The sequence below is a fragment of the Haloferax denitrificans ATCC 35960 genome (assembly GCF_000337795.1).
Lineage (GTDB): Archaea > Halobacteriota > Halobacteria > Halobacteriales > Haloferacaceae > Haloferax > Haloferax denitrificans.
The window spans coordinates 54,452-108,314 of record NZ_AOLP01000005.1; the positions used below are offsets into that span (position 1 = coordinate 54,452).

At 68.8% G+C, this 53,863-nt stretch carries 62 protein-coding genes (2 of these 62 cut by a window edge); 31 read left to right on the forward strand and 31 right to left on the reverse strand.

All coding sequences use genetic code 11. The features are described from left to right. Positions 1 to 582, forward strand: partial view of an MFS transporter gene (locus tag C438_RS04300; protein WP_004968048.1) — the 3' end only. Its footprint begins 726 nt before the window's first position; 582 of the gene's 1,308 nt are visible here — the last part of the coding sequence; its start codon lies beyond the left edge, outside the window; the stop codon is at positions 580 to 582. On the opposite strand, the gene C438_RS04305 is transcribed toward C438_RS04300, so the two are convergent. The 5 genes from C438_RS04305 to C438_RS04325 form a co-directional block, all read right to left on the reverse strand. Beyond that, positions 579 to 1,688, reverse strand: a complete 1,110-nt coding sequence (locus C438_RS04305; RefSeq protein WP_004968049.1) for a glycosyltransferase family 4 protein — start codon at positions 1,686 to 1,688, stop codon at positions 579 to 581. The two genes, C438_RS04300 and C438_RS04305, sit on opposite strands and share 4 nt — an antisense overlap. Position 1,689: 1 nt before the next feature. After that, positions 1,690 to 2,067: a 6-pyruvoyl trahydropterin synthase family protein gene (locus tag C438_RS04310; RefSeq protein WP_004968050.1), complete on the reverse strand. Its 378-nt coding sequence runs from the start codon at positions 2,065 to 2,067 to the stop codon at positions 1,690 to 1,692. 6 nt (positions 2,068 to 2,073) lie between these two features. Next, positions 2,074 to 3,072 carry a zinc-binding dehydrogenase gene (locus C438_RS04315; protein ID WP_004968051.1) on the reverse strand — a complete coding sequence of 333 codons (999 nt, stop codon included), beginning with the start codon at positions 3,070 to 3,072 and terminating at the stop codon, positions 2,074 to 2,076. 3 nt (positions 3,073 to 3,075) lie between these two features. Further along, entirely contained in the window at positions 3,076 to 3,861 is a 786-nt protein-coding gene (locus C438_RS04320; protein WP_004968052.1) for a GTP cyclohydrolase III, read from the reverse strand. 70 nt (positions 3,862 to 3,931) lie between these two features. Next, positions 3,932 to 4,186, reverse strand: a complete 255-nt coding sequence (locus C438_RS04325; protein WP_049917726.1) for a hypothetical protein — start codon at positions 4,184 to 4,186, stop codon at positions 3,932 to 3,934. A 78-nt stretch (positions 4,187 to 4,264) separates the two neighbouring features. On the opposite strand from C438_RS04325, the gene C438_RS04330 reads away from it, so the two are divergent. The 3 genes from C438_RS04330 (at position 4,265) to C438_RS20070 (ending at position 5,981) form a co-directional block, all read left to right on the forward strand. Then, positions 4,265 to 5,047, forward strand: a complete 783-nt coding sequence (locus C438_RS04330; RefSeq protein ID WP_004968054.1) for an HAD-IIA family hydrolase — start codon at positions 4,265 to 4,267, stop codon at positions 5,045 to 5,047. A gap of 124 nt (positions 5,048 to 5,171) precedes the next feature. Continuing rightward, positions 5,172 to 5,768 (forward strand): DJ-1/PfpI family protein, encoded by a 597-nt coding sequence (locus C438_RS04335; protein WP_004063616.1) that lies wholly within the window; start codon positions 5,172 to 5,174, stop codon positions 5,766 to 5,768. 78 nt (positions 5,769 to 5,846) lie between these two features. Further along, the gene (locus C438_RS20070) at positions 5,847 to 5,981 is read left to right on the forward strand and encodes a hypothetical protein (protein WP_004968055.1); all 135 of its coding nucleotides are present in this window, start codon (positions 5,847 to 5,849) and stop codon (positions 5,979 to 5,981) included. 101 nt (positions 5,982 to 6,082) lie between these two features. Here the strand turns inward: C438_RS20070 and C438_RS04340 are convergent, their stop codons facing one another. Together C438_RS04340 and C438_RS04345 are read right to left on the reverse strand one after the other, a co-directional pair. Next, a complete protein-coding gene (locus C438_RS04340) occupies positions 6,083 to 6,481 on the reverse strand; it encodes an OsmC family protein (protein WP_004968056.1) in 399 nt (132 codons plus the stop codon). A gap of 104 nt (positions 6,482 to 6,585) precedes the next feature. Beyond that, on the reverse strand, positions 6,586 to 7,302 hold the full coding sequence (locus C438_RS04345) for a metal-dependent hydrolase (protein WP_004968057.1): 717 nt from the start codon (positions 7,300 to 7,302) through the stop codon (positions 6,586 to 6,588). Positions 7,303 to 7,632: 330 nt separating this feature from the next. Here C438_RS04345 and C438_RS04350 point away from each other — a divergent pair, with 330 nt between their 5' ends. From C438_RS04350 to tpiA, 11 genes are all read left to right on the forward strand, one after another. Continuing rightward, complete coding sequence (locus tag C438_RS04350; protein ID WP_004968058.1) at positions 7,633 to 8,364, forward strand: fumarylacetoacetate hydrolase family protein; 732 nt, start codon at positions 7,633 to 7,635, stop codon at positions 8,362 to 8,364. A gap of 48 nt (positions 8,365 to 8,412) precedes the next feature. Further along, on the forward strand, positions 8,413 to 8,820 hold the full coding sequence (locus tag C438_RS04355; protein WP_049917727.1) for a DUF1648 domain-containing protein: 408 nt from the start codon (positions 8,413 to 8,415) through the stop codon (positions 8,818 to 8,820). A 26-nt stretch (positions 8,821 to 8,846) separates the two neighbouring features. Next, a complete protein-coding gene (locus C438_RS04360) occupies positions 8,847 to 9,482 on the forward strand; it encodes a gluconate 2-dehydrogenase subunit 3 family protein (protein ID WP_004968060.1) in 636 nt (211 codons plus the stop codon). Further along, positions 9,475 to 11,055: a GMC family oxidoreductase gene (locus C438_RS04365; RefSeq protein ID WP_004968061.1), complete on the forward strand. Its 1,581-nt coding sequence runs from the start codon at positions 9,475 to 9,477 to the stop codon at positions 11,053 to 11,055. Before C438_RS04360 ends, C438_RS04365 begins: the two co-directional genes overlap by 8 nt. A 95-nt stretch (positions 11,056 to 11,150) precedes the next feature. Next, a complete protein-coding gene (gene hisC, locus C438_RS04370) occupies positions 11,151 to 12,236 on the forward strand; it encodes a histidinol-phosphate transaminase (RefSeq protein ID WP_004968062.1) in 1,086 nt (361 codons plus the stop codon). Then, on the forward strand, positions 12,233 to 12,742 hold the full coding sequence (locus C438_RS04375) for an adenylate kinase family protein (RefSeq protein WP_004968063.1): 510 nt from the start codon (positions 12,233 to 12,235) through the stop codon (positions 12,740 to 12,742). Before hisC ends, C438_RS04375 begins: the two co-directional genes overlap by 4 nt. Further along, entirely contained in the window at positions 12,739 to 13,341 is a 603-nt protein-coding gene (locus C438_RS04380) for a CDP-alcohol phosphatidyltransferase family protein (protein ID WP_004968064.1), read from the forward strand. The genes C438_RS04375 and C438_RS04380 overlap by 4 nt, the downstream gene beginning before the upstream one ends. A 325-nt stretch (positions 13,342 to 13,666) precedes the next feature. After that, a complete protein-coding gene (locus C438_RS04385; protein ID WP_004968065.1) occupies positions 13,667 to 15,292 on the forward strand; it encodes a methyl-accepting chemotaxis protein in 1,626 nt (541 codons plus the stop codon). Next, the gene (locus C438_RS04390) at positions 15,292 to 16,722 is read left to right on the forward strand and encodes a PAS domain-containing sensor histidine kinase (RefSeq protein ID WP_004968066.1); all 1,431 of its coding nucleotides are present in this window, start codon (positions 15,292 to 15,294) and stop codon (positions 16,720 to 16,722) included. The genes C438_RS04385 and C438_RS04390 overlap by 1 nt, the downstream gene beginning before the upstream one ends. Positions 16,723 to 16,797: 75 nt before the next feature. After that, positions 16,798 to 17,319: a multiprotein bridging factor aMBF1 gene (locus C438_RS18940; protein WP_081909201.1), complete on the forward strand. Its 522-nt coding sequence runs from the start codon at positions 16,798 to 16,800 to the stop codon at positions 17,317 to 17,319. A 174-nt stretch (positions 17,320 to 17,493) separates the two neighbouring features. Beyond that, on the forward strand, positions 17,494 to 18,138 hold the full coding sequence (gene tpiA, locus C438_RS04405) for a triose-phosphate isomerase (protein WP_004968069.1): 645 nt from the start codon (positions 17,494 to 17,496) through the stop codon (positions 18,136 to 18,138). Positions 18,139 to 18,192: 54 nt separating this feature from the next. On the opposite strand, the gene C438_RS04410 is transcribed toward tpiA, so the two are convergent. The 6 genes from C438_RS04410 to aroC form a co-directional block, all read right to left on the reverse strand. After that, positions 18,193 to 19,965, reverse strand: coding sequence for a helicase HerA domain-containing protein (locus tag C438_RS04410; protein ID WP_004968070.1), 1,773 nt, complete (start codon positions 19,963 to 19,965; stop codon positions 18,193 to 18,195). 63 nt (positions 19,966 to 20,028) lie between these two features. Continuing rightward, entirely contained in the window at positions 20,029 to 21,363 is a 1,335-nt protein-coding gene (dinB, locus tag C438_RS04415; protein ID WP_004968071.1) for a DNA polymerase IV, read from the reverse strand. Positions 21,364 to 21,481: 118 nt separating this feature from the next. Continuing rightward, complete coding sequence (gene lrpA1 / locus C438_RS04420) at positions 21,482 to 21,910, reverse strand: HTH-type transcriptional regulator LrpA1 (protein WP_004968072.1); 429 nt, start codon at positions 21,908 to 21,910, stop codon at positions 21,482 to 21,484. 117 nt (positions 21,911 to 22,027) lie between these two features. Next, the gene (locus tag C438_RS04425) at positions 22,028 to 22,966 is read right to left on the reverse strand and encodes a thiamine pyrophosphate-dependent enzyme (RefSeq protein ID WP_004043633.1); all 939 of its coding nucleotides are present in this window, start codon (positions 22,964 to 22,966) and stop codon (positions 22,028 to 22,030) included. A gap of 3 nt (positions 22,967 to 22,969) precedes the next feature. Then, positions 22,970 to 24,865: a 2-oxoacid:acceptor oxidoreductase subunit alpha gene (locus tag C438_RS04430; protein ID WP_004968073.1), complete on the reverse strand. Its 1,896-nt coding sequence runs from the start codon at positions 24,863 to 24,865 to the stop codon at positions 22,970 to 22,972. A 199-nt stretch (positions 24,866 to 25,064) separates the two neighbouring features. Further along, positions 25,065 to 26,273, reverse strand: coding sequence for a chorismate synthase (gene aroC / locus C438_RS04435; protein WP_004968074.1), 1,209 nt, complete (start codon positions 26,271 to 26,273; stop codon positions 25,065 to 25,067). Positions 26,274 to 26,379: 106 nt separating this feature from the next. Between aroC and C438_RS04440 the strand changes: the two genes are divergently transcribed. Further along, positions 26,380 to 26,907, forward strand: coding sequence for a DUF6653 family protein (locus tag C438_RS04440; protein ID WP_004968075.1), 528 nt, complete (start codon positions 26,380 to 26,382; stop codon positions 26,905 to 26,907). Positions 26,908 to 26,934: 27 nt separating this feature from the next. On the opposite strand, the gene aroA is transcribed toward C438_RS04440, so the two are convergent. Beyond that, positions 26,935 to 28,227, reverse strand: a complete 1,293-nt coding sequence (gene aroA, locus C438_RS04445; RefSeq protein WP_004968076.1) for a 3-phosphoshikimate 1-carboxyvinyltransferase — start codon at positions 28,225 to 28,227, stop codon at positions 26,935 to 26,937. Positions 28,228 to 28,555: 328 nt separating this feature from the next. Here aroA and C438_RS04450 point away from each other — a divergent pair, with 328 nt between their 5' ends. Next, positions 28,556 to 29,731 carry a M24 family metallopeptidase gene (locus tag C438_RS04450; protein ID WP_004968077.1) on the forward strand — a complete coding sequence of 392 codons (1,176 nt, stop codon included), beginning with the start codon at positions 28,556 to 28,558 and terminating at the stop codon, positions 29,729 to 29,731. Positions 29,732 to 29,764: 33 nt separating this feature from the next. Here C438_RS04450 and C438_RS04455 read toward each other — a convergent pair whose 3' ends face one another. The 3 genes from C438_RS04455 to C438_RS04465 all read right to left on the reverse strand — a co-directional run bounded on the left by C438_RS04455 (position 29,765) and on the right by C438_RS04465 (position 31,945). Then, entirely contained in the window at positions 29,765 to 30,286 is a 522-nt protein-coding gene (locus tag C438_RS04455; protein WP_004968078.1) for a hypothetical protein, read from the reverse strand. 171 nt (positions 30,287 to 30,457) lie between these two features. After that, positions 30,458 to 31,303 (reverse strand): SDR family oxidoreductase, encoded by an 846-nt coding sequence (locus C438_RS04460; protein WP_004968079.1) that lies wholly within the window; start codon positions 31,301 to 31,303, stop codon positions 30,458 to 30,460. 114 nt (positions 31,304 to 31,417) lie between these two features. Continuing rightward, positions 31,418 to 31,945, reverse strand: coding sequence for a hypothetical protein (locus tag C438_RS04465; protein ID WP_004968080.1), 528 nt, complete (start codon positions 31,943 to 31,945; stop codon positions 31,418 to 31,420). A 294-nt stretch (positions 31,946 to 32,239) separates the two neighbouring features. Here C438_RS04465 and C438_RS04470 point away from each other — a divergent pair, with 294 nt between their 5' ends. From C438_RS04470 to C438_RS20075, 4 genes are all read left to right on the forward strand, one after another. Then, positions 32,240 to 33,052, forward strand: coding sequence for a prephenate dehydrogenase/arogenate dehydrogenase family protein (locus tag C438_RS04470; RefSeq protein WP_004968081.1), 813 nt, complete (start codon positions 32,240 to 32,242; stop codon positions 33,050 to 33,052). An 87-nt stretch (positions 33,053 to 33,139) separates the two neighbouring features. Continuing rightward, a complete protein-coding gene (locus C438_RS04475) occupies positions 33,140 to 34,543 on the forward strand; it encodes a small ribosomal subunit Rsm22 family protein (protein ID WP_049917739.1) in 1,404 nt (467 codons plus the stop codon). 84 nt (positions 34,544 to 34,627) lie between these two features. After that, positions 34,628 to 35,419: a 5'/3'-nucleotidase SurE gene (gene surE / locus C438_RS04480; protein WP_004968083.1), complete on the forward strand. Its 792-nt coding sequence runs from the start codon at positions 34,628 to 34,630 to the stop codon at positions 35,417 to 35,419. 54 nt (positions 35,420 to 35,473) lie between these two features. Then, positions 35,474 to 35,602 (forward strand): hypothetical protein, encoded by a 129-nt coding sequence (locus tag C438_RS20075; RefSeq protein WP_275039873.1) that lies wholly within the window; start codon positions 35,474 to 35,476, stop codon positions 35,600 to 35,602. A gap of 16 nt (positions 35,603 to 35,618) precedes the next feature. Here the strand turns inward: C438_RS20075 and C438_RS19930 are convergent, their stop codons facing one another. Beyond that, a complete protein-coding gene (locus C438_RS19930; protein ID WP_004968084.1) occupies positions 35,619 to 35,870 on the reverse strand; it encodes a hypothetical protein in 252 nt (83 codons plus the stop codon). A gap of 84 nt (positions 35,871 to 35,954) precedes the next feature. Here C438_RS19930 and C438_RS04490 point away from each other — a divergent pair, with 84 nt between their 5' ends. Further along, complete coding sequence (locus C438_RS04490; RefSeq protein WP_004968085.1) at positions 35,955 to 36,761, forward strand: aminoglycoside N(3)-acetyltransferase; 807 nt, start codon at positions 35,955 to 35,957, stop codon at positions 36,759 to 36,761. A 54-nt stretch (positions 36,762 to 36,815) separates the two neighbouring features. Here C438_RS04490 and C438_RS04495 read toward each other — a convergent pair whose 3' ends face one another. The 3 genes from C438_RS04495 to C438_RS04505 all read right to left on the reverse strand — a co-directional run bounded on the left by C438_RS04495 (position 36,816) and on the right by C438_RS04505 (position 38,974). Beyond that, positions 36,816 to 37,241 carry an OsmC family protein gene (locus tag C438_RS04495; RefSeq protein WP_004968086.1) on the reverse strand — a complete coding sequence of 142 codons (426 nt, stop codon included), beginning with the start codon at positions 37,239 to 37,241 and terminating at the stop codon, positions 36,816 to 36,818. 115 nt (positions 37,242 to 37,356) lie between these two features. After that, on the reverse strand, positions 37,357 to 37,998 hold the full coding sequence (locus C438_RS04500) for a LysE family transporter (protein ID WP_167321092.1): 642 nt from the start codon (positions 37,996 to 37,998) through the stop codon (positions 37,357 to 37,359). A gap of 121 nt (positions 37,999 to 38,119) precedes the next feature. Then, a complete protein-coding gene (locus tag C438_RS04505) occupies positions 38,120 to 38,974 on the reverse strand; it encodes a hypothetical protein (RefSeq protein ID WP_004968089.1) in 855 nt (284 codons plus the stop codon). A gap of 106 nt (positions 38,975 to 39,080) precedes the next feature. Here C438_RS04505 and C438_RS04510 point away from each other — a divergent pair, with 106 nt between their 5' ends. Beyond that, positions 39,081 to 39,467, forward strand: coding sequence for a CopG family ribbon-helix-helix protein (locus C438_RS04510; protein WP_004968090.1), 387 nt, complete (start codon positions 39,081 to 39,083; stop codon positions 39,465 to 39,467). Between the two features lie 129 nt (positions 39,468 to 39,596). Here C438_RS04510 and C438_RS04515 read toward each other — a convergent pair whose 3' ends face one another. From C438_RS04515 to C438_RS04530, 4 genes are all read right to left on the reverse strand, one after another. Then, complete coding sequence (locus tag C438_RS04515; RefSeq protein WP_004968091.1) at positions 39,597 to 39,881, reverse strand: type II toxin-antitoxin system RelE family toxin; 285 nt, start codon at positions 39,879 to 39,881, stop codon at positions 39,597 to 39,599. Then, on the reverse strand, positions 39,874 to 40,161 hold the full coding sequence (locus C438_RS04520; protein ID WP_004968092.1) for a ribbon-helix-helix domain-containing protein: 288 nt from the start codon (positions 40,159 to 40,161) through the stop codon (positions 39,874 to 39,876). The genes C438_RS04515 and C438_RS04520 overlap by 8 nt, the downstream gene beginning before the upstream one ends. 522 nt (positions 40,162 to 40,683) lie before the next feature. Continuing rightward, positions 40,684 to 40,992 carry a chorismate mutase gene (locus tag C438_RS04525; RefSeq protein WP_004968093.1) on the reverse strand — a complete coding sequence of 103 codons (309 nt, stop codon included), beginning with the start codon at positions 40,990 to 40,992 and terminating at the stop codon, positions 40,684 to 40,686. Continuing rightward, a complete protein-coding gene (locus tag C438_RS04530) occupies positions 40,989 to 41,858 on the reverse strand; it encodes a shikimate kinase (RefSeq protein ID WP_004968094.1) in 870 nt (289 codons plus the stop codon). Before C438_RS04530 ends, C438_RS04525 begins: the two co-directional genes overlap by 4 nt. 147 nt (positions 41,859 to 42,005) lie before the next feature. Here C438_RS04530 and C438_RS04535 point away from each other — a divergent pair, with 147 nt between their 5' ends. Beyond that, positions 42,006 to 42,434: a DUF5796 family protein gene (locus tag C438_RS04535; RefSeq protein ID WP_004968095.1), complete on the forward strand. Its 429-nt coding sequence runs from the start codon at positions 42,006 to 42,008 to the stop codon at positions 42,432 to 42,434. Further along, positions 42,434 to 42,670 (forward strand): DUF7508 domain-containing protein, encoded by a 237-nt coding sequence (locus C438_RS04540; protein WP_004968096.1) that lies wholly within the window; start codon positions 42,434 to 42,436, stop codon positions 42,668 to 42,670. The genes C438_RS04535 and C438_RS04540 overlap by 1 nt, the downstream gene beginning before the upstream one ends. Positions 42,671 to 42,731: 61 nt before the next feature. On the opposite strand, the gene C438_RS20080 is transcribed toward C438_RS04540, so the two are convergent. Further along, positions 42,732 to 42,866 carry a DUF7128 family protein gene (locus tag C438_RS20080; RefSeq protein ID WP_004968097.1) on the reverse strand — a complete coding sequence of 45 codons (135 nt, stop codon included), beginning with the start codon at positions 42,864 to 42,866 and terminating at the stop codon, positions 42,732 to 42,734. 78 nt (positions 42,867 to 42,944) lie between these two features. Between C438_RS20080 and C438_RS04550 the strand changes: the two genes are divergently transcribed. Beyond that, positions 42,945 to 45,167, forward strand: a complete 2,223-nt coding sequence (locus C438_RS04550; RefSeq protein ID WP_049917731.1) for a CDC48 family AAA ATPase — start codon at positions 42,945 to 42,947, stop codon at positions 45,165 to 45,167. 100 nt (positions 45,168 to 45,267) lie between these two features. Further along, complete coding sequence (locus tag C438_RS04555) at positions 45,268 to 45,585, forward strand: hypothetical protein (protein ID WP_004968099.1); 318 nt, start codon at positions 45,268 to 45,270, stop codon at positions 45,583 to 45,585. Between the two features lie 54 nt (positions 45,586 to 45,639). Here C438_RS04555 and C438_RS04560 read toward each other — a convergent pair whose 3' ends face one another. Together C438_RS04560 and C438_RS04565 are read right to left on the reverse strand one after the other, a co-directional pair. After that, positions 45,640 to 46,377, reverse strand: coding sequence for a class I SAM-dependent methyltransferase (locus C438_RS04560; RefSeq protein ID WP_004968100.1), 738 nt, complete (start codon positions 46,375 to 46,377; stop codon positions 45,640 to 45,642). 75 nt (positions 46,378 to 46,452) lie between these two features. Then, on the reverse strand, positions 46,453 to 47,073 hold the full coding sequence (locus C438_RS04565; RefSeq protein ID WP_004968101.1) for a DUF7509 family protein: 621 nt from the start codon (positions 47,071 to 47,073) through the stop codon (positions 46,453 to 46,455). A 98-nt stretch (positions 47,074 to 47,171) separates the two neighbouring features. Here C438_RS04565 and C438_RS04570 point away from each other — a divergent pair, with 98 nt between their 5' ends. Beyond that, the gene (locus C438_RS04570; RefSeq protein WP_004968102.1) at positions 47,172 to 47,573 is read left to right on the forward strand and encodes an ArsR/SmtB family transcription factor; all 402 of its coding nucleotides are present in this window, start codon (positions 47,172 to 47,174) and stop codon (positions 47,571 to 47,573) included. Between the two features lie 91 nt (positions 47,574 to 47,664). Beyond that, positions 47,665 to 48,054: a DUF7522 family protein gene (locus tag C438_RS04575; RefSeq protein ID WP_004968103.1), complete on the forward strand. Its 390-nt coding sequence runs from the start codon at positions 47,665 to 47,667 to the stop codon at positions 48,052 to 48,054. A gap of 24 nt (positions 48,055 to 48,078) precedes the next feature. Here C438_RS04575 and C438_RS04580 read toward each other — a convergent pair whose 3' ends face one another. Beyond that, positions 48,079 to 50,919 (reverse strand): DEAD/DEAH box helicase, encoded by a 2,841-nt coding sequence (locus C438_RS04580; RefSeq protein WP_004968104.1) that lies wholly within the window; start codon positions 50,917 to 50,919, stop codon positions 48,079 to 48,081. Between the two features lie 90 nt (positions 50,920 to 51,009). Here C438_RS04580 and C438_RS04585 point away from each other — a divergent pair, with 90 nt between their 5' ends. Both C438_RS04585 and C438_RS04590 read left to right on the forward strand, forming a co-directional pair. Next, complete coding sequence (locus C438_RS04585) at positions 51,010 to 51,288, forward strand: hypothetical protein (protein ID WP_004968105.1); 279 nt, start codon at positions 51,010 to 51,012, stop codon at positions 51,286 to 51,288. Then, the gene (locus C438_RS04590; protein WP_004968107.1) at positions 51,285 to 51,575 is read left to right on the forward strand and encodes a hypothetical protein; all 291 of its coding nucleotides are present in this window, start codon (positions 51,285 to 51,287) and stop codon (positions 51,573 to 51,575) included. Before C438_RS04585 ends, C438_RS04590 begins: the two co-directional genes overlap by 4 nt. 34 nt (positions 51,576 to 51,609) lie before the next feature. Here C438_RS04590 and C438_RS04595 read toward each other — a convergent pair whose 3' ends face one another. Further along, positions 51,610 to 52,392: a metallophosphoesterase gene (locus C438_RS04595; RefSeq protein ID WP_004968109.1), complete on the reverse strand. Its 783-nt coding sequence runs from the start codon at positions 52,390 to 52,392 to the stop codon at positions 51,610 to 51,612. A 4-nt stretch (positions 52,393 to 52,396) separates the two neighbouring features. Further along, on the reverse strand, positions 52,397 to 53,863 hold the 3' portion of the coding sequence (locus C438_RS04600; RefSeq protein WP_004968111.1) for a hypothetical protein. 447 nt of this gene lie beyond the right edge of the window; the window shows 1,467 of its 1,914 coding nt (coding positions 448-1,914); its start codon lies beyond the right edge, outside the window; its stop codon occupies positions 52,397 to 52,399.

Genomic DNA, 53,863 nt, shown 5'->3' on the forward strand with positions numbered 1-53,863 from the left:
TTCGCCCTCGGCGTCGCCACCGTCGTGATGGCGTTGAGCATCGCCATGTACGCCCCGCTCGCCAACGTCATCAACGAGCGCCTCGACCAGGGGACGTTCCTGTTTTCGGTGCAGTTCGGCGCGACCGTCCTCGCCAACGTCGTCTTCCAGTACCCCATCGGCCGGCTGAGCGACCGCTACGGACGGCGGCCGTTCCTCGTCGGCGGCTTCGTCCTCCTGCTCCCGACGACGCTCGCACAGGGGTTCGTCCAGACGCCGGGGCTGATGATTCTCGCGCGGTTCCTGCAGGGCGTCGCGGTCGCGGCCGTCTTCGCCCCCTCGCTCGCCCTCGCGGGCGACCTCGCCAAGGCGGGGCAGTCGGGGTCGACGCTCTCGATTCTCACGATGGGGTTCGGTCTCGGCGTCGCCATCGGCGCGCTGTTTTCGGGCGTCCTCGTCGGCTTCGGCTTCGCGGTCCCCTTCGTGGCCGCGACGGCGCTCGGCGCGGTCGGACTCCTCCTCGTCTACACGCAGGTCGGAGAAACCGTCGATGTCGACGGCGGTGGCGGCGGTGGCAGTCCCGCGCCCGCCGGCGGCGACTAACGCCGATTCGGCGGTGAGTGCAAAGTCGATCCCGCGCCCGAATCCCCAACGATATCGCACAGGAACGACCGAATCGCCGCCGCCGTCTCGTCCCACGTCGGATGCGCGAGGAATCGGTCGCGCGCCGAAAGCGACAGCGACTGCAGACGACGGCGATTCCGACACAGCGGCGACACGGCGTCGGTGATTTCGGCCGAGTCGGTCGGGTCGACGAGAAAGCCGTTTTCGCGGTGTGCGACGAGTTCGCTCGCGCCGCCGGCCGACGAGACGAGCGCCGGGAGGCCGAACCCCATCGCCTCGACCGCGGCGATGCCGAACCCCTCGTAGTGCGAGGGGAGCGCGAACAGGTGGGACTCTCGGAGCGTCGCCGCGAGGTCGGCGTCCGAGAGCCGGCCCGCGAACGTCACGCGGTCGTCGATGTCGCGGTCGACCGCGAGGTCGGAAAGCGAGTCGGCGTAGTCGGCGTCGACCGCCGCGCCGACGACCGTTAGCTCCCAGTCGCCGCGGACGCGGGCGAGACCGCGGAGCAGGCCGTCGACGTTCTTCCGCGGTTCGAGGTTGCAGACCGTGACGACTCGGAGCGGCCCGTCGGCGGCGCGCGCCCGTATCTCGTCGTCGCCGAGGGGCGCGCCGAACGACGAAAAGCGGTCGCCGGCCGGGTACGCCACGACGCTCGGGTCGGGGTCGGTGACGGCCGCGACCGTCCGTTTCGTCGTCTCGCTGTTGAACACGAACGCGTCCGCAGAACGGAGGTAGCGACGCTCGACCGCGCGGCGGGCGCGTCGTCGCCACGCCCACAACGGCTCCAGCGAGCTGAGGTGGTGGACGACCGAGACGACCGGAACGTCGTCGGCGAGCAGGGCGTTCGGGCCGACGAGCGAGGGGTGACACAGTTCGTCCTGCAGGACGACGTCCGCGTCGAGGTCGCGGAGGCGGCGGACGGCGGTGACGTTGTCTCGGAGCCGCTTTCGGTACGGCCGCTCGGGGAGCGAGACGACCGTCACGTCGTCGCCGGCGGCGCGGAGTCCGCGGACGAGTTCGGTGTCGTAGCGATAGCCCCCCGAGCGGTCGTCGAGCGGGCCGTAGACGACGAGGGCGACCCGCACGTCAGAGCGAGGTCTCGTAGGTCGCGCTCGCCACGTCGTCTTCCCAGACGCGGACCGAGACGTGCTCGGGCGCGTCGAGGGACGACGCCTCGACGAACTGCTCGCACACCTCGCGCGCGAAGCGCTCGACGCTCGGGTTCTGCCCGGCGAACTCCACGAGTTCGTTCATCGTCTCGTCGCGGTAGCGGGACAGCGTCGCGTCCAGTGCGGCCTTCACGTCGTCGATGTCGACGAGGTAGCCGTACTCGTCGAGCTCCGGGCCCGAGAGTTCGACCTCGACGGTGAACGCGTGAGAGTGCAACTCACCCTCCGGGCCGGGGTTCGGAACCGTCAGGTAGTGCTGGGCGATGAGGTCCCTGCGAACCGAGACGCGGTACATGAACTGTCAACCGTTCCGGTAGGTAAAGAGGATTTGGACGGCCTCGTCGGGGGCGTCTTCGAGGAGTCGGTACGCGCGCGCGGCGGCATCGACGTCGATTCGGTGGGTCACGAGGGGGTCCAGCGGGAGGTCTTCGAGGTGGTCCCACGCCAACGAAAAGCGCCGGTCGGCGTCCCAGCGCCCCCGCAAGTCGGGGTCGATGGTGCTGACCTGACTGCTCTCGACGCTGATGCGCGAGCGGTGGAACCGCCCGCCGAGGTCGAGCGTGGCGGGCTTCGTGCCGTACCACGACCCGACGACGACCCGGCCGTCGTACCGCGTCACCGACAGCGCGTCGTCGAGCGCGTCGGGGTCGCCCGAGAGTTCGAGCGTCAGGTCGGCCCCGTCGGCGGGCGCGTCCAGCGACTCGGGATGGACGGCCTCGTCGGCACCGAGGGCTTCGGCGATTCCCCGGCGCTCGGCCACGCAGTCGACCGCGGTCAGGCTTCCGAGCGGGAACTGTGCGAGGAGCGCGGTGGTCACGAGGCCGACGACGCCCTGTCCGAAGACGACGACGTGCTCGCCGATGAGCGGCCGGCCGTCCATCACGAAGTTGAGCGCGGTCTCCATCGTCGGCAACAGCGCGGCGCGCTCGTCGGTCACGCCGTCGGGGACGGAAATGAGTTCCGAGGGAGCGGCGAGAAAGCGGCTCTCGTGGGGGTTGAACGCGAAGACGCGGCTCCCGAGCCGCGAGTCGGGCACGTCGTCGCCGACGGCCTCGATTTCGCCGACTGCGGCGTAGCCGTAGCGGAGCGGAAACGAGAGGTCGCCGTCGAGCGCCGCGATTGACTCGTCGGCGGCGAGGTCGGTCGGGGCCTCGCCGCGGTAGACGAGCCGCTCGGTCCCGGAGCTCACGGCGGAGGTCAGCGTGCGGACGCGGACCTCGCCGGGGCCGGGCGCGGGCACGTCGCGGTCGCGGACCTCGACGCGTTCGGGGGCCACGAAGTAGACCGCGCGACCCTCCATCGCTCAGTCGTCTGCGGTCTCGACGGCGGCGTCGGCGAACTCGACGGTCGTGCCGCGGTGGCGGCAGTCTTCGAGCGCGTGCTTCGCCGCGAAGCCGGCCTCGTGGGCGTTCGACGCCGTGCCGACGCCGACTTTGAGTTCCACGTCCGCCTCGGCCTCGACGTGGTCGATGGCGTCGCGGTACTGGTCTTCCGTGAGGTCGGGCGTGACCGAGATGATGTTGTCGCCGCCGACGAAGAACGACAGCGCGCCGTGTTCCTCGCGCAGGTGGCGCATGAGCGACGCGTAGCCCTGTTCGATGTGGATGAACGTGTCGAACTCGTTGAGGCGGTCGGTGTACTTGCCCGTCGCGTCGTTCACGTCGAAGTGCGCGATTTGGAGGTCGGTGTCCGAGCGGTCGGCGTCCGCGAGGGTCTCACCGGAGAGGACTTCGCGGCGGTCGCCGTCCTGTGCGCTCCCGACGCGCTGGATGCGGTCGGTGGCGCGTTCGAGCGCCACCGCGGGCGACCGGTCGACGCCGATGCCGAGACTGAGCGTCACGGGATAGCGGTTCGCGATAGACTCCTGCAACAGTTCGTGGTCGTCGCGGTCGAGCCCGTTCGTGACCGCGACCATGTTGTCGAACCGGGTGAAAAACGCGTACCCGTCGCGAGAGCCGACGAACTGGGCCAAGTCGGCGAAGAGCCGCGACTGGAGCGTCTGGAGGTCCATCTCCCGCCGCGGGTCCGGAGTGACCGTCCACGGCCCGTAGTTGTCGATTTGGACGAGTGTCAACTGCGTGTTCGTCACGGTAGACGAGTAGGGCGACGCGCATATTGGTCTTTGGTTCTGTGACGGTTCCGCCGCAACCCCGAGCCGCTCAGTCACCCGACTCCCGAATCGTCCGGCTGGCGACCACGTCGAGGACCGCCCACGTCACCAGCCACACGCCGACCGACAGGAGGGCGATAGCCGTCGTCGACAGAAGCGGGCCGACGACGGAGACCGTGGCCACGATGGAGTACGTCAGAAACACCGCGACCATGGCGGTCACGAGCCCGTAGACGCCGACGGCGCTGTTGCCGGTCGCCGGGCCGCGAAGCCACCCGGTCAATCGCTTCGAAGAGACATCCATGCGACGACATATGTCACCAACGAACATAATGGTTCTCTCGGGCGAACGTTCAACAGCCCCGGCTCCCTACCGAGGACGATGGACTACCGAGGTGTCGTCTTCGACGTCGACGGAACCGTCGTCCGCGGTGACGAAGCGATTCCGGGCGCGCTCGACGGGCTCGCCGCCGTCGACGCCGCCGGACTCGACCGACTGTTCGTCTCGAACAACCCGACGAAAGCGCCCGTCGCCTACGAGGCGCGGCTCCGCCGGGCCGGCATCGAGGCGACCGCCGACGAGGTGGTCACCTCCGGCACGACCACCACGGCGTACCTCGCCGACCGGCATCCCGGCGCGCGGACGTTCGCCATCGGCGAGGCGGGCTTCCGCGACCAACTCCGCGACGCCGGCCTCGAACTCGTCGGCCCCGGCGACGACCCCGCGGTCGTCGTCGTCGCCATCGACCGCGAGTTCCACTACGACGACCTCCGCGACGCCAACCGCGCGCTCCGCTCCGGGGCCGCCTTCTACGGCACCGACCCCGACGTCATCATCCCGACCGCGGACGGCGACATCCCCGGGTCGGGCGCGATTATCAACGCCGTCGCGGGCGTCGCCGAGCGCGACCCCGACGCGATTCTCGGCAAGCCCTCGCGGGTCGCACAGGAGTACGTCCTCGACAAGTTGGGCCTGCCGCCCGAGGAGGTGCTCATCGTCGGCGACCGCCTCGACACCGACATCGCGTTCGGCCTCGACGCGGGCATGGGCACCGCGCTCGTCCGCACCGGCGTGACCGACGACGCGACGCTCGCGGCCAGCGAGTACGAACCCGACCACGTCCTCGACGGCCTCGGCGACATCGGGCGCATCGTCTCGGAATAGCCCGGTTCGACCGCGAGGGCGTTCGACCGCGAGGGCGGCCGAACCTCGACTTCCGAACCGCCGCCATCCCCACCTGCACAATCGTTATCGTTCTGACGCGACAACTACCGACTGGGTGATGCCCATGTCCGGAAAGAAGATTCTGCTCCTCGCCGGCGACTTCGTCGAGGACTACGAGATTATGGTACCGTTTCAGGCGCTCCAGATGGTGGGTCACGAGGTCCACGCGGTGTGCCCCGAAAAGGAGGACGGCGACCGGTGTAAGACCGCCGTCCACGACTTCCGCGGCGACCAGACGTATCTGGAGACCCGCGGCCACGACTTCGCGCTGAACGCGACGTTCGCCGATATCGACCCCGCGGACTACGACGCGCTCGTCGTCCCCGGCGGCCGCGCGCCGGAGTATCTCCGCGGCTACGACGAGGTGCTGGACGCCGTCCGGCACTTCTTCGACGAGGGCAAGCCGGTCGCCGCAATCTGCCACGGCCCGCAGATTCTCGCCGCCGCGGGCGTCCTCGACGGCTACGAGATGACCGCCTACCCGGCCGTCCGCGCGGAAGTCGAGCGCGCGGGTTGCTCGTGGGTCGACGAGGTGACCGTCGACGGCAACCTCGTCACCGGGCAGGCGTGGCCGGACCACCCCGAGTGGCTGGCGGCGTTCCTCGACGTACTCGGCACCGAAATCAGCCACGAACCGGCCGCGGCGGCCGCTGACGACTGATTCGCCGAACCGCTCACACGATATCGCGTGTGAGAATGTCTGACAAAGATTTTTATTAGGGGCCGCGAAGGGAGTGGTATGGAAGAGCCGAACAGCCCGTACTTCCGCGAACAGGTCGACGACGTCGTCGAATCGGACCCCCAAGACCGCGAGGTTATCATCGTGGAAGGCGAGGCTATGAGTCTTCGAAGCTATAAGAAGCGCCGCTACTGACCCGGCGGGGCGGCCCCGAGTCCGCCGCGACACCCGTCGCTGGCGGCCGTCGGTTTCTGCGAAAAATGCGAGTGCGTGTCGGCGCGAGCCGCGAGCGACGCTTAGAACGCGTCGCCGACGACGGTCACGTCGGCCTGAAGCTCGTCGCGGAGCGCGTCGTGGACGTGGCAGATGTCCTCGGCGAGTTCCGTGATCTCGGCGAACTCGTCGTCCGAGAGGTCGGACTCCACGTAGACGTCGAAGCTGATGCTCGTGAGGTCGTCGCCGTCGTCGAGGTCGGCGTCGGCGTCGATCTGGACCTTACCGAGGTCGTCGAAGCCCGTCTTCTGACCGCCGACGCGGAAGGCGGGGAGGAAACAGGAGGCGTACGTCGCGACGAGCGCGGCGTTCGGGTTCGGTCCCGTCTCGTCGGTGGCGTCGATCTGGAGGTCGAAGTCGCCGACCTGGCTCGTGCATGCGAAACCTTCCTCGCTGACAGTAGAGGTCTGGATGTCGGACATTCACTCCGAAGGAAGGAGCGACCGACCCTAAAAGTTCCTCAATAGGACAACGGTGTGCACAAGCGCCGACCCCAAAACGGGTCGCCGCCGACCGGGGCGCGGGGTTATTCGAGCGTGAACGACTCGTCGCCGTCGAGGGCGTGGACCTCGGCGTGACTGCCGGCGGCCTTGACCTCGCGCTCGAAGTCGCGCACGTCGATTTCGATGGCCGGGAACGTGTTGTAGTGCATCGGGAACACGTGGTCGACGTCGAGCCAGTCGGCGGCGATTGCGCCCTGCCACGGGCCCATCGTGTAGTGGTCGCCGACCGGGAGCGCGGCCGCGTCGGGTTCGAAGTACGCGCCGAAAATCTCGCGCATGTCGGTCATGAGCCCCGTGTCGCCGGCGTGGTAGAACGTCGTGGAGTCGGCGTCGGACTCCTGTGTCGGCACCGTGTCGCTAATCATGTAGCCGCCCGGCATGCCGGCCTCGTGCTCGTAGCCGGTGTTGATGCCGTTGGTGTGGTCGGCGCGGACCATCGTGACGAACGCGTCGCCGAGTTCGACCGTCCCGCCGATGTTCATCCCGATGGTGTCGTCGACGCCCATCTCGGCTTCGACGTAGCCGGTGAGTTCGGGCGTGCCGACGACCGTCGCGCCGTCGAACTCGCCTGCGTGGGCGATGTGGTCCGCGTGCCCGTGAGTGAGAAGCACGTAGTCCGGCGTCTCCACGTCGCTCGGGTCGAGAGACGTGGCGGGGTTGTCGAAAAACGGGTCGATGAGAAGCGAGGTGTCTCCGACCGTGACGTACCACGTCGAGTGACCGTGCCAGGTGAGTTCCATAGCGCCCGAAACTACACGCGAAATACACAAAAAGCTATTCGCAGGGGGCGGTGTGACCGCTTTTCGGCGGGCGCGCTCGTCGGCGGGTCGCGGCGATGCTCGTCGGATGTTTCACGGCGACGGTCGGCGAGACGGCCCCGCCGCTCTCGCGTCGAGTCCGACAGCAGAATCGGCCGCCGGAGTCCACTCGAACGAACTGTCCGGGGCGGCCGATACAGGTCCGTCATCCCACGGCTACAAAAGCGATGAGAATCGTGCAAGAATGTCGCACGCCACCGGCTGTCTCGCGCGATGTAAAAGCCTATCACGCCCCCCACCGAGGCGTGGGGCATGCATCACGTTCGATTCCGCGACCCCGCGGGCGCAGTGCGAACCGGCGAATGGCACGGCGATTCCGTCTCGTTCGGCGGCGAGGACTACGACCTCGGCGAGGTCGACGTGCTCCCCCCGTGCGAGCCGTCGAAAATCGTCTGTATCGGCCGCAACTACGCCAAACACGCCGAGGAGCGCGACGAGGAAGTCCCCGACCGGCCGCTTTTGTTCCTCAAGCCGCCGAACGCGGTCGCCGGCCACGGCGACACCGTGACGCTCCCCGCGGGCAAAGAGCAGGTCGAACACGAGGCCGAACTCGCGGTCGTCATCGGTGAGCAGTGCCGGAACGTCGCGTCCGAGGACGCCGAGGACGTCATCGCGGGCTACACCGTGATGAACGACGTGTCCAACCGCGACGACCAGGACATCGAGACGAACTGGGTCCGCGGGAAGGCGTTCGACGGCTCCGCCCCGCTCGGGCCGGTCCTCGCCGACCCCGACCACCTCCCCGACGACGCGAGCATCTCGCTTCGCGTGAACGGCGAGACGCGACAGGACTCCAGCATCGAACACCTCATCTTCTCGATTCCCGACCTCGTCGCCGAAATCACGACCTACATGACGCTCGAAGCCGGCGACGTCATCTCGACGGGGACGCCCGAGGGCGTCGGCCCGCTGGAAGACGGCGACCACGTCGAAGTCGAAGTCGAGGGCGTCGGCGTCCTCGAACACGACGTGCGACAGGACTGAGCGCGACCGCCAGCGCGTTTTTTCATCGCCGAGTCACAACCCGGCCGTATGCGTGCCCCTCGGTTGACACTCGTCGGCGTCGCGATACTCGCGCTCAGCGCCGTCGCTGGCGTCGCGGCCCTCCCCGTGCTCCCCTCCTCGGTCGCGATTCACTTCGGCGTCGGCGGCGACCCCGACTCCTTCGTCGCCGCCCCGCTCGGCGTGCTTCTCGTCCCGGTCACCGGCCTCGGCGCGCTCCTCGTCACCCGGTTCGCCCGGGCGGCGGGACGCGGAGCCAGCGTCCCGCCCGCCTTCGACTCGGTACTGGCGACGTTCCTCGCGTACGTGCAGGCGCTCGTCCTCGCGTACAACCTCGGCGCGCGGTTCGATATGCTCGTCGCGGTCGTCCCCGCCGTCGTCACGTTCGGCGTCGTCGCCGTCGTCCTCGACCGCGCGGGCCGAGAGGACAAGGCCTAAGATTAGGCTGACCTAATTCCCGTCGAATGCGACTGACCCGACGGGACGCGCTGGCCGTGCTCGCCGGTCTCGGCGTCACCGGTGGGGCCGTCTCGCTGACGCAGTTCGACCCGCCGACCGCCGATTCGACCGGCGAAGGGAGTGGTTCGGACGGCGACCTCGGTGGTGGCGGCGACGATGACACCCCACCGACCGCGGTGCGCGAGACGATGGTCGCCGCCGGCGAAGTCGTCTACCCGAGCGCCGTCGAAGGAATCCCCGAGTTCGTCGAGACCTACGTCGTCGGCCGCGCCCGCGACGACGCGCGCCGGGACGCGATGGTCGACGCCGCGACCGAGTTGGACGGCGTGGCCCGCGACTGGGAGAACGCGGCCTTCGCCGACCTGCCGGCGGGCGACCGCGACCGTCTCCTGCGCGAACTCGGAGTTAACACCGCCGACCCGGTTCCGGACGGGACGCTCTCGGAGCGCCTCCGGTTTCACGTCGTGAACGAACTGCTGTACGCCTTCTACGCCTCGCCGACCGGCGGCCGCCTCGTCGGCATCGAGAACCCCATCGGCCACCCCGGCGGGACCGAGAGCTACCGGCGGGCGACGATGGACGGGGGAGAGACGGCCGAGAGTGGCGGGACGGCCGACTCCGGCGGTGAGAGCGATGGATAGAACCCCCGTCTCAGACGCCGACGTGTGTATCGTCGGTGCCGGCCCGGCCGGCGGCATCGTGGCCCATCGACTCGCCGAGTCGGGGGCGTCGGTCGTCGTCCTCGAAGCCGGGCCGCGGTTCGACGGCGACAGGCGGGAGCAACTGGAACGGCACATCCGCCCCGGCCTCGGCGGGCCGTGGGAGATGGGCGGCGCGCGCGATGCGTTTTCCTCCTCCGGCGAGTCGTTCTACCCGCTGAACGCCGCCCGCGTGAAGGGCGTCGGCGGGTCGACGCTCCACTGGCAGGGGATGGTGATGCGCCTCCACGAGCGCGACTTCGAACTCGACTCCAGACACGGCGTCGGGGCCGACTGGCCAATCGGTTACGACGACCTCCGGCCGTACTACGCCGCCGCGGAACGCGAGTTCGGCGTCGCGGGCGCGGCCGACAACCCCTACGCGCCGCCGCGGGACGAGCCCTACCCGCTTCCCGCCTTCAGGCCGTCGCACTCGGACTCCATCTTCGCCGAGGCCTGCGAGCGCCTCGGCATCGACATGCACTCGGTGGGCAACGCCCGCAACTCCGAACCCTACGACGGCCGGTCGCCCTGCGTCGGCTACGGGACGTGCAAGCCGGTGTGTCCCTCCGGCGCGAAGTACACCGCCGAGTCCCACGTCGAGGAGGCCGAAGCCGCCGGCGCGCGGGTCATCGACCGGGCCCGAGTCCGGCGACTCGAACACGACGCGGCCGGCGAGCGCGTCGTCGCCGCGGCGTACACGACGCCCGACGGCGAGACCCACAGGCAGGCGGCGACCCAGTTCGTCCTCGCCTGCGGCGGCGTCGAGAACGTCAGACTGCTCCTGCTGTCCGACTCCGACCGCTACCCCGACGGCCTCGCAAACTCCTCGGGGGCGGTCGGACGGTACTTCATGGACCACCTGTTCGCCGGGGCGGGCGGCCGCCTCGACCGCCCCACGCGACAGAACCACGTCGGCTTCAACACCAGCGAGTGCCACCAGTTCTACGACGACGCCGACCCGGTCAACGGCCTCAAACTGGAGTTTCTCAACTACGCCGGCCCGTCGCCGGTCATCGACGCGCTCCACGCCGACACGTGGGGCGACGACCTGCGCGACCAGCTAGATGAGAGCTACGGCACGCACGTCTCGATGGGCGCGCTGGTCGAACAGCTCCCCCGCGAGGACAACTACGTCGGCCTCGACCCCGAGACGACCGACGACCTCGGCGACCCCGTCCCCGAGATACACTGGTCGGTTGACGAACAGACGGAAGCCGCGCTCTCGCGAGCCAACGAGATTCAGACGCGGGTGCTGGACGAACTCGGCGTCGAGGACCGCTGGAGCGTCGGCCCCGACGAGACCGGCCCCGCGTACCACCACATGGGAACGACGCGGATGGGCGACGACCCCGAATCGAGCGTCGTGGACGCCGAGTGCCGCGCGCACGACCTCGACAACCTCTGGATTTCGGGGTCGAGCGTCTTCCCGACCGGCGGCGCGATGAACCCGACGCTCACCATCGCGGCGCTCTCCGTTCGGCTCGCCGAGTCGCTTCGGGCGACACTCGGATGACGGCCGTCGGAGTCGCGTCTCCACTCCGACTCCCCCGCCGCCTCGCCCGACCCGGAGTACGCACGCTTAAGAACCGCGACCCGCATTTTCCGACCATGCAACCACGGGACCTCTCCGCGCACGCCCCCTACGTACCCGGCCGCGGGACAGAGGAGGTCGCCCGCGAACTCGGGATGGACCCCGAGGACCTGACGAAACTCTCCTCGAACGAGAACCCCCACGGCCCGAGTCCGAAGGCGGTCGCCGCCATCGAGGACGCCGCGCCGACCGTGAGCGTCTACCCGAAGACCGCCCACACGGACCTGACCGAGCGCCTCGCCGACAAGTGGGACCTCGCACCCGAACAGGTGTGGGTGTCGCCCGGCGCGGACGGCTCTATCGACTACCTGACCCGCGCGATGCTCGAACCGGACGACCGGATTCTCGAACCCGCGCCCGGCTTTTCGTACTACTCGATGAGCGCCCGCTACCACCACGGCGACGCCGTCCAGTACGAGGTGTCGAAGGGCGACGACTTCGAGCAGACCGCCGACCGCGTCCTCGACGCCTACGACGGCGAGCGCATGGTCTACCTCACGACGCCGCACAACCCCACCGGCTCCGTGTTCCCCCGCGACGAACTCGTCGAACTCGCCGACTCCGTCGAGGACCACACGCTCCTCGTCGTCGACGAGGCCTACGGCGAGTTCGCCGAGGAGCCGTCGGCCATCGACCTGCTGTCGGAGTACGACAACGTCGCGGTCCTGCGGACGTTCTCGAAGGCCTACGGGCTGGCCGGCCTCCGCATCGGCTACGCCTGCGTGCCCGAGGCGTGGGCCGACGCCTACGCCCGCGTGAACACGCCGTTCGCCGCCAGCGAGGTCGCCTGCCGCGCCGCGCTCGCCGCGCTCGACGACGAGGCACACGTCGAGAAGTCCGTCGAGTCGGCCCGGTGGTCCCGCGACTACCTCCGCGAACACCTCGACGCGCCGACGTGGGAAAGCGAGGGTAACTTCGTCCTCGCCGAGGTCGGCGACGCCACCGCGGTCACCGAGGCCGCCCAGCGCGAGGGCGTCATCGTCCGCGACTGCGGGAGCTTCGGCCTCCCGGAGTGCATCCGCGTCTCCTGCGGCACCGAAGCACAGACGAAGCGCGCCGTGGACGTGCTCAACCGCGTCGTCTCGGAGGTGCCGCCGGCGTGAGAGTCGTCGTCACCGGCACGCCCGGCACCGGCAAGACCACGGCGACAGAGCGCGTCGCCGCCGACCTCGACCTCGACGTGGTCCACCTCAACCGACTCGTGAAAGACGAAGGCCTCTGGACCGAGCGCGACGAGGACCGCGACACGCTCGTCGTCGACCTCGACGCCGCCCGCGACGAACTCGGCGACTGGGACGGCATCGTCGAGAGCCACCTCGCACACCACTTCGAGGCCGACCGCGTGGTCGTGCTTCGCTGTCGCCCCGACATCCTCGAACAGCGTCTCCTCGACCGCGGCGAGTCGGAGGCGAAGGCGCGCGAGAACCGCGAGTCCGAGGCGCTGGACGTGATTCTCGGCGAGGCCGTCGAGTTCCACGGCGAGGACGCGGTGTACGAAATCGACACGACCGAGCGCGACCCCGACGCCGTCGCCGACGACATCGCGGCGGTCGTCGCGGGCGAGCGAGAACCCTCGGCGGGGACCGTCGACTTCATCGACTATCTATGACGCTCGACCAGTACCGCGACACCGCCGACAAACTGCTCGCCCCGTTCGTCTCCGTCGCCGACGCGCTCGGCCTCTCGCCGAACGGCGTGAGCGTCGTCGCGTTCGGGTTCGCCATCGCCGCCGGCGTCGCCTTCGGCCTCGCCGACCCGCTTTGGTACGGTCTCGGCGCGGTGTTCGTCTTCCTCAACGGCTGGCTCGACCTCGTGGACGGCGCGCTCGCCCGCGAGCAGGGCGTCTCCTCGAAGGCCGGCGACCTGCTGGACCACGTGCTCGACCGCTACGCCGACATCGTCGTCCTCGTCGGTCTCGCCGCCGGCATCGACTCGTTCGCGCTGGGCCTCGCGGCCGTCACGGGCGTCCTCATGACCTCCTACCTCGGCACCCAGATTCAGGCGGTCGGCCTCGGGCGCGCCTACGGCGGCCTCGTCGGACGCGCCGACCGACTGGCGCTCATGGGCCTCGTCGGCCTCGCGTCCGCCGTCTACCCCGACGCCGTCGGCGGGCTGACGCTCGTCGGCTGGCTTCTCGTGTTCTTCGCCGTCGTCGGCCACCTCACCGCGGTCCAGCGCTTCTGGGGCGCGTGGGGCGACCTGACCTGACCTGACCTGCCCCGTCCAACTTCGACTCGACCCACCGAACCTCACTCGAATCGACGCGGTTCGGAGCGAGGTGACGCAATCCCGAAGCGGTCGCCGCGGCGCGCTCGTTCGGTCCGTTCTGGCGTCCGTTTTCGGCCTGCAACGAAGTGAGAACTTCCCGCGTCGAGTGTGGATGTTGCCCGCTAAACCAGATTTATATGATTGAAATTATCACCAGTTACTAACTTCAAATGATTCTGAATTACACCATACGTCGCCTGAATCAGGCACGATACCGACGTTCACTTCGGTTATATTCAGTTTTGAATCTGGGGCGTGTTCGGCCGTGACGCGCTCGGACGACGGCGCTCTCGGCGTGGCGGACGACCCGAGGCGCGCCGGCGGAGCCGACGTCGCCGGCGACGACGCGATGGTCGCCAACGCGAAGGGCGCGCTGGACGTGGTGCGCGAGATTTCGACCACCGTCGACGGCCAGCTCGACGAAATCTCTCGCCGGGCCGAGACGCAGGCCGACGACGCGGCGGCGGCCGTCGACGACGTGTCTGACCTCTCGGCGACCGTCGAGGAGATTGCCGCGACCGCGACAGAGGTCAGCGACCGGTCCGAGCGGGCCGCCGAGCGGGCCGCCGAGGGGCGGGCGTCGGCGCGCGAGGCCATCGAGGTGATGGAGGACGTCCGCGCCGTCAGCACCGCGGTCGCCGACGAGGTCGAGGCGTTCCGCGCGCGCGTCGACGGCATCGCCGACGCGCTGGCCGGCATCGACGACATCGCCGCGCAGACGAACCTGCTCGCGCTCAACGCCTCCATCGAGGCCGCTCGCGCCGGTGAGGCCGGCTCCGGCTTCGCCGTCGTCGCCGACGAGGTGAAGTCGCTCGCCGAGGAGGCGCAGGCGCAGGCGGACGAAATCGACGCCGTGCTCGGGGCGGTCCGCGAGGAGACCGACGAGACGGTCGACCACCTCGAATCCGCCGTCTCGGAAATCGACCGCGGGACCGAGCAGGTCGAAGAGACCATGGAGAGCCTCGACGCCGTCACCGAGGCCGTCGAGGAGACGGCGAGCGGGACGAAGTCCGTCTCGGAGGCGACCGACCAGCAGGCCAAGACGACCGAGGCGGTCGCCGGCCGCATCGAGCGCGTCGCGGAGGGCGCAGACCACATCGAAGACGACGTGGAGACGATTCGCGGCGCGCGCGCCGAGCAGACGACGATGCTCCGCGAGATTAGCGGCGCGCTCGACTCCGCGTCGCGGTCGCGGTCCGAGCGAATCGCGGACACGGAGCGGATTCCGACCGGCGTCGACGGCCTCGACGACCTCTGCGACGGCGGGTTCGCCGTCGGCAGTCGCGCGGTCGTCCAACACGACGGGGAGGTCGCGGTCGGCGGCCTCGTCGCGCAACTCGCCGCCGCCGCGCTCGACGCGGGGTACGCCGTGTCGGTTACGCCGCCGCCCTCGCTGGACCGACGGACGCTCGCCGCCGCCGTCGACGCGGTCGGCCTGTCGTTCGAGGCGGCGCTCGGCGACGACCGACTGTTCGTCCTCGACGCGTTCGGCGAGTGGCAGACGGCGTACAACGTGTTCGACCTCGACAGCGAGCCCCTCGACGCGGTCAACCGGACGACCGCCGAGCGACGGTCCGACCGGCTGTTCGTCATCGGCAACATCGCGGGCGAAATCGCCGTCATGGGCGAGTCGGCCGCGCGGGAGGCCCGGTACGCGAACGACGACGGCGTGCTCGACGACCGCGACACCGTGCTCAACGTCGTCGACGGGTCGACCGTCGCGGCGCAGTTCGGCGCGTTCTACGCGGGCGCGGCGGACTACGTCCTCCGGGCGTACCGCGACGGCGCGGCACAGCACGTCGAGTTCACGACCGCACCAGCCGGCGTCTCGACGGCGACCCGCCGGCTCCGAACGCGGGACCGACCGCCGTACGCGACGCTCGTCGACTGATGTTCGTCCTCGACGCGGCGGGAACCGTAATTCACGCGAGCGACGAGTTCGCGGCGCATCTCGGCGCGGACGCCGCGGCGCTCCGCGGGCGACCGTTTTCCGACTTCGTCGCCGACGAAGACCGGTCGGCGGTCCGCGGGACGCTCGACGCCGTGCGAAGGGCGACCGACTGGGAGAGTCACCGGTGCCGCTGTCGGCTCTCGGGGGGTAACGGCGGGACCGCGGCCCGAGCCACCGAGGTCGAAGCCGACGTCGAAATCGAGTTCAGCCCGTATCCCGGGGGCGACGACGGCGGTGGAGGTGCCGACGGCGGTGAGGGCGACGGATGCCAACCTCCCGGCCCCGATACGGAGCGGGTCGTCGGCGCGGTCTGCCGCGAGCCGTCCGAGCCGACGACCGCGCGACTGCACACCGAGCGCGACCGCTTCGACCACCTGTTCGACCTCATCGACGACGCGGTCATCGAGTTCGAAATCGTCGGCATCGAGCCGGTCGTTCGGGCGGTCAATCCGGGGTTCGAGACCGTCTTCGGCTACGACGCCGCCGAGGTGCGCGGCGAGTCGCTCAACGACTTCATCGTCCCGCCGGACGCCGACGACGAGGCCGTCGACTTCGACCAGCGGACCGCCGACGGGAAGGCGAACCACGCCATCGTCACCCGGCAGACCGCGTGGGGCAGACGGGAGTTCCTCTACCGCGGCATCCCCTACAGCCGCGGCGACGGGAGGCAGTACGGGTTTTCCATCTACTCCGACATCACCAGCCAGCGCCGGGCCAGAGAGCACCTACAGGTGCTCCAGCGCGTCCTCCGGCACAACCTCAGAAACGAGATGAACGTCGTGCTCGGGATGGCCGAGGAGATACGCGAGGCGACGGGCGACCCGCGCGTCGAGCACGCGGCCGCGCGAATCGCCGCGCACACCGAGACGCTCCTGCGAGTCAGCGAGAAGGCCCGAACCGCCGCGGCGGTCCTCGACGACCAGCGCCCCGACGAGGTGGTCGACGCGACCGAGACGGTCCGCGCCGTCGTCGAGCCGCGGCGGACTCGGTTCCCCGCCGCGACGTTCGACCTCGACCTCCCGCCGTCGCTCCCGGTGTCCGTCGGACCGAAGCTCGCGCAGGCGCTCGCCAACGTCGTGGAGAACGCGCTCGAACACACCTCCGAGGACGTGACGGTCCGCATCGAGGCGAAGCGGTGCGAGAACGACGCGACCCTCCGCGTCAGCGACGACGGCGACGGCATCCCCGAAATCGAGTGGGCCGCCGTCTTCGGCGACGAGGACATCACGCAACTCAGCCACGGCTCCGGGCTGGGGCTGTGGGTCGTCAAGTGGGTCGTCGAGTCCGCGGGCGGCCGAGTCGATTACGACCGACGCGACGGGTGGAGCACCGTCGAACTGACGCTTCCGCTGGCGGACGAGAGTCGGTAGCGACCCCGTCGCGTCCCGGGCGGTTCGGTGGCCGGTGGCGTGCCTTTTATACGCGGCGGGCGGGTACGTGAGTGTATGCCTCAGTGCGAGATGTGCGGCTCCGACCAAGCCTCTCTGAAGACTGTGAAGGTCGAAGGCGCAGAACTACAGCTGTGTGACGACTGCGCCGAGTTCGGCACGGAGGTCCGCACCGAGTCGACTTCCAGCGCGAGCACGAAGTACTCCACCTCCTCCTCGTCGGGCTCGAACTCCTCTCGCTCCTCGGGGTCGTCTTCCTCCTCGTCGTCGAAGCGCCGCCGCCGCGACATGTTCGACGACATGGACGAAATCGCGACCGACTACGACGACCGCATCCGGCAGGCGCGGGAGTCCCGCGGAATGAGCCAAGAAGAGCTCGCCCAGTCGCTCAACGAGAAGGCGAGCCTCATCCGCAAGCTCGAACGCGGCGACATCATGCCGCCGGACTCCGTCCGGAAGAAAATCGAGCGCAAGCTCGACATCTCGCTGGTCGAAGGCGAGAGCGACGACGACTCCGAGTGGTCCGGCGGCGGCTCCACGACGACCACCCTCGGCGACGTCGTCAAGCGCAAGGACTGACGCGGTTCGCCCCCCAGCGACCGACGACGACGCCGATTCCGCCGACCCGCCGCGGGAACGACGCGCCCGAGTCCCCGCCCCGTTTATCACGATTTTCCGCCCGCGAGACGCCGTCTCGTGGCAATCGCGCCCACGAAAACCAATCTATTAGTCTCGCCGGACGCGAGTTCGATTGTGTTCATCCTAGTCAACCTCAAGGCGTACCCGTGTGACCCCATCGAAGTCGCCACCGCCGCGCGCGACGTGGCCGAGGAGTCCGGCGTCCGCATCGCCGTCTCCCCGCAGGCGGCCGACATCTCCCGCGTCGCCGACACCGGCGTCGAGACGTGGGCCCAGCACGTCGACCCGAACGGCCACGGGAGCCACACCGGCAGTACCCTCGCCGAGGCCGTCGCCGAGGCCGGCGCGGTCGGCACGCTCATCAACCACTCCGAAAAGCGCCTGAAGCTCGCCGACATCGACGGCTCCGTACAGGCCGCCGAGCGAGCGGGCCTCGAAACCTGCGTCTGCGCCAACAACCCCGCCCAAATCGGCGCGGTCTCCGCGCTCGGCCCCGACTCGGTCGCCGTCGAGCCGCCGGAACTCATCGGCGGCGACGTCTCCGTCGCGACGGCCGACCCCGGCATCGTCACCGACGCCGTCGACGCCGCGGCCAACGTCGACGAGGACGTCGAGGTCTACTGCGGCGCGGGCATCTCGACCGGCGACGACGTGGTGACCGCCGAGGAACTCGGCGCGACCGGCATCCTGCTCGCCTCCGGCGTCGCCAAGGCCGACGACCCGCGCGCGGCGCTCGAAGACCTCGTCTCCGGGCTGTAAGCGCGTCGAAAAACCGCTCTGACTCCGGCCGACGGCCCGCGTCGCGTCTCGCGCCTACTCGCCGTCGGCTTCTTGTTCGACGAACGACGCCTCGATAGCCGCGACCGTCTCCCGGAGTTCGTCCTCGTCCAAGAGGTCCGCGTACTCGTCGCTCACGAGGTCGGGGAGCGCGTACTCGTATTTCCCGCGGCCGGCGTGCCGGATGAACCCCGCCCGGCGAAGCGACCGGTTCCGACCGTAGGCGAGGTGCTGGTCGCCGGTCTCGCCGGCGGCGACGTGGGCGGCGAGCGGGTCGGAGACGCCGCGCTCGCGGTAGTGCGCGAGCATCCCGTGGTGGGCGTCGCCCAGCGCGTCGACGATTGCCGTCATGCGGTCGACGACGTCCCGGCGGCTCTCCGCGCCCGGCGCGGGATGGAGCTCCGCCGGCTCGAAGTCGCCCATCTCGGTGGCCGCCAGCCACGACTCGTCGTCGGTCGGGTCGGCCGCCGCGTCGGCGGTGCTCGCGCCGTCGGCCGCCGCCTCGTCGCGTTCCGAGAGCAGTCCGTGGGTCGGCCACGGCGGCCCGGAAGGGGCTTCGAGCGGCTGTCGGGGCGGCGCGTCGTCCGCGTTCCCGGTCCCGCCGTCGCCGCCTGCGGAGTCGCCATCGGCCGCGACGCCGGCCGCCGCGTCTGCCGCCTCGCCCTCGGCACGCTCGTTGTACTCGCCGAGCGCGGCCTGCTTTTCGGTGGGGCGATTGAGGTTGCGGCCGCCGCCGCCGCGGTAGGGCGCTTCGGCCTTCTGGAACATCGCCTGCGCGAACTGGTCGGCCATCCGCGAGAGGTCCTGTGCCTCCTCTAACTCGCGTTCGAGCTGTCGAATCCGCGCGTCTTTCTTGTCTAGCTCCTGTCTGAGGTCGGCGATGCGGCTCTCCTGTCTCGCCTTCTCGTCGGATATCTCCTTGAGGTCCGAGACGAGGTCGCCGTCGACGGACTTCAGGTCGGGGCGCTCGAAGTCGTCGAGGCCGGGCGTCGCGCCCGCGTCGAACGTCTGTTTCTTGTGGAACTGCACGCGCCGAATCGACTCGGACCAGTCGGTGACGAGGAAACCCTCGCCGTTGCCCATGTCCTCGATGGCGTCGGCGTACTCCGAGCCGAGGATGCGCCCGACGACCTTGGTGTCGTTGCGCCACGTGAGCCGGTGCCAGACGAGCCAGTCGCACTGGGTGATGAAGTCCTTTTTCACGTCGGCGGGGCGCTGGGAGATGCCGACGACGCCGAGGCCGTGTTTGCGTCCGCGCTTTCCGATTTTGATGAGCATCTTGCCCGCCTCGTCCATCCCGCCCTTCTCGGGGATGTACTCGTGGCACTCCTCGATGAGCATCAAAAACGGCTTCTTGAGCTTCTTTTCCTTGGCGAAGAGGTGCTTTGCGACCTCCGTCACCAGTTCGTCTGAGGCCGCGTCGTCGAGGTAGCCGGACACGTCGAGGATGATGGGCACGTTCTGTTCGAGCGCGAGCGTGGCGAGCCGCTCCGCGTGCTCGGGACTCACCTGAATGTCGCACTCGTCGTCGGCCCCGGCGTGGAGCAGTTCGAACTCCTGTTTGAGCCCGTAGTACTCGCCGTCCGTGTCGACGATGAGCACCGGGAAGTTCGCCGACAGCAGGTTCTCGATGATGACCGACGCCGTGTTCGACTTGCCCGACCCTGACTTGCCCGTGACGAACCCCCGGCCGGTGAGGATATCCACCACCGGCAGGTCGACCGTCGTCCCCGGCTCTTCGGTTCCCTCTCCCCCTGGACCGTCGCTGATCTCGGCGACCGAGATGGTTTCCGTGTCCGAATCCGTCATCCGGTTTGGTGGACTCCCTCGGACGCCATAGTTCCTCCCCCTCGCCCCGTCGCCCCCGCGAAGTCAGTCGAACTCGACGAGCGACGACTGGCCGCCGCGCGAGGGGGTCTCGCCGCCGGTGTTCGGTGGCTCGTCGGCACCGTCGGCGGCGGCGCTCGCTTCGGGTTCGTCGCTGACGCGGCCGTCGCCGTCACCGTCGCCGTCTGCCCCGCCAGACCCGGCGGACTCCCAGCCGTCGAGGCTCGACTGGTCGGCGTCCGCGAAGGAGAGTTTCGAGACGCGGACGCCGAGCTTTCTGACGGTCGTCGCTTCGAACTCGGCGTCGAGCAGGTCGAGTGCGACCGACTCGACGAGTTCGGGGTCGTCCACGGGGCCGGAAAGCGACGTGGCCCGCGTGTTGATGTCGAACGGCGGGACGACCACCTTGATGCCGATGGTTCGGTACATCGCCCCGCGGGAGCGCGCGCGGTCGGCCACGTCGGCCGCGAGCGCGCGGACGACCTCCCGTTTGTCCTCGCTGTCGTCGGTCGGCTCGGTGAACGCCGACTCCCGCGAGAGGCTCTTGGGCCGGCCCGTCGGCGTGACCGTCCGGTCGTCGTAGCCGCGCGCCCGCTCGTGGAGTTCGCGGCCGCGGGAGCCGAACTCGGCTTCGAGGACCGCGGCGTCGGCGTCGGCGAGGTCGCCCGCCGTCTCGATGCCGAGCGACCCGAGCTTTCGGGCCGTCACGGGACCGACGCCGTGGACCTCCTCGACCGGGATGGGCGCGAGAAAGGACCGCACCTCGCCGGGGCGGACGACGACCAACCCGTCCGGCTTGTCGAAGTCGGAGGCGATTTTCGCGGTCGACATGTTGGGCGCGACGCCGATGGAGGCCGCGACGCCGACCTCGCGGGCGATGCGCTGTTTCACGTAGCGGGCGAAGCCCTCCGCCAGCGTCCGGTCGCCCGAGGCCGCGAGGTCCCACGCGGTCCGGTCCGTCACGTCGAGGTAGGCCTCGTCGATGCTCACCTCGCGGACCACGTCGGCGCAGTCGTGGAGAATCGCCTTCACGTCGGCGGCGACGCTCTTGTAGAATTCGAGGTCGACGGTGCGGTAGTGGCCCGCCGCCGCGGGGTCGTCGTCGGGGGCGAGGTCGTCGATTCGCGGGAGGCGTTCGAGCGCCGTCGAAATCGGCTGGGCGCTCTCGACGCCGAACTCGCGGGCCTCGTAGCTCGCCGTGGCGACCGCGCCGTGGCCCTCGCCGGGTTCGTAGCCCATGCCGACGACGACCGGCTTCCCTTCGAGTTCGGGTTCGCGCAGGCGCTCGCAGGCGGCGTAAAAGCAGTCCATGTCGACGTGAAGGACGATGCTGTCGGGTCCGTCGTCGTCGGCCGTTCCCGGCAACGTCTCCTCCGCCATGGTCGAGAGAACGGGCGCGACGTACCTGAAGCTTCAGATAGCGCGGCGAAAGTAAACGGGCACGGAGGAACGCGGCGGCCCGGTCGCGGTCAGTCGCGGTCGGTCGTGGTCGGTCGCGTTACTTCAGTCGCTCTTGGAGGAACGAGGGGTGTGCGGCCGTGACGCCGTCGATAGACAGAATCTCGTCGGAGATGACGTCGCCGAGGGAGTCGCCGTCGACGGCGCGGACCTCGGCCATCAGCATGTGGTCGCCGGAGGAGGTGTACAGCGCCTCAACCGAGTCGAGTTCCTTGAGGATGCGCGTGACTTCGACGTAGCGCTCGCTCGTCGCGTCGATGCCGACCATGGCGATGGACTGCCCGGCGAGTTTCTTCGGGTCGATGTCGGCGGAGTAGCCGATGATGACGCCGTCGTCTTCGAGTTTGCGAATGTACTTTCGAACCGTCGGCTTCGACACGCCCGCCCGGTCCGCAATCTGGGCGTACGACGCTTTCGCGTCTTCCTCCAAGACGGCGAGGATGCGTCCCTCCGTGGACGTGGTTTCCATGCCCGTTGATTTTTCCACGGAAGAAAAATATCTTGCGAATCCGAAAAGGGTTCTCGGTCACATCGAACCGGCGCGGCTACCGGCCGGAAACCGAACGCCGAGACGGCGTCGGCGGCGTTACTTGTGCTTGTCGAGGAAGTTGTCGAACGTCCGCTCCCACTCGTAGGAGTCGTCGAAGTAGCGCTCCGCGAGCGGCTCTTCGGGCATCTCGCCGATGCGCTGTTTCTCCTGCTGGTAGGACGGGCGGTCTTCGTCGACGTAGTACCGGCCGGTGAGGACGGTGCCCTCGTGGAGGGCGTTCTCCGTCTCGAACATCATCTCGGAGGCCTCCGAGCGGTTCGTGTTGTCGAACTCGTAGTCGTCGGAGTCGTTGATGTCGATGTACGGGACGTACTGACGGGCGTCCTTGTTCCACGTCGGACACTGCGTGAGGAAGTCGACGTGGGAGAAGCCGTCGTGCTGGATGGCTTCCACGATGATGTCCTTCGCCTGGTTCGGGTTGACGGCGGCCGTCCGCGCGACGTACGACGCCCCGGCGTTCAGGGACATCGAGAGCGGGCGGAGCGGCGTCTTGGCCGAGCCGTGGGGCTGGGTCTTCGACTTGTGACCCATCGGCGACGTGGGCGAGGTCTGGCCCTTCGTGAGGCCGAAGATCTCGTTGTTGAACACGATGTAGGTGATGTCGTGGTTCTCACGGGCGGTGTGCATGAAGTGGTTGCCACCGATGCCGTAGCCGTCACCGTCGCCGCCGGCGGCGACCACGGTCAGCCCGGGGTTCGCCAGCTTCGCGGCGCGGGCGATGGGGAGCGAGCGGCCGTGGATGGTGTGGAAGCCGTAGCTGTTGAAGTAGCTGTTGAGCTTGCCGGAACAGCCGATACCGGTCGTCACCATCATCTCGTCGGGCGAGAGGCCGAGTTCGGCCGCCGCGCCCTTGAGCGCCTTGAGGACGCCGAAGTCACCACAGCCCGGACACCACGTCGGCTGGGGTTCGAGTCCGGGGGTGAACTCGTTTTGGTCCTGCTCCGTTTCTTCACCGATTGCGCTGAATGCACTCATGATTTATTCACCCACCTTGGGGACGAACTTCGTGCGGTTGTCTGGGAGCTCCTCGCCTTCGAGGAGCGCCGTCTCGAAGCCCTCGACGATGTCGGCGGGCTCGAACGGGTTGCCGTTGTACTTGAGGAGACTCGACATCTGGTCGCCGTAGCCGCCGAGTTCCTTGGAGATGAGTCCGCGGAACTGGGCGGAGGCGGTCATCTCGACGACGAGCGCCTCGTCGACGCTGTCGAGGAACTCCGCGACCTGCTGTTTCGGGAACGGCATCATCTCGGAGACGCCGAGGACCTTGACCGAGTGGCCCTTCTCGTTGAGAACGTCGGCGGCCTCTTCGACGGTGCCCTGCTGGCTACCGAAGGTGATGAGACCGAGGTCGGCGTCCTCGTCGCCGTGGACCGTGTTGAACTCGCCGTCGGCGTCGAGTTCGGCGCGGATGTTGTCGACCTTCTGCATGCGGCGGTTCATCTGCGCGACGCGGTTCTCGGGGGACTCCGAGATGTGACCCGCGGGCATGTGCTCGTTACCCGTCGCGAGGTAGCGACCGCCCTTCTGGCCCGGCAGCGAACGCGGCGAGACGCCGTTTTCGGTGTCGTGCTGGAAGCGCTGGTACTTGCCGGAGTCGTCGTGCGGCGCGTCTTCGAGTTCCGCTTCCGTCAGGACCGAGCCGAGGTCGGCGTTCGGCTCCTCGTCGAAGACCGACGCCGGGACGTTCGAGAGCTCGCCGCCGAGCTTCTGGTCGTAGAGGACGATGGACGGAATCTGGTACTCGTAGGCGATCTGGAACGCCTTTCGCGTCTGGTAGTACGCCTCGGCGGCGTTACCGGGCGCGAAGACGATGCGGTGGGAGTCGCCCTGCGAGGTGTACAGGACGTGTTCGAGGTCGGACTGCTCGGGCTTCGTCGGCATCCCCGTCGAGGGACCGGCGCGCATGGCCTCGACGAGCACGAGCGGCGTCTCGGTGATCTCGGCGAGACCGAGCGGCTCGGACATGAGCGAGAAGCCGCCACCGGACGAGCCGGACATCGCCTTGACGCCCGCGTGGGAGGCACCGATTGCCAGCGCGGCGGCGGCGATTTCGTCCTCCACCTGCTCGGAGATGCCGCCGAGCTCGGGGAGGTTCTGGGTCATGATGGTGAAGACTTCCGTCCACGGGGTCATCGGGTACCCCGCGATGAAGCGACAGCCCTCGTCGATGGCACCGTACGCGATGGCGTCGGAGCCGGAGAGAAGCACCTGCTCTTCGTCGTGTTCGCCGGTCGGCGCGGACACGTCGGGAGCCTCGACGTCGTACTCCTCTTGGACCATCTCGTAGGCGTCGTCGAAGACGGTCAGGTTCGGTTCGAGAATCTTGTCGGGCATCGCGTCCGACATCAGGCTCTTGATGACGTCGGGTTCGATGCCGGCGATGGCGCACGTGACGGCGACGCCGGCGGTGTTGCGCATGACCTCGCGACCGTGTTCGCGGGCGATGGTGCGCAGGTCGATGTCGTAGACGTGCCAGTCGTTCTCCTCGACGCGCTCGTCGAAGTCCTCGATTTCGGAGGCGTCGAGCAGACCGGAGTCGTAGACGATGACGCCGCCTTCGTTGAGTTCGTCGAGGTTCTCCGACAGCGGCTTGATCTCCTCGTTGCCGTAGTAGGCACCCTCGCTCGGGTTGCGGGCGAAGGAGTCACCGAGGGCGAGGAGGAAGTTGTACCCGTCGCCGCGGGACTTGACGGGGTCGGCGCTGACGCGCACTTCCGTGTACGTGTGGCCACCGCGGATGCGCGATGGATAGTGTCGATGCGTGAAAACGTGTAGCCCCGCTCGCATCAGGGCTTTGGCGAAGTTCTGGCTCGTCGAGGCGATACCGTCACCGGAACCCCCTGCGATACGCCAGATAAGTTCGTGGTCAGTCATATGTTGAGCTCACGGCCCCGCTGGGGCGCTACCTGAAAAGTTGGGGAGGGTCCGATTAAAGACTTTGCTATGGATTAACAAGGAAAGATAATGAAGGACTTAATATTGTTAAACTGACTCACCCTCCCACCATCGAAAGTGGACGAACGGGCTGTCACGCCCGCCGAATAGAGTGAACGATAACTCGGAATCGCGTTCGCTACTCGTTGTCGGGACTCGACGGGTGGTACGGCGTGTCGTACTCGCCGGCCTGCCCGTCGAGGCGGTCGGGGTTGATGCGTCCGCCGAGAAGCATGAAGTCGAGGATAGTCACGTAGAGCATCGCCTCGACGACGGGGACGCCGCGGGGCGGGAGCACGGGGTCGTGACGGCCGACGACCTGAATCTCCTTTTCCTCGCCGGTCTCCCAGTCCACGGTCCGCTGTTTCTTCGGGATGGACGTGGGCGCGTGGAGCGTCAGTTCGCCGTACACCGGTTCGCCGGTCGTGATGCCGCCCTGAATGCCGCCGTGTTTGTTGCCGACGGGTCGGGGGTCGCCGCGCGCTCGCGGTTCGTCACCGCTCGCGTCTTCCGAGTCGCTCTGCGACTCGCTCTCGTCGAACTCCCAGTTCTCGTTGCGGTCGTGGCCGGTCCACTCGCGGGCCTCGCGGCCGAGGCCGAACTCGAACGCCGTCGCCGCCGGCACCGACATGAGCGCCTGTCCGAGCCGCGCGGAAACGGAGTCGAACCGCGGCGCGCCGAGGCCGCGCGGGACGCCCTGCGCCTCGAAGTAAATCGAGCCGCCGATGGAGTCGCCTTCCTTCTGGTACTCCTCGATGAGCTCCTGCATCTCCGCGGCCGTCTCGGGGTGCGCACACCGCACGTCGTTTTCCTCCGTGTGCTCGCGCAGGTCGTCGAACGAGACCTCCGGCGCTTCCACGTCGCCGATCTGGTTCACGTGCGCCTTCACCTCGATGTCGTAGTCGCTCTGCTCGATGACCTGCTTGGCCACCGCGCCGGCGGCGACCCAGTTCACCGTCTCGCGCGCCGAGGAGCGACCGCCGCCGCCCCAGTTGCGCGTGCCGAACTTCGCCGAGTACGTGAAGTCGCCGTGGGAGGGCCGCGGCGCGGTCACGTACGGCTCGTACTTGCCCGAGCGGGCGTCCTTGTTCTGGACGACCATCCCGATGGGCGTGCCCGTCGTGTAGCCGTCCTGCACGCCGGAGTTGACGACGACGGCGTCCGGTTCGCCGCGGCTCGTCGTAATCATCGACTGGCCCGGCTTGCGTCGGTCCAGTTCCGCCTGTACGTCTTCGACCGACAGCTCCACGCCGGCGGGACAGCCGGACACCGTGACGCCCATCGCGTCGCCGTGGCTCTCGCCGTAGGTGGTCATCCGAAAGAGACGACCGAATTCGTTGCCGTTCATTACCCGCCCCTCGGGGGGCCGCCCATTTAGTGTTTGTAGAAAGCCGCAATCGTGGGCGGGGGTTCGGCGACCCCACGTTCATGCTCGACGCCGACGAACCGGGCGTATGGACTCACCGCCCTCCACCGACCCCGCCGGCTCCGCCACCGACTCCGACCCCACCGACTCCGACGCGTCCGGCCTCCGCGACCGCTTCGAAGCCGCGTTCTGGGAGCGCCACGCCAACCCGTGGAGCGCCGGCACGCGCATTCTCGTCTACCCGGTGTTGATGTACGCCGTCTACCGGCGGGACCGCCGGCTCTTCCTCGCCGCCGTCGCCTTCACCGCCGTCAACCCCGTGTTGTTCCCACGGCCCGCGCGCACGGACAACTACCTCAGTCGAATCGTCCTCGCCGAGCGCGAGTGGCTCGACGCCGAGCGCGGGACGATGGGTCTCGACTACCCGAACGTGCTCAACGTCCTCAACGTCCCGGTCACGCTCTACGCCTTCGTCTCGGCGATTCGGCGCAGGCCGGTCGGCACGCTCCTCGGCACGCTCGGCGTGATGGCCCTCAAGTTCTGGTGGGTCGACGCCATCGTCAAGGAGACGGGCGTGACGGGTCGCGGCCCGGAAGAACCGGAGTCAGCGGAGTGAGTTCAACGTCGCCGCGGGGTCGCGCCCTCAGTTTTCGGTCATGTCGGCACCGAGGTCGCGCATCGCCTCGAAGAAGTTCGGGAACGACACGTCGACGTGTTCGCTTCCCGCAATCGTCGTCTCGCCCTCGGCGACGAGGCCCGCGACGGCGAGCGACATGACGATGCGGTGGTCGCCGCGGCCGTCGACCGCCGCGCCGACGAGGTCGGTCTCGCCGCCGTGAATCGTGAGGCGGTCTTGTTGTTCGGTGACGTTCGCGCCCATCTCCGCGAGTTCCTCCGCCATCGCGCTCACGCGGTCGGTCTCCTTGAAGCGGACGTGCTCGCAGTTCTCGATGACCGTGTCGCCGTCGGCGATAGCGCCGAGGACCGCGATGGTCGGAAGCAGGTCGGGCGTGTCGCCCACGTCCACGGTCGTCCCGGTGAGGTCGGCCGCGGAGACCACCAGTTCGCCGGCGTCCTCGTCCCAGTCCACCGTCGCGCCCATGTCGCGGACGATGTCGACGATGGCGCTGTCGCCCTGCGCGGACGGTCGCGCGCCCTCGATGACAACGTCCTCGCCCTCCGCGCCGGCGACCGCGCCGGCCGCGAGCAGGTACGAGATAGACGAGAAGTCACCGGGGACGCTGTACGCGCCGCCCTCGGGGGCGTACGACTGGCCGCCGGGGACCGAGAAGCCGGCGTCGGTCCGGGTCGCCTCGACGCCGAAGTCGGCGAGGAGTTCGAGCGTGATGTCGACGTACGGCGAGGATTTGAGCTCCGTCGTGAGTTCGACGTCGATGCCCTCATCCGTCACCGCGCCGGCCATGAGGAGCGCCGTGATGAACTGCGAGGAGACGTCGCCGGGAATCTCGACGGTGCCGCCGGTCATCCCGTCGCCGACGACGAGCGGGGCCTGCCCGTTTCGGCGCGTGCTCTCGGCGCGGCCGTCGAGGTCGAAGACGGCGTCGAGAAGCGGGCCGTGGGGCCGCGAGCGGAGCGACGCGTCGCCCGTGAGGACCGTCAGGCCGTCGCCGAGGGCCGCACAGCCGGTGACGAGGCGCATCGTCGTCCCCGAGTTCTCGCAGTTGACCACGTCGTCGGGCGTGCCCGGCCGGCCGCCGAAGCCGACGACCTCGACCGTCTGGCCGTCGCGGTCGACCGACCCGCCGAAGGCCTCGACCGCGCGCATGGTCGCCTTGGTGTCGGCGCTGACGAGCGCGTCGCGGACGACCGCCTCGTCGCTGTAGCCCGCGGCGAGGACGGCTCTGTGGGTGTAACTCTTCGACGGCGGCGCTCGGGTGCGTCCGGCGACCCGAGACGGGGAGACGTGCGCGTCCATACGCGAGGGGTCGGCAGGGTCCGGTATCAGGGTACCGGACGCGGCGACGTTCTCCCGGACGGCGACGGCGACGCTGTCGCTCGATTTCGTATTTGCCAACAAACATATGCCGCAATCGGACGTACTGTACGTCGGCGAAACAGCGCCGGGGGCACCAACACAACAGTCGCGACGCCGACTCGCACGGCGCTTGCACGGCGCTCGCGGCGAGTTCCGGCGGACAATCCGCGGCGCGTCTCCCGCCCGAAGGGGCGTGCCGCGGAGCCGATACCGGAACCCGCCGACCGCGACGCGAGGGCTTTACTACCGGCCGGGCGAACTCCGGCGTATGGAACCCGATTTCTCACCGCTGGCCGAGTTCCTCGGTGACGAGTTCGACGGCTATCTCATCTCGGCCGACGGGAGCGACTCCAACCAGCTGTACCTCTCCGGGTTCGACGCGCCGGACCCGTACGTGACGCTCTACACGCCCGAGGGAATCCACCTCCTCGTCTCGACGCTGGAGTTCGGCCGCGCGAAGAAAGAGAGCCGCGCCGACACCGTCTCGCGGCTCTCCGACTACGACTACCGCGACAACTACGCCGAACACGGCGCGGTCGTCGGCAAGGCCAAGACGGTCGCGGCGTTCCTCGCCGACCACGACGTCGCGTCGCTGGCGGTCCCCGCGGACTTCCCGCTCGGCACCGCCGACGCCCTGCGCGAGGAGGGCGTCGCGGTCGAAGCCGAAATCGACGACGTGCTCACGAACATCCGCGCGGTGAAGACCGACGAGGAAATCGAGCATATCCACGCCGCGCAGGACGCCAACGAGGCCGCGATGCGCGCCGCCGAGGGGCTCATCCGCGACGCCGACGTGGCCGACGACGGCACGCTCACCCACGAGGGCGAACCGCTGACGAGCGAGCGCGTCAGAGAGGAAATCGAGGTGACGCTCCTGCGACACGGCTGTGCCCTCGACGAGACAATCGTCGCCTGCGGGGCCGACGCCGCCGACCCCCACGACCGCGGGAGCGGCCCGCTCCGGGCCGACGAGGCCGTCATCATCGACATCTTCCCGCGCGACAAGGAGACGAAGTACAACGGCGACATGACCCGGACGTTCGTGAAGGGCGAGCCGTCGCCCGAAATCCGCGAGTGGTTCGACCTCACCGAGGAGGCGTTCGAGGCCGCCCTCGACGCCGTCGAACCCGGCGCGACCGGCAAAGACGTCCACGACGCCGTCTGCGACGTGTACGAGGCGGCCGGCGAGAACACGCTCCGCGCGGACCCCTCGGCGGAGACCGGTTTTATCCACAGCACGGGCCACGGCATCGGCCTCGACGTACACGAACTCCCCTCGCTGAGTCCGAGCGGCGAGGAGCTTCGGCCCGGCCACGTCATCACCATCGAGCCGGGGCTGTACGACCCCGACATCGGCGGCGTCAGAATCGAGGACCTCGTGGTCGTCACCGAAGACGGCTACGAGAACCTGACCGAGTACCCGGTCGAACTCGTCGTCGAGTAGCCGGCGCGATGGACGCGAAACCGGCGTGAAAACTTAGCTGTCGAGGGCGTTGTCGCCCGTCGGGCCGGCGGCGGCCGACGCGTCGGTCCACCCGGAGTTGGCCTCGCGCCACTGTTTCAGCAGGTCCTCCAGCGCGTCGGCCGTCTCGGACGTGAGAACGCCCGCGGCCTGCCGGACGACCGTTCCATCCTCGATGAGAAGCGCGTAAATGTTCCCCTCGCCGAGCAGTCCGAGGCGGCGCTGGAGCGCGGTCTTGTCCACCCGCGCGATGAGCGCGTTGTCGTGGGGGCGGCTCCGGGCCGCCTCCGGAGACATCCCGCCGCCGGCCATCGGCGGCATCATCCCGCTTCGCCCGCCGAGGACGAGCAGTTCGTAGTAGCCGAAATGGCCGTACGTCTCGCACAGCTCCTTCGCGAACCCGCGCCACGACCCGACCAGCGACTGCTGGCGGCGGTCGAAGCTGATGAGCACGAGCGTCTGTTCGCCCTCTAAGTCGTCCGGAAGGACCACCTTCTGGCCGCTCGTGTCTCGTGTCGGGAGGCGAGGGAACTCCATGCGCTATGCGATTCCCCACCGGTAGATAAGTCTAATTGCCGATTCGGTAAAGTGTCGCGCTGGCGAGCCTGTTTTCGCGGTATCGACGGCGCGTGAACTCATCGCGCGTGTATTCGGGTTTATCAGATATAAACGTCCGCCCCCGAGTCTCAGCGCCGATAACCGGGGGCGTCAGCGTTCGTAGTCGGGGTCGAACAACCGCGCCGACATCGGACCGGGGTCGCTCCCCTCGACGACCGCGTACGAAGCGAAGTCGTCGACGCCCGCCTCGGACAGCAGTTCCTCGTCGTAGAACGCGTTGCCGGTGCAGTCCCTCGGGTCGCGCGAGAACAGTTCGGCGACGGCGTCGCACATGATCTGCGGGGTGCGCCAGTCCTCGGGCGTGCCCATCCCGAAGTGCCGCGTCGCCTCGGACTCGATGGCGGCGACCGGCCACAGCGCGTTCACGCCGATGTCGTCGGCGGCGAGCTCGCCCGCCAGCGACTGCGCGATGAACGTCATGCCGTACTTCGAGAGCGCGTAGGCGACCTTCCCCGGCGCGGGCCGGGCGGGCATCGGCGGCGAGAAGGTGACGACGTGGGCGCGGTCGCTCTCGCGGAGGTGCGGGAGCGCGGCGTGCGTGGTCGCATAGGCCCCGCGGGCGTTCACGTCCATGAGGAGGTCGAACCGCTTCGGCGGCGTGTCCTCGAAGCCGGCGATGTGAATCGCGCCCGCGTTGTTGACGACGAAGTCGATGCCGCCGAAGGCGTCGACCGTCTCGTCGATGGCCGTCCGCACCGAGTCGTCGTCGCGCACGTCGAGTTGACACCAGATGGAGTCGCCGCCGCGCTCGCGTATCTCCTCCGTCGTCTCGACGATGGTTCCGGGGAGGCCCTCGCGCCCGTCGACGGTCTTGCCCGTCGAGACGACGTTCGCGCCCCGGTCGGCCAAGTCGAGCGCGATGGCCTTCCCGATGCCGCGACTGGTTCCCGTGATGAAGGCCGTCCGACCCTCGAAATCAACATCATCGAATGCCATGGTTTCCTATCGGCTAACGACCACTTGACGGTTCGGACACCGGGTGTCGGTTGAACGCGGTTTGCGGGTCGGGCGCAGGTGGGGGTCTCGCCGGGAGTCCTGCGCAGAGGTCGCTCAGTCTGACGCCGAGAATCCACGGAGGCCGTCCAGCGGGAGATTACCCTCACCGCTGGCACGCACCGTCTTCCCGGCGATACCGGGATGGGACGCCTGCACAGTAAACTGACAGTACAGCGTCTTCGGGAGCGACTCGGTCGTCGGAGCGAACACGGCCGGGACGATAATCGTCCCCTGCGTCTGCACGTCTCGGAGTTCGATCACGGTCCGCTTAGTGGTGCTCTTGCGGTCGTAGTACGTCGAAAAGCCCTTCCACTGTCCCGGCGGCTCGACGCGGGTCGCGTAGCTGGTCGCCTTCTCGTACGACGACGGCGGTTCGAACCGGAAGCGAAACCAGTCGGGGCGGTACCCCTCGTAGGGTTCGTCGGCGGCGAGCCCACCGATGGTCGAGTTGAACTGGAGCGATAGCGTCGGGAAGCGGCCTTCGAGGCGGTCGACCCGTCTCGCTTCCACGGCCGCGTACCCAATGCCGTCCTCGTCGCCCTCGCGCCGCGGGTACCGCCAGAGAATTTCGGGAAATCCCAAACCGCTTCCGTCCCGTACCGTCGTCTCAGCATGGACTCGTTCGGGGCCGAGTCCTGGCACTCGCCCGCTACAACCGGCGATACCGGCGACGACCGCTGACCCGAACCCGGCGAGGACGCGTCGTCGGGTCCGCTGTTCGGCATCGGAGTCTGAACTGGGGGAGGGCATCGTCGTTCGTTAGCATCTATTCTGTCATCGAAATAACTGGTGGTTCGGACGCCTCCAGCCGACTGGTCTCGCCACACCCGCCGCCACCGATTCCCTTTTGCCCGCCGCACCTCCACACCCGTACCGATGGACGTGCTCATCGTCGGCGCGGGCGCAATGGGACGCTGGTTCGGCCGCACCGTCGACGCCGACCTCGCGTTCGCCGACGCGGACCCCGAGAAAGCGGTCGCCACAGCGGACGCGCTCGGCGGCCGTGCGGTCCCGCTGGACGGCGACGAGCGGTTCGACGTGGTCTGTCTCGCGGTCCCGATGCGCCTCGCGGCCGACGCCGTCGCCGACAACGCCCACCGCGCTGACGCCGCGATGTGCGACGTGACCGGCGCGATGAGACCCCCGGTGGCGGCGATGCGCGACCACCTCCCGGACCGCGAGCGCCTCAGTCTCCACCCGCTTTTCGCCCCGCACAACGCCCCCGGCAACGTCGCCGCCGTCGCCGACGAACCGGGCGCGTACACTGACGCCCTGCTCGCCGACCTCGACGCGGCCGGCAATCGCGTCTTCGAGACGACGCCCGAGGAACACGACGCGGCGATGGAGACGGTGCAGGCGGCCGCCCACGCCGCCGTCCTCTCGTTCGGCCTCGCCGCCGACGACGTGCGCGAGGAGTTCGCCACGCCGATTTCGGCCGCGCTCGACGAGCTCGTCGCCTCCGTGTCCGGCGGCACCCCGCGCGTGTACGCGGACATCCAATCTTCGTTCGGCGAGGGGACCGACCGCGTCGCCGACGCGGCCCGCGAACTCGCGGCGGCCGACGACGAGGCGTTCGCCGACCTCTACCGGCGCGTCTCCCGCGGCGACGACGCGCCAATCGAATCGACCCCCGCGAGCGCCGACGACCGCGACCGCGACCAGACCGACAAGCACGACCCTGTCGAGTGACGAGTGAAGGGAGACGCCGACGCCGACGCCCCGCGGCGGGCCGACACCTCCCGCGCGGGCGACGGCGGCTCGCACCACAGCCCACCGATGATAGACAGAGACGCCGTCCGCGACAACGCGAAGTACCTCAGAAACGTCCGCCCCATCGACCCCGACGAGATAGCCGACTACATCGAGGGCGCGCCGCACCCCGCCGTGGTGAAACAGACGCTCCGCGAGGAGGCCCACGACCTCGGCCTCTTCGAGCGCGAGGACGGCACGTTCGTCCCCGCGAACGACGACCCCGCGCCGTTTGAGAACTGGTCGCCCGCGGCCTTCCCCGACGACTACTCCTTCGCCCTCGAAGACCTGCTCATCGGGCGCTACGGCGCGAACTGGCACGTCGGCGAGTCGGGCGACCGCCTCCGGGAGCGCGTCCGCCAACTGAAGGAGGACTACTACCGGGGCAACCCCGTCGAGTACGACGAGGACGCCGCGCTCGGCTACGCGATTTACCACCTCCCCGACTACTACGCGGCCGTCGGCTACGTCCTCTCGGACCTCGCCGAGCGGAGCCTGCTCCCGCGAAACCCCCGCGTGCTCGACGTGGGTGCCGGGACGGGCGGCCCCGCGCTCGGCCTCCACGACTACCTCCCCGACGATTCGGTCGTGGACTACCACGCGGTCGAGCCGAGCGCCTCCGCCGACGTGCTCGACCGGATGCTCGGCGAGACGCGCCGGAACTTCCGGACGACCGTCCACCGCGAGACCGCCGAGGCGTTCGCCCCCGACGGCGAGTACGATATCGTCCTGTTCGCCAGCGTCCTGAGCGAACTCGACGACCCCGCCGCGGTCGTCGAGAAGTACCTCGACGCCCTCGCCGCCGACGGCGCAATCGTCGCCATCGCGCCGGCGGACAGAAACACGAGCATCGGCCTCCGCGAGGTCGAACGCGAGGTCGCGCCGGCCGACGGCGACGTGACGGTGTACTCGCCGACGCTCCGCCTCTGGGACGGCTACGCGCCCTCCGACAGGGGCTGGTCGTTCGACGTGAAGCCCGACCTCGACGTGCCGGGGTTCCAGCGCCGCCTCGACGAGGGCCGCGACAGCGACGAAGACGAGGGCACTTTCGTCAACGTGGACGTGCAGTACTCCTACAGCGTCCTCCGGACCGACGGCGAGCGCCGCCTCGACGTGCGCGGGACCCCCGCGCGGTTCGCCAAGATGGCCGAGATGGAGCGCCACGTCACGAACCGCATCGACCTGCTTGCGGTCAAGTTGAGTCACGACCTCTCGGAGGGGAACAATCAGGTGTTCAAAATCGGCGACGGGAGCGAGGCGGTCGACCACTACGCCGTCCGCACCCGCGACACCGTGCTGAACGCCGATTTGGCTGACGCCGACTACGGCGACGTGCTCGTCTTCGAGAACGTCCTCGCGCTCTGGAACGACGACGAGGAGGCGTACAACCTCGTCGTCGACGACGAGACGCTCGTCGACCGGGTCGCCTGAGCGGGTCGCGTCGGCCGCCGCCGTTCTTCGGGGGATGTTACGCCCGACGGGTGGCTTTTTGCGGCCTCCGACCCCAGTCGGACCATGAGCGAACCCAGCATCCTCCTCACGAACGACGACGGCATCGAGAGCGTGGGCTTCCGCGCGCTCTACGACGCCCTCTCGGAGTTCGCCGACGTGACCGCGGTCGCGCCCGCGACGGACCAGAGCGCGGTCGGCCGGAAGATGTCCACCGACGCGGTCGTCTCCGAGCACGAACTCGGCTACGCGCTGGAGGGGACGCCCGCCGACTGCACGGTCGCCGGCCTGGAGGCGCTGTGTCCCGACGTGGACATGGTCGTCTCCGGCATCAACAAGGGAGCCAACATCGGCGCGTACGTCCTCGGCCGGTCGGGGACCGTCAGCGCCGCCGTCGAGGCCGCGTTCTTCGACGTGCCTGCCATCGCCCTCTCGCTGTACGTCCCCGCCGGCGGCGACCTGCCGTGGCACGAGAAGGCGACCGACCCGCGGGACTTCCGCGAGGCGACCCACGCCGCGTCGTATCTCGTCAAACACGCCGAACCCGCCGGCGTCTTCGAGCAGTGCGACTACCTCAACGTCAACGCGCCCATGCGCGACCCCGGCGGCGACCCGGCGGACATGCAGGTGACGGTTCCCTCGGAGCTGTACGACATGACCGCGGAGTTCGAAAACGGGACCGTGAAGCTCCACGACCGCGTCTGGGAGCGGATGCGGACCGGCGACATCCCGGACCCCGACGGCACCGACCGCCGGGCCGTCGTCGAGGGCCGCGTGTCGGTCTCGCCGCTGACCGCGCCGCACACGACCCACCGCCACGAGGCGCTGGACGCGCTCGCCGAGACGTATCTGGAGTGAGCGAAGCGGGCAACAAAGCGTATATCCGAGGGCCCTGAAACGCCGACGAGACCGATGAACGCGATTTTGCAGGCCGCGGCCGAGTCGGGGAGCGTCACCGGCTTTCTCGTCACCATCGCGGTGCTGTTCAGCCTCCCGCTCGTCATCCTCCTCCTCGGTCGGCTGTTCGAGCAGTTCTTCTGAGGTCGCGACTTCGGGCCTACTCCGCCCCCGCCCGCCGACTGTCGACCAGCAGTTTGTACGCGAGGCCGACGACCCCGGCGAACACCGCGAGCGCCCCGGCGAGCGAGGCGACGATTCCGAGCGCGAACATCAGTCCGAAGCCGTAGCCCGCGAGGGCGAAAGTGCCGATAGTCAGCAACACCCAACCGCCGACGATGACGCCGAACAGCACGACAGCGTCGTCTTCGGTCGCATAGCGGAGGGCGTCGCGGGCGGAGACGCGTGACATGTCGAACGCGTCGCCGGGGGCGAACCTGTTCCTTTCGGTCGGCCGACACCAAAGAGTGAACCCCGGGCCGGCCGACGGACGCGTATGTCCGAAGCAGACGCCATCGAGCGCGTGGCCGAACCGGGTACTGTGGATTCGCTCGCCGCTGACCTCCGCGCGCTCGGCGTCGCGGCCGGCGACACCCTCCTCGTCCACTCGTCGCTCAGTTCGCTCGGCTGGGTCGCCGGCGGCCCGCAGGCGGTCGTGGACGCCCTCCAGACGGTGCTGACCGACGACGGAACGCTCGTCATGCCGACCCACACCGGCCAGTACACCGACCCGTCGGCGTGGGAGAACCCGCCGGTCCCCGACGACTGGGTCGAAACCATCGGCGAGTCGATGCCGCCGTTCCGCCCCGAGGTGACGCCGACCCGCGGGATGGGCGCGATACCCGAGTGCTTCCGCAACTACCCCGGCGTCGTCCGCAGTGAACACCCGACGGTCTCCTTCGCGGCGTGGGGCGCGGCCGCCGAGGAAATCGTATCCGACCACGAACTCGATTACGGCCTCGGCGACGGGTCGCCGCTGGCGCGGGTGTACGACCGCGGCGGCGACGTGCTCTTACTCGGCGTCGGCCACGGAAACGACACCTCGCTCCACCTCGCCGAACACCGCGCCGACTTCGAAAAGGAGCGGACGACCGAGCGCGCGCCGCTTCTCCGAGACGGCGAGCGCGTCGTCGTCGAGTACGACGACATCGAGGTCGAGACCGACGACTTCGGGGAAGTCGGCGAGGCGTTCGAGAGGGCCGTCGGCGCGACCGAGGGGGCGGTCGCGGCCGCGACGGCGACGCTCCTCGACCAGCCCGCGCTGGTCGACTTCGCCGAAGACTGGTTCGAGTCGAACCGCTGAACCGGAGTGCGACCGACTCGGCCGGGTCACAAAAACAGCGGGCGACGCGCGCGCTCAGGCGAGCGTCGCGGTCAGCGTGATTTCCGGGCCGGCGAGCGCCTTCGACACCGGGCAGTTCTCCTTGGCGCGCTGGGCGAGTTCGGCGAACGTCTCCTCGTCGATGTCGGGCACGTCGGCGTCGAGCGTCAGGTCGATGCGCGAGATTTCGAAGCCGCCGCCGTCGGCCGGGTCGAGATGCACGTCGGCCGCGGTGTGCAGGCTCGTCGGCGCGTAGCCCTCGCCTTCGAGGAACGCGGTCAACTGCATCGAGAAACAGCCGGAGTGAGCCGCGCCGATGAGTTCCTCGGGGTTCGACCCGAGTTCGTCTTCGAACCGCGTCGGGAACGTGAACGTCCCCTCGACGGTCCCGCTCTCCGTCGAGAACTCGCCGCTCCCGTCTTTGCCACCGGTCCACGTCGTCTCCGCCTTGTGCGTGGGCATGACACGCACACCTACGGTCGCAAGCGATATGGAGGTGACGGCGAACGACGCGTTCGAGAGAACCGGACCGTCGGGACGCGGAAGTACCGGGACGCGGAGGTCCCGAGGCGGCGCGCTACAGGCCGCTCCAGAGCGCCGCGACCCCGAACCCGACGATGACGACGCCGGCGAGTTGGTTCACCCGGCGGAGGACCGCCGGGGTGACTCGCTCTCGGACGCGGTCGACGGCGGCGCTCAGGACGAGCCACCAGAGCGCCGAGCCGGCGAAGACGCCCGCGACGAGGACCGCCGCTCCGAGGTAGTCGCCCGAGACGCCGACGCCCAGGCCGGCGAAGATGCCGACGAACGCCAGTATCGTCACCGGGTTCGTCAGCGTCAGGATGAACGTCGACCCGAAGTCGGCCGCGAGCGACCGAGCGTTCTGGTCGGGCGACACGACGGCCGACTGCCCGGTCGCCGGTGCCGACTCGACCGACGCCGGGTCGCCCCGAATCGACTGGATGCCGATATACAGGAGAATCGCCCCGCCGGCGAGGGCGATTCCGTTGCGGTGGCCGAGCAGGACCGACGAGAGCGCGGCGAGGCCGAACCCCGCGATGGCCCCGTAGACCGCGTCCGCAGACGCCGCTCCGAGCCCGCTGACGAAGCCCGAACGGCGGCCCTTAGAAAGCGTTCGCTGGATGCACAGTACGCCGATTGGACCGACCGGCGCGGCTATCGAGACGCCGAGAACGAGTCCGCGGACGAGGATTCCGATTGTGGTGGTTAATAGACATCACCTCGTGACCGAGTCGATGCGTCACCGGGAGATAGCTCTATCGCCTGTCCTGACCGGCCCACCGGGGCAGTCGGCGTCGGTTCCGGTGGGCCGGAACCGATTAGAACAGCCCCGTGATGAAGCCGATACCCATCAGCACCAACACGGCCGCCGAGAACGCCGGGAGGTACGGGGTGTACTTCTCCACTTCGTCCTCGTAGTGCTGGTAGCCCGCAATCAGCACCATCGTCAGGCCGACGATGCCGACGATGACGGTGATAGCGTAGGCGCTCATCAGTTCGAGACAGTAGTTCGACCCGGCGCAGAGCGCGATTATCTCGAACTCCTCCTCGTGGGCGAACCCGAGGACGAACGCGAACCACGCGATACCGAGGAGGCCGCGCTCCGCGGCGTCGTCGGGGTCACCGTGCGAGTGGGAGTGTCCGCCGACGAACGGAACGAATCCCTTCAGGCGAGCGAACAGTCCGCTGTCGCGGTCGTGGCTATGGCCGTCGTGGTCGTGTGAGTGGCTATGGCCGTCATCGTGTGAGTGCTCGTGGTCATGACCACCTTCATGGCCATCTCCGTGACTGTGACTCCCGTGGCCGTCGTGCCCGTGAGTGCCGTGCGAGCGTCCGTGGGCGTACTCGCGGACGCCGAGCGCGATGAGCAAGACGCCGGCGACGAGACTGACCGGGCCGCCGATTTGGACGCCGCCGAGTATCGTAATCGGCTCGTTGACCTGCGTGAGGTCGAAGTACGACTTCGCGTAGAAGAACGCGCCCACCATCGCGATACTGCTGACGAGGTGGCCGACCCCGAGGATGAAACTCGCCGCGAACCCGTAGGCCCACTTGTTCGCTTGGTCGAGCGCGTACGACGCGGCGACGGGCCAGCCGTGACCCGGTTCGACGCCGTGGACGGCTCCGAGGAGTACCGCGCCGGCGACGAGACCCAGCAGTTCGTTCGAGGCCATGTTCCACCGTACCCGTGGCAAACGAGGGGTATAGGGGTTGTTAATACCGAATCGAGGGTATCGTCATAACGGGGACTCTTGTAGCTGTACGCGCCAGTTGGAGGTGATGCGGACGAGTTTCAACATCCCCGACGAACTGGTCGCGGAGTTCGACCGGGCGTGGCGCGACGAGGGCATCGAAAACCGGTCGCGGGCGGTCCGAGAGGCCATGCGGGAGTTCGTCGAGTCCCACGCTCGACTCGAAGACGTCTCCGGCGAGGTCGTCGCGCTCGTCGGCTTCGACTACCGCCACCACGACGTGATACGGGAGCTTCACGGGGCGCAACACGAGTTTCAGGACGTTATCCTCAACACGAGCCACACCCATCAGGGCGAGTGGTGCCTCGAATCGCTGTTCTGTCGCGGCCCCGCCGAGCGCGTCCGGGCGCTGACCTATCGGCTCCGGGACTTCGACGCGGTCCGGCGGGTGAAGGTGATGGTCATCCGCGAGTGACGCGGCGGCGCGTCTGTGAAACAGCGTGGGTCCGAGGGCGGAAGATGAGAACGCGTTGGGCTACCGATTCTGCCGTTGCTCCGCCTTGTTTAAGGCGGTGAAATCTAGCATACTGGTGAAAGAACGGATTCAATCGTCGTCTGCTGTGTACGCTCCGCCGCGACGTTTGATTCGAGCGACCACCATCCGCTGGTCGTTCCGACGAAAGGTCACGGCCAATCGGAATTCACCGACGCGGACTTTCTTGTGTGGGCTGTTCTGGAGCGGTTCGCCGTAATCCGGCGGGTCACGCCACGGTGAATCGACTATCTCGTCGAGTTTGTCGAGAATCCGGTCTTGTTCGTGCGCATCGAGCGCGGCGAGGTCGTCTTGTGCCTTCGGTGTGAGTTCCCACGTCCAGTCGCCGTCACTCATCGCCGTCCGTGCCGAATCTCTCTCGTGCGTCTTCGGCGCTCATCGTTTGCCCTTCGCGGATGTCTTCTTCCGCTTTGAGGAGCGCGACGAGTTCGTCTCGGTCGAACGTCGGGAACTCGGTTGCATCCCGCAGCGTGTATCGGATGAACTCGCTCCGACTGTTGAACCCGCGTCCCTGCCACGTGTCGTCTATCTCGTCGAGAAACGACTGGGTGGCTTTGAAGTTCACCGTGACGATTTCGTCGTCGCCGCCGTTGGTGTTCGTGGTTGCTTCAGACATACGTGCGTGTTACGTGCGTCTTACCAAAGCGGTTTCGCCGGTCGGAGGACGACTCTGAAAAGAGTGAGAGAAAATAACGCAATCGTGATTGATTCGGCGGCGAGAGCGGGGAGGGCGCGCCAGAACGGTCCGTAACCGAAGCTAGACGAAGGCGGAGAGAACACATTCATGTAGCCGAATCGAAGGAACGTGAATAGGGAGACTGGGCTCCCCCGGCCAGAGCAATGACGGTGAGAAGTGTTTGTACCCGATTCAGTGAACTATCTCGCGTTCGGAGATGCCACCACGATGCCACGGTGAAGGCCGTTCCTGAGAGAATAAAATCGAGTATCGGAGAGGGCGGAGTCGATATGCACCAAAAAAAGTGTATGCGTAGTTGTCTACTTTCTGGAGACCGTGGAACGTACCGCTCAGTGGTGAGGGATACCGCCCTTGACTATCTACTGACGAACCGACTGAACAGTAACCGGAAGAACGCGAGGGCCAAATCGGACGCTAAACGCCGATTTAAACCTGTTTAGTCTATCTAGACTGTCTTTGCTCGGCTTTGTTCATCTCGATGAGCAGGCGGAAAATCGCTTTCACGAGGTTCGAATCCACCTCGAAGTGGGCCGCGTTCTTCCCGGCGCGCTCCATCACGCGCTCTTCTTGGGACTCGTCGGTCGTCGGCAGGTCCTTCTCGGCTTTGACCTTCGCCACCGTGTCGGCGACGTAGGTCCGGCGGGCGATGAGTTCGACGATGCCGCGGTCGATATCCTCTATCTCCTCGCGGAGTTCGTCGAGGGACATGTCCTGAAACGGTTCGGCGGCGTCTGGGGTGTCGTCTGTCATTGGATTCGTGCTCCGTCGGTTCGGGTGGTCGTCAGTCGGGTCTCTCCCTCGCGGGCGTCCCACAGTTCCTCGACGCGTTCGAGGTCGGCGCGGTCGCCGACGGCGACGACGCTCGGGCCGGTCCCGGACAGCGAGACGCCGTCGGCGATGGGCATCGCCTCGACGGCGGGGTCGGTCGGGAAGTCGAGGGCGGCCGAGAAGGCGAGGCCGTTGACGGTCATCGCCTCGGCGTAGCGGCCTTCGAGCGCGAGGTCGGCGACGAGGTCGGCCATCGGGGCGACGTTCTCGCAGCGGCTCACGTCGGCGTCGGCGCTGTAGGCGCGCTCCGGTGGCGTCCACACGAGCACGTCCCAGTCGACCTCGTCGCGGGCGATGAGGTCGTCTTCAGTGTTGTCGGTGACGACGACGCCGCCGACCATGGAGGCCGCGGCGTCGTCGAACGCGCCGGTGGCGGTGACGCCGACCTCGCGGGCGGCGCGGACGCCCATCCGACAGGCGTCGAGCCGGGAGATGTCGGCGTCCGGGCCGGGACCGACCGAGCGGCCGAGCGCGGACAGCGTCGCCAGCACCGTCGCGTTGGCCGCGGCGCTCGAACTCTTGAGGCCGGCGGCCATCGGCAGGTCGCTTTCGGTCTCGACGGTGCCGCCCTCGCCGTCGCCGAACGCCTCGACGGCGAGTTCGACACAGCGTTCGATGAGTCGCGTGTCGGCGTCGGGGGCCTCCGCGATACTGCCGCGGACGTCGCCGGAGTCGTCCAGTTCGACCGACGCGGTCGTCTCCGCGTCGATGGCGAACGCGGAGCCGGTCGCCGTCGCTAGGGCGTTCAAGACGGTGCCCGCCCCGAGGGCGGTGGCTCGGCCGTGCATACTTCGGGGAGGTCGGCACACCGTGTTATGTGTGGCGGTCCGTGCCGTTTTCGCCCGGAGGGGCGGCGGCGCGGCGGGGGGTGCGACGCGCGGCGCGGGCCGCCCCGAGACGCGACGTTTTTGCCGTCCCCGAAGCAACGGTGAGCCATGAGCGCCCGCAACGACATCGCCCCGAGCACGCTCGGCGTCGAACTCCACGACTACGGCGTCGAAGTGGAGTACCTCGACAACCGAACCACGGTCTACCGAGGCGTCCCCGAGGCGGTCACGGGCACGCTCGCCACCGCCCCCGGCAAGGAGGTCCACGTCCTCGTCACCGACCCCACCGAGACGGAGGGCGTCATGATGTACGTCAACGACCTCACGAGCCACGACGACGTGCTCGAATCGAGCGGCGTCGGCCGCGTCATCCTCGGCGAGGACGACGAAGAGGAGCTGTTCCCCGGCGTCCTCGTCCGTCGGGTGCCCGGCCACCGCTTCGAAATCGAGGCCGACCCGGAGGTCGCCCGCGGCCGCGTGTTCGTCTTCGTCGAGGACGACTGGGGCGAAGACTCCTACGAGTTCGTCGCCGAGTGATGCTCCGGAAACGCTGGGAGCCGCTGGAAAAGCGGACCGTCGGCAAAGCGCCGGAGGCCTACGGCTACTACGAACTCGGCGACGCCGACGGCGACCTCGTCGGCCGCGGCGTCGGCGTCCTCCGCGACGAACTGAAAGAGGCGCTCGCCTACGGCGACGCCGAACGCGTCCGCTGGGAGCGCGCGACCTCGCTGGACCACGCCGAGCGACTCGCGGACGAACACGACCCGGCGTAGGGGTCGGCGTCGGCGTCGGCGTCGCCGAGTCGCCGCCGACGCTCCCGCTCCCGCTCCCCCGCTACTGCAAGTACGACGGGCTGTCCGTGTCGCAGTTCTCCTCGTGAGCCTCGGCGTCGGACCGCACGTCGAACAGCATCTCGCACTCTTCGCACCGGTACCACGTCGCCCCGTCTTTCTCCGTCGTGGTGACCATGACTAGTGTTACCGCGCCGTCCCGGAAAACGGTTACTCCGGGCGAACCCTCAAGGGTCGAGCGGGCGAACCGGGGAGTATGTCAGAAGATGGGGTGACGCTCGTCGTCCGCGCCGCGGAGAAACGCGACGCGGGCCGCGGCATCGCCCGCCTCCCCGAAGCCGCCCGCCGGGAACTCGGCGTGCTCAGCGGCGAGACGGTCGTCATCGAGGGCTCCCGAGAGACGGTCGCCAAGATGTGGCCCGCCCGCCCCGGCTCCTCCGCCGGCGAGATGCTCGTCGACGCCGACACGCGGGCCAACGCCGGCGTGAAAATCGGCGACAGCGTCCGCGTCAGGAAAATCGACGTCGAGGACGCCCGGTCGGTGACGCTCGCCGGCCCCAGCGCCTTCGAGCGGACCAGCGTCGACCGCGAGACCATCGAGGAGGTCGTGAAGGCGGAGCTTCGGAACCGCCCGCTCCGCGCCGGCGACCGCGTCCGCGTCGAGCGGCTCGGCGGGGCCGCGCTCGTCGTCAGCGAGACCAACCCTGAGGGCGTGGTCCGCGTCACCGACGCGACGGCGGTCTCCGTGACGGCGACGAGTTCGAAGGGCGCGAGCGAGACCGTCCGCGACGCCGTCAAGAGCGTGACCGGCGGCGACGACGACGACGGGAGCCGCGGTCGGGCGACGGGCGTCACCTACGAGGACATCGGCGGCCTCGACGACGAACTCGACCTCGTCCGCGAGATGATAGAGCTCCCGCTGTCCGAACCCGAGGTGTTCGCCCACCTCGGCATCGAGCCGCCGAAGGGCGTCCTCCTGCACGGCCCGCCGGGGACGGGGAAGACCCTCATCGCCAAGGCCGTCGCCAACGAGGTCGACGCGAGTTTCACCACGATTTCCGGCCCGGAGGTGCTGTCGAAGTACAAAGGCGAGTCCGAGGAGAAACTGCGCGAGGTGTTCCAGTCGGCCCGCGAGAACGCGCCGGCCATCATCTTCTTCGACGAGATAGACTCCATCGCGTCGAAGCGCGACGACGGCGGCGACCTCGAAAACCGCATCGTCGGCCAACTGCTGTCGCTCATGGACGGACTGGACGCCCGCGGCGACGTGGTCGTCATCGGCGCGACCAACCGCGTCGATAGCCTCGACCCCGCGCTCCGCCGCGGCGGCCGCTTCGACCGCGAAATCGAAATCGGCGTCCCGAACGAGGCGGGCCGCCGCGAGATTCTCGACGTCCACACCCGGCGGATGCCCCTCGCCGAGGGCGTGGACATCGACCGACTGGCCTCCCGAACCCACGGCTTCGTCGGCGCGGACCTCGAATCGCTGGCGAAGGAGGCCGCGATGACGGCGCTCCGGCGCGTCCGCCGCGAGGGCGGCGGTGGAAGCGGAGGCGGAAGTGGAAGCGAGGGCGGCGACAACCGGGTCGCCGTCGCGGACATGACCGTCACGCGCGCCGACTTCGAGTCGGCGATGGCGACGGTCGAGCCGTCGGCGATGCGCGAGTATGTCGCCGAACAGCCGACCGAGGGCTTCGAGGGCGTCGGCGGCCTCGACGACGTAAAGCGGACGCTCGAACGCGCGGTGACGTGGCCGCTGACCTACGCGCCGCTGTTCGAGGCGGCCTCGACCGACCCGCCGACCGGTCTGCTCTTACACGGCCCACCGGGCACCGGCAAGACGATGCTCGCCCGCGCCATCGCGGCCGAAAGCGGCGTCAACTTCATCCACGTCGCCGGCCCCGAACTGCTGGACCGCTACGTCGGCGAGTCCGAAAAATCCGTCCGCGAGGTGTTCGACCGCGCCCGACAGGCCGCGCCGAGCATCGTCTTCTTCGACGAGATAGACGCCATCGCAACGAACCGCGACAGCGCCGGCTCCGACTCGGGCGTCACCGAGCGCGTCGTCTCGCAACTCCTGACGGAGATGGACAACGCCGCAGACAACCCGAACCTCGTCGTCCTCGCGGCGACGAACCGCCGGGACGCGCTCGACCCCGCGCTCCTCCGCCCCGGTCGGCTGGAGACCCACGTCGAGGTGCCCGCCCCCGACATCGAGGCGCGCCGCGCCATCCTCGACGTACACGTCCGCGACAAGCCGCTCGGCACCGACGTGGACCTCGGCGACGTAGCCGCCCACATGGACGGCTACACCGGAGCCGACGTGGCCGCGGTCTGCCGCGAGGCCGCGCTCCGGGCGATTCAGGACGTGGCCGACGCCTACGACGGCACCGAGGCGAACAGCCACGCCGATGAGGTGCGCATCACCCGCGCGCACTTCGAGGCGGCGCTGGAATCGGTCTCACCGACGCAAATCTGACGGGCGGCGACCGGCGGCGAAGGCCGTTCCCGCTCACCTGCGAGATTATCTCGTCTCACCGCGTACTGTGTCTCATGTTCACTCGCAACAGAGGTGTGTCGTGAACGCGGCGTGGCGGCGGAAGGTCCGACGGGAGTGGGACGCGCTCACCGGCGGCCCACTGTCCGCGACGTGGTGGGTCACGAAGGCCGGCCTCCGGGTCGCGTTCGCCGAGGCGATATTCATGTTTCTCGTGTTGTTGAACAACGACGCGGCCGCCCTCTCGGCCGTCGCCGACGGCGAGGCGTCCGTGTTTTCGCTCGTCGGGCTCGTCCTCGTGACGCCCGAGTACCTCGCCATCGCGGCCATCGTCTTCGCCGTCGCGCTCTTGCTTCCGTTCCTCCCGCGGCGCAACGAGGCGACCAACCGCTGGGAGTAGGAGTCGAGAGGCGACGGCGGCCCCGCTCCCGAAGGCCACCGCGACCGCGACGACTCAGGCCAGTCGCGCTCGGTAGTAACTCGACTCGGGGTTCGGCACGGTCACCTCGCGCACGTCGAGGCCCGCCTCGGCGGCGACCGCTCGGAGCCGAGCGGGCGAGACGAGAAGGAAGTCGAGCATCGGCCCGCGGAGGTCGCCGTACTCGACGCGGAACGACCGCCGGGCGACGCCCTCTCGCGGGTCCGACCGGTAGCCGAAAAAGCGCTCGGGGTCGATGCGCGCCGGGTCGTACGAGTCGACGACGACTTCGCCGGACGACGAGGCGAGGGCGGCAAACGACGCGAGCAGGTCGGCGAGTCGGTCCAGCGACCCCGCGAGTCCGACCTGCGTCCCGTTGGCGAGCACCGTCTCGAAGCCGCCGGCCGACGACTCCGACTCGCTCGGTTCGACCGGTGAGTCGAACATGTCGCCGACGACAGCCGCCTCGACGCCGCGCTCGCGGGCCGCGCGAACCGCGTTCGGACTCACGTCGAAGGCGACGACTTCGCCGCGCTCCTGTGCGGCGAGGGCGTGCTGGCCCGCGCCGCACCCCACGTCGAGGAGCGGGGTTCGGAGGGAATCGACGAACTCGCGCTTCGCGGCGGGCCACCGCTCGGACGGGACGAGGTAGTTCTCGTAGATGTGCGCGTCGCCGGCGGCTCCCGCGTCGTCGCCGTCGCGGTAGACACAGGGGGCGCGCAGACAACCGCGAACCCGGTCCAACATCGCCAGTCCGAGGGCGTCGTCGGGCATGACGAGTCGTTCGTCGCACTCGTGTAAATTATATTTAATGTGCTCAACGATAGCGATTAACAGGGACAACGGGCGTCAGTCTAGCCGGTCCAAGTCGCCGTGTAGCTCGCGGTTCATCACGTCCGCGACGAACAGTCGGATGCGCTTGTGAAGCTCCGCCTCGGTGTCGTAGGTCTCGACGCGGAGGTCCCAGCGGGCGCGCGCCGCGCGAATCATCTCGCTCGTGACGCTCGCCTCGTGGACGAAGACGATTCTGTCGCCGTGCGTCTCGGAGAGCTGTTCGAGTATCGACCCCGCCTCCTCGCCGACGCCGAAGTTGTGGCCGAGAAACGGGAGTACGAACACGGTCGCGTTGCTCGCCTCGGCGAACGCCAGCGACTGCGTCGCGGCGTCCACCTCGTCGGTGCCGATGTCCACGTCGACGGCGAGAAAGGCGTTCACGCCCGGGTCGGCGCGGAGCGTTCCCTGTACGCGTCGGAGGAGCGCGAGCGCGTCGTCCACCTCGTCTCGCGCGGCGAACAGCTTTCGAATCGGCCCCGGAAGCTCCTCGATGTCGATGGCGGCGAGTTCCTCCTCCGAGAGGACGTAGTTGAGGTTGAACGACTTGTACGGACCCATCACGTAGACGAGAAACCGGTCGTAGGTCGTTCGCCCGAGCGCCGCGCGTATCTCGTCGCGCGAGACGGCGTCCGTCATGAGCACACGTACCGCGCGATAGTATATAAAATCCGGATTTTTCAGCGAAGCTCGACTCAAGAACCGTTAAACCGACACGCCGCGTCTCTCGAACCGAGATGGCGACGAACGACCCGGTCGATTCGGACGGCCTCCCCGAGGACCCCGCCGAGTTGCTTCCCCCGACGAGCGTCCTCACGCTGGACGAGTACCTCGACATGCAGGCCGCGCTCGGCGACCGGACGCGGTTTACCCTGCTGTACCGACTGGTCCACTTCGGCGAGCGGAGCCCGAAGGCGCTGGCCGAGGCGCTCGACGTGCAGGCGAACACGCTCCACTACCACCTCAACAAGCTCGTCGACGCCGGGTTGGTCGAGAAGCGAAAGCGGGCGCGAGCCGACGAGGAAGGGCTGTTTTCGTACTACCGCGCCACGTCGCTTGGCTCCGACATCCTCGAACACGGCGTCGAGGAGCTCATCCGGCGCGAGCGTGACTACCGGGACGCCTACGCGTCGGAGTAGCGGCGTCTCGGCCGGTCGCCGCGTCTCAGTTCTCGCCCCGTGACTGTCGAAGCCGCCGCCTATTTGGCGCTCGCTCGCACAGGCTGAAGCGATGTCCAATCTCCTCCCCGAGGAAGCAGAGGAAAAGCTCGTCACCGTCTGCCGCACGGCCGTCGGCGACAGCCTCCGCTCGCTCACGTACTTCAACCGCTTCGACTACGTGCAGGTGTACATCCGCGAGGACCTCGAACAGGAGGCCGACCTGAACTCCTTTATCGGCAACGAGTGGCACGACTTCAAGATGACACAGGACGCCTACCGCGGGTCCGAACTCGGCGACTACGAGTACACGATTCGCGTGTTCGAAAACGGCTATCTCGTCCGCATCACCGTCGAGGACTTCGGCGTCTTCGTCACGACCGACGGCATCTCGATGCAGGACTTCGAGGCGCTGGCGGCCGCGACGACCGAGATTCTCGACGAGTGGGCCATCGAGGAGTAAGGTTCGAACCCGGCGTCGGGACCGTCAATCCCAGAACGACTGGGTCCGGGCGTACTCGCGCTCCCGTTCGAGGATGTCGCGGTAGAAGTCGTCTTCGTCCTCGCGGAGCTTGTTGATGATGCGCGCGGCGTTGTGCGGGCCGACGCCGCGGGCCGCGAGCGCGACGACCGCCCGCTTGCCGTGGGCCTGCACCAGACTCGCCGAGCGGTAGGATCGCTTCGTCAGTCGCTCCTGTTCGTCGTCTTTCTCCGGCGCGCGGACGGCTTTCACCGTCTCGTCATCCCACGGGTTGAGCGCGGCGACGCGGGTCGCGCCGCACTCGGGGCACGTCACTGGCTCACGGACGCGCTTGACCTTCGTTTTCCGAGTCCAGTCCTTGCAGTGGAGACACGCCAACAGCACGCGGTCGTTCTGAATCCGGTCGCGGACCGTCTCGATGACGCTCGCGTCGGCGTTCTCTGGGACGAGCAAGTCGGTGCCCGACCCGCGGCCGCCGGTGCCGATGGCGGTCGGCTCGCGGGCGACGGCGAGTTCCACGTCGCCCTCGCGGACGCGGCGGAGCAGTTCGACCGTCTCCGCGACGGCGAGGTCGGTGTGGAACACCTCGCGGACGGCCTCGTCGTAGACGGGCGTGTCTTCTAACGCGGCGAGGAGTCGGTCGCCGCCGAAGCGGCCCTTCCCCTGATAGCGCTTGAGCGCGCCGAACTTCGCGGCCACCTGCGCGAGCGTGAACTTCAGCGAGTCCGACCGCTTGAGGGCGAGTTCGAGCAGGGCCTCGACGTGGTCGGGGTCGGTCTCGCGGAGCACCTCGGCGAACGTCGTCGGGCGGACCTTCCCCGGCACGTCGAACTCGACGCGGTAGGGGTCGACCTCCATGCCGACCGACGAGCCGGTGCGCTGGCCGATGAGCGCCGACAGGAGCCGCCCGAGCGTCTCGTTCACCCGGTGGCCGTACGGCGAGTTCAGCGTCACCTTCCGGGGCGAGCCTTCGAGGACGAGCCTGTTCGCGGTCGGAATCGGCGCGTCCGCCTCGACCTGTCTTTCGATGGGGCCGAGCGCCGACCTGACCGTGGCCTCGTCGGTCGGATAGCGCATTGCGATGTCGCGGGCGACGGCCTCGCGGTCGGCCCCGGACGCGAACTGCGGCGCGGCCACGTCGCGGAGTTCGCCCACCTCGCCGGCGACGGGCGCGGGCACCGGAATCTCCGAGCCGACCCACGACGGCACCTCGCCGCCGGGGTCCTCGATGGGCGAGACGTTCACCCGCGCCTCCTCGTCGTCCACGTCGTTGACGCGCCACATCTCGCCGCGCTGGATGAACGTCGCGCCCGGCGCGGCGAAGTTGAGGACGAACTTCTCGTCGAGCGTTCCTATCTGCCGGCGCGAGGAGATGTCGTGAACGTCGTAGGTCTCCTCGTCGGGAATCATCGAGAGGTTGGCGTAGAAGTACTGCCACGTGCCGCCGGACTTTTCGAGGAGGTCTTTGTCCTCGTCGAGCCAGAGCAGTCGGTTCCCCGAAAGCTCGCGGACGACCGCGCGGAAGTCGTCTTCGGCGAGGTCGCGGAAGGGGTACGCCCGCGTGATAATCTCGTAGGCGCGGCGGGCGGACACGTCGCCGTAGTCCATGACGACGCCGACGATTTGGTTGGCAACCGTGTCGAGGCTCCCGTGGTGGACGCGGGCGGGTTCGACCTCGCCGGAGACGGCCCGCCGGGCGATGGCGAGCGCTTCGAGCGTGTCGTCGGGGTGGTCGGTGACGACGGTCCCGCGGGAGACGACGCCGAGGCGGTGGCCCGCGCGACCGACCCGCTGGAGGAGCCGCGACACCTCGCGGGGGCTGTTGTACTGGACGACGTGGTCCACCCGACCCACGTCGATGCCGAGTTCCATCGACGACGTGCAGATGAGCGCGTCCAACTCGCCGGCCTTGAAGCGGTCTTCCACGTCGATTCGCACGTCTTTCGACAGCGAGCCGTGGTGGACCTCGATGGGGTCGCCGAGCGCCTTGAACCGCGAGCCGAGCGCCTCCGCGGTCTGTCTGGTGTTGACGAAGACGAGCACAGACTCGTGGTCGCGGACGATATCCCGAATCGTCCGGACGTGACTCGCTATCTCCGGGTCGGTGGCGAGTTTGCCCGCCAGCGACTCGTCCTCGTTCGTCACCTCGGGGCGGACCACCTCGAACTCGACGCGGTTGTCCACGTCCACCTCGATGACCTCGAACGGGCGGTCGCCGGTCAGGAACTTCCCGACCTCCTCGGGCGACCCGACCGTCGCCGAGAGGCCGATTCGCTGGAACGGCCCGGCCAACTCGCGGAGGCGCTCCAACCCGATTGTCAACTGCGCGCCGCGCTTGGCCGACGCGAGTTCGTGCACCTCGTCGACGACGACGTGGTGGACGTCGGACAGGGCTTTCCTGAGCTTCTTCCCCGTGAGCATCGCCTGCAACGTCTCGGGCGTCGTCACCAACACGTCCGGCGGGTCGTTCGCCTGCTTCTGGCGCTGGTACTGCGTGGTGTCGCCGTGGCGAACGTCGATGTCGATGTCGAGCCGTTCGCCCCACCAGTCGAGCCGCTCGCGCATGTCCCGGTTCAGCGCCCGAAGCGGGGTGATGTAGAGCGCCGAAATCCCGAATCGGTCCTCGGCGTCGGCGATGGCCGAGAAGACCGGGAGCATCGCCGTCTCCGTCTTGCCAGTGCCCGTGGGCGCGATGATGAGGCCGTGTTTCCCGTCCGAAAGCGGGGGAATCGCCCGGCGCTGGGGCTCTGTCGGCGTCGCGAATCCGCGCTCCGAGAGCGCGTTCCGAACGGGCGACGAGAGCGTCGCGAAGGCGTCCATTCCGGCGGCGGCCTCGCCGTCTGGCATCGCCCGAGGTAGCGGTTCGAGGCGATTAAGCGCACCGCTCGGGGCGGTCCCCACCGGGAGATTCATGTCGCCCGTGAATCAATTTCGGGCGTGTCCCCGAAACGTGTCTACTGGTCCGCGTTCCTCGTCTTCGGTCTCTGCGCCGCCGTCGATATCGCGCTCGACGTTTCGGCGGGAGACGTGGGTATCAACACCGCGGCGGCGGCCGCGGGCGTCGTTGCGGTCGGCTACGCGTCGGTCGTCGCCCTCCGCGACCCCGACCGCGCCCGAGTCCCGACGGACTGGAGCCCGCTCGTCTATCTCGTCGTCCTCGGCGCGGCGCTCTACACGTTCGGCGTCGCGCTTCAACTGTACTCGGTGGTGACGTGACTCCCGAACGGTCGTTCTGGCTGTCGCAGGCGGGCTTCACCGCCGGGAACCTCTTCATCGTCCTCGGCAACCAGTGGGGCGACCTCGCGGCGTGGCAACTGGTCTTCGCCGCGGTGCTGGTGCTTTCGACCCTCTGGTTCGTCGGCTACGCCGTGCAGGAACGAGAAAAAGGCGTCCCGGAGTTCTTCCGCGAGTGGACCGGCTGGCAACGACTCGCCCGCGTGGCCGCCGTCGCCGTGTTCGTGCTCGGCACGCTCACGTTCGGTTTCGGCTCGGGACTGTTCTGACCACCGCGACCACCGCGACCACCGCGACTGCTACTCAGACGTTCCGGTAGTCGCCCAGCCGCGTGCCGTCGAGCAGGTAGGCCTCGCCGTTCGCGAGGCCGTCGGGCAGGAACGGCGAGAGAAAGCCCTGCCCGGCGACGTTGACCCACGTCCCGCCCGAGGTGTCGTTGAACGCCGGGAACACCACGAGTTCGGCGTCGGCTTGCGTCACCTCGGCGGGGTCGACCCCGTAGTGTTCCGCGAACACCGCGGGCGCGAGGGAGCCGCGGAGCCAGACGCGCTCTTTCCGCGCGCCGCCGACCTCGTCTTCCAGCCTGACCGCCGGATGTTCGTGGGCCGAACAGACCACGTCGGCGGCGAGCACCTCCCGCGAGGGCCACGTGTGGCCGTGGCAGAAGCCCACGTCGCCGAGGCGGACGCCCGCGGGGTCGGTCACCTCCGCGTCGTCGCCGAAGAAGTCCGCGAGACCGCCGTCGTGGTTGCCGGGGACGACCGTCAGTTCCGCGCGGTCGGCCACGGCGGCCGCGAGGTCGCGCAGTTCCTCGGCCTCGTCTCCCTTCGGGTCGCCGATGCGGTGGCCGAGGTCGCCGAGGACGACCAGTCGGTCGGCGTCGGTGCGGTCGAGAAGCGACAGCAGACGCTCGCGGCGGACCGCGGCCTTCGACGGGAGTTCAACCCCGCGTTCGTACCGCAGGCCGGCCTCGATGCCGGCGTGGTAGTCGGCGACGACGAGCGAGCGCTCGGGGAACCCGCGCCTGCTCGTCCGCGCCACCGCGGCGGGATGGCCGGGAATCGGTTCGACGAGCGGTCCCGACACGGCCTCAGATGGCCTTCAGCACGCCGTCCTGCGGCTCGTAGCACCGGCCGCCGAGGAGCGCCTCCTGGATGGCGTCTTCGACCGCGCCGGGGTCCGCGCCGTACTCGTCGACGACGGCCGCGACGACCTCGTCGCGGGTCGCGCCGTCGCCCCCGTCGAGGTCGTCCATGGCGTCCACGACGACCGATTCGAGGTCGATGTCCTCGGCGGACTCGTCGGCGTCAGCGTCGGCCTCGTCTTCGTCCCCGGCCGACGCCGCGTCGGGCGTCGGCTCGGGTTCGGGTTCAGGCTCGGATTCGACCGCTGGTTCGGGTTCCGCGGCGGCGTCAGCCTCGGGTTCCGGTTCCGGCTCGGCGGCCGCGGCGGGTTCGTCTTCGAGCTGTTCGGTGAGGTCGTCCGCGTCCGGCACGTCGATGTCCGCCTCGCCGGCGGGGTCGACGTCCGCGCCGGAGGTGAACTCCGTGCCGAACTCGGACTCGATTTCGGCCCGCTCGTCCTCGTCGAGTTCGTACATCCCGTCGGGGTCGACCGAGTCGTCGGCGTCGGCGGACGCGGAGTCGGTGGAGGCGGTCGCCGAGTCGTCGGCCGGCGCGTCCGTCTCGGGTTCGGGGTCGGGGTCGGGGTCGTCGAAGCCGTCGTCGAAGTCGCCGAGGGTTCCGCTTCCCGATTCGTCGAGCGAACCGGCGTCGGTCGTACCCGCGTCGGGGGCGTCGTCTTCGAAGTCACCGAGCGCGCCGTCGTCGGCCCCGGCGTCGAAGTCTGGCTCAGAATCGTCGTCGAGCGAGTCGGTCGCCGGTTCGGGTTCGGACGTGAGGTCGGCCGCTTCGACCGGTTCGGACTCGGCCGTCGCGGACGGCTCGCTCTCCGGTTCCGGCTCGGACGCCTCCGACTGGCTCTCGGTCGCGGCCGTCGTCTCGGCGGCGACGGGCTCGGGTTCGGGTGCGGACTCCGGCTCGGATTCAGGTTCCGCGACGGGCTCGGATTCAGACTCCGGCTCGACGGCCTCGGACTCGGTCCCGTCGTCGAGTTCCGGCTCCGGCTCGTCGGCGACCGGTTCGGACTCGGATTCGGCCTCGAACTCGTCCGGGTCGGCTTCCACCTCGCCCGCGTCGGGCTCCGGCTCGCCGAGTTCGTCGCCCTCCTCAGCGTCCGCGTCGCCGACCTCGATATCGACGCTCTCTGCCGGTTCGAGGTCGAGTTCGGGGAGCGGACCGAGCACCGCGTCGCCGCCGTCGCCGGGGGCGACGTCGAGGTGGTCGACTTGGTCGCGGTCGCCCGCGACGAGTTCGAGCGCCTGCACGGCCACTTCGCGCAGTGCTTCGAGGTAGGTTCGGGTCGTCCCGTAGTGGTCGATGGCGCGGGGGATGCCCGCCGCGAGCGTCGGGTCGACGCCGCGGGCTTCGAGCGCGCGGGTCAGGTCGTCGCCGCGGTGGGGCATCGACAGCGCCTCGTCGAACACCGCGATGCGGCG

Coding starts and splice junctions, on each gene's coding strand:
- C438_RS04360 (WP_004968060.1), top strand. CDS start 8,847: ATGCGACTGACCCGACGGGACGCGCTGGCCGTGCTCGCCGGTCTCGGC.
- C438_RS04460 (WP_004968079.1), bottom strand. CDS start 31,303: ATGGCATTCGATGATGTTGATTTCGAGGGTCGGACGGCCTTCATCACG.
- C438_RS04520 (WP_004968092.1), bottom strand. CDS start 40,161: ATGTCTGAAGCAACCACGAACACCAACGGCGGCGACGACGAAATCGTC.
- C438_RS20070 (WP_004968055.1), top strand. CDS start 5,847: ATGGAAGAGCCGAACAGCCCGTACTTCCGCGAACAGGTCGACGACGTC.
- aroC (WP_004968074.1), bottom strand. CDS start 26,273: ATGAACGGCAACGAATTCGGTCGTCTCTTTCGGATGACCACCTACGGC.
- C438_RS04335 (WP_004063616.1), top strand. CDS start 5,172: ATGTCCGGAAAGAAGATTCTGCTCCTCGCCGGCGACTTCGTCGAGGAC.
- C438_RS04565 (WP_004968101.1), bottom strand. CDS start 47,073: ATGACGGACGCCGTCTCGCGCGACGAGATACGCGCGGCGCTCGGGCGA.
- C438_RS04315 (WP_004968051.1), bottom strand. CDS start 3,072: ATGGAGGGTCGCGCGGTCTACTTCGTGGCCCCCGAACGCGTCGAGGTC.
- C438_RS04575 (WP_004968103.1), top strand. CDS start 47,665: ATGTCCAATCTCCTCCCCGAGGAAGCAGAGGAAAAGCTCGTCACCGTC.
- C438_RS04525 (WP_004968093.1), bottom strand. CDS start 40,992: ATGACAGACGACACCCCAGACGCCGCCGAACCGTTTCAGGACATGTCC.
- C438_RS04475 (WP_049917739.1), top strand. CDS start 33,140: ATGATAGACAGAGACGCCGTCCGCGACAACGCGAAGTACCTCAGAAAC.
- C438_RS04560 (WP_004968100.1), bottom strand. CDS start 46,377: ATGCCCGACGACGCCCTCGGACTGGCGATGTTGGACCGGGTTCGCGGT.
- C438_RS04325 (WP_049917726.1), bottom strand. CDS start 4,186: ATGGATGTCTCTTCGAAGCGATTGACCGGGTGGCTTCGCGGCCCGGCG.
- C438_RS04365 (WP_004968061.1), top strand. CDS start 9,475: ATGGATAGAACCCCCGTCTCAGACGCCGACGTGTGTATCGTCGGTGCC.
- C438_RS04505 (WP_004968089.1), bottom strand. CDS start 38,974: ATGGCCTCGAACGAACTGCTGGGTCTCGTCGCCGGCGCGGTACTCCTC.
- C438_RS04510 (WP_004968090.1), top strand. CDS start 39,081: ATGCGGACGAGTTTCAACATCCCCGACGAACTGGTCGCGGAGTTCGAC.
- surE (WP_004968083.1), top strand. CDS start 34,628: ATGAGCGAACCCAGCATCCTCCTCACGAACGACGACGGCATCGAGAGC.
- C438_RS04345 (WP_004968057.1), bottom strand. CDS start 7,302: ATGGAACTCACCTGGCACGGTCACTCGACGTGGTACGTCACGGTCGGA.
- C438_RS04495 (WP_004968086.1), bottom strand. CDS start 37,241: ATGCCCACGCACAAGGCGGAGACGACGTGGACCGGTGGCAAAGACGGG.
- C438_RS04310 (WP_004968050.1), bottom strand. CDS start 2,067: ATGTACCGCGTCTCGGTTCGCAGGGACCTCATCGCCCAGCACTACCTG.
- C438_RS04380 (WP_004968064.1), top strand. CDS start 12,739: ATGACGCTCGACCAGTACCGCGACACCGCCGACAAACTGCTCGCCCCG.
- C438_RS19930 (WP_004968084.1), bottom strand. CDS start 35,870: ATGTCACGCGTCTCCGCCCGCGACGCCCTCCGCTATGCGACCGAAGAC.
- hisC (WP_004968062.1), top strand. CDS start 11,151: ATGCAACCACGGGACCTCTCCGCGCACGCCCCCTACGTACCCGGCCGC.
- C438_RS20075 (WP_275039873.1), top strand. CDS start 35,474: ATGAACGCGATTTTGCAGGCCGCGGCCGAGTCGGGGAGCGTCACCGGC.
- C438_RS04540 (WP_004968096.1), top strand. CDS start 42,434: ATGCTCCGGAAACGCTGGGAGCCGCTGGAAAAGCGGACCGTCGGCAAA.
- C438_RS20080 (WP_004968097.1), bottom strand. CDS start 42,866: ATGGTCACCACGACGGAGAAAGACGGGGCGACGTGGTACCGGTGCGAA.
- C438_RS04550 (WP_049917731.1), top strand. CDS start 42,945: ATGTCAGAAGATGGGGTGACGCTCGTCGTCCGCGCCGCGGAGAAACGC.
- aroA (WP_004968076.1), bottom strand. CDS start 28,227: ATGGACGCGCACGTCTCCCCGTCTCGGGTCGCCGGACGCACCCGAGCG.
- C438_RS04355 (WP_049917727.1), top strand. CDS start 8,413: ATGCGTGCCCCTCGGTTGACACTCGTCGGCGTCGCGATACTCGCGCTC.
- C438_RS04580 (WP_004968104.1), bottom strand. CDS start 50,919: ATGCCAGACGGCGAGGCCGCCGCCGGAATGGACGCCTTCGCGACGCTC.
- C438_RS04410 (WP_004968070.1), bottom strand. CDS start 19,965: ATGACGGATTCGGACACGGAAACCATCTCGGTCGCCGAGATCAGCGAC.
- C438_RS04535 (WP_004968095.1), top strand. CDS start 42,006: ATGAGCGCCCGCAACGACATCGCCCCGAGCACGCTCGGCGTCGAACTC.
- C438_RS04440 (WP_004968075.1), top strand. CDS start 26,380: ATGGACTCACCGCCCTCCACCGACCCCGCCGGCTCCGCCACCGACTCC.
- dinB (WP_004968071.1), bottom strand. CDS start 21,363: ATGGCGGAGGAGACGTTGCCGGGAACGGCCGACGACGACGGACCCGAC.
- lrpA1 (WP_004968072.1), bottom strand. CDS start 21,910: ATGGAAACCACGTCCACGGAGGGACGCATCCTCGCCGTCTTGGAGGAA.
- C438_RS04515 (WP_004968091.1), bottom strand. CDS start 39,881: ATGAGTGACGGCGACTGGACGTGGGAACTCACACCGAAGGCACAAGAC.
- C438_RS04470 (WP_004968081.1), top strand. CDS start 32,240: ATGGACGTGCTCATCGTCGGCGCGGGCGCAATGGGACGCTGGTTCGGC.
- C438_RS04450 (WP_004968077.1), top strand. CDS start 28,556: ATGGAACCCGATTTCTCACCGCTGGCCGAGTTCCTCGGTGACGAGTTC.
- C438_RS04340 (WP_004968056.1), bottom strand. CDS start 6,481: ATGTCCGACATCCAGACCTCTACTGTCAGCGAGGAAGGTTTCGCATGC.
- C438_RS04430 (WP_004968073.1), bottom strand. CDS start 24,865: ATGACTGACCACGAACTTATCTGGCGTATCGCAGGGGGTTCCGGTGAC.
- C438_RS04490 (WP_004968085.1), top strand. CDS start 35,955: ATGTCCGAAGCAGACGCCATCGAGCGCGTGGCCGAACCGGGTACTGTG.
- C438_RS04350 (WP_004968058.1), top strand. CDS start 7,633: ATGCATCACGTTCGATTCCGCGACCCCGCGGGCGCAGTGCGAACCGGC.
- C438_RS04425 (WP_004043633.1), bottom strand. CDS start 22,966: ATGAGTGCATTCAGCGCAATCGGTGAAGAAACGGAGCAGGACCAAAAC.
- C438_RS04455 (WP_004968078.1), bottom strand. CDS start 30,286: ATGGAGTTCCCTCGCCTCCCGACACGAGACACGAGCGGCCAGAAGGTG.
- C438_RS04330 (WP_004968054.1), top strand. CDS start 4,265: ATGGACTACCGAGGTGTCGTCTTCGACGTCGACGGAACCGTCGTCCGC.
- C438_RS04530 (WP_004968094.1), bottom strand. CDS start 41,858: ATGCACGGCCGAGCCACCGCCCTCGGGGCGGGCACCGTCTTGAACGCC.
- C438_RS04390 (WP_004968066.1), top strand. CDS start 15,292: ATGTTCGTCCTCGACGCGGCGGGAACCGTAATTCACGCGAGCGACGAG.
- C438_RS18940 (WP_081909201.1), top strand. CDS start 16,798: ATGCCTCAGTGCGAGATGTGCGGCTCCGACCAAGCCTCTCTGAAGACT.
- C438_RS04570 (WP_004968102.1), top strand. CDS start 47,172: ATGGCGACGAACGACCCGGTCGATTCGGACGGCCTCCCCGAGGACCCC.